Genomic DNA, 57,671 nt, shown 5'->3' on the forward strand with positions numbered 1-57,671 from the left:
ACCGACACGGGGATTTTCAGTCCCCTGCTCTACCGACTGAGCTATCTGGGCATATTATCAAATAGTTTCATTTATCTCCATTTTTGTTAAACGTTTAAAGTCCGACGCATAACATTGCCACGCCGTGGTTAATAACCCAATAATCGGAGAACTCCATTAACCTTGGGGCAGCAAGAAATTGCTATTCACTTTAAATGGCGACCTGGAAGAGACTCGAACTCTCGACCTCCAGCGTGACAGGCTGGCATTCTAACCAACTGAACTACCAGGCCGCATGTATAAAAATGGTGGTCGCAACAGGGCTCGAACCTGTGACCCCCTGCTTGTAAGGCAGGTGCTCTCCCAGCTGAGCTATGCGACCATCAGTTGAGATACAAGCGTTATTATACGGCAGTAAAAACTAATTGTCAACCATTTTTATCGATTTTTTTAAATTTATCTTTTTTCTGCGATTACCTGAATCCGTTCACCTTCATTGCTGCCTTGCATAAAGGTTCCAAAATCATAGTACTTCATATTCTTAAAGCCAATGTTGGCCAGACACCGATGGATGTCTTCAATGGTATAGAAATACTGTATCTGGGTCTCCTCATGGCGATTATAGGTGCCATTCTTATTCTTTTCAAAAAATGTCAGATTGAAATGCATCGCATTTTCATCAAAATGTGGCTCATTTTCCCAAACGCAAAAAATATCGTCCAAATCATAGACATAGGTATTATCCATAATGGTTTTTTTGTATTTTGTCACGGTATTAACATCAAAAAGCAAAATCCCTTCGCTTTCCAGGCATTCATAACTACTCAAAAAGAAGCTCTGTAAGGCTTCTAGATCGGGTAAGTAGTTAACACTATCACAGCAGGAAATAACCGCATCAAAGGTTTGATTAATCTGAAAATTACTCATATCGCCTAAATAGAACTGAATATTTTTAAGACCCATCCGATCTGCTTTTTCATCTGCCACGGTCAGCATTGTCTCAGATAAGTCGACTGCTGTCATATTAATTCCAGACAAGGCCAAATTGCAGGTGATATTTCCTGTTCCACAGCCAAATTCCATAACATTTTTTATTTCACGCTTGCAGTTTAAAAATAACCGCTGAATATAATCAGACCATTTTGAATAATCAATTTCTTTCATCAATTCATCATAAACCTGTGCAAATTCTTCGTACATTTTGGTTCTCCTCGTTAATAATTATTTGTGTAGTCGATCAGTTTCAGTGACGCTTCCAGACCTTTTAATAAAATCTGCTCGTCAAAATTGAATTCTGCAGTGTGCAGATTTTTATCAAACCCTTTTTCAGCATTCCCGGTTCCCAAACCAATATATAAGCCTGGTACTTCTTTCTGATAAAAAGAAAAATCTTCCGACAGCATGACTTTTCGAAATCGAACCTGGCTTTCTGGAGGGATTTGTTCTCTAAAAATCTGATAGAGCTTTTCATCGTTAATAACCGGCGGATACATTTCGACAAACTCCAGATCAACATTACAGCCGTGGGTCAGTTCTACGCCTTTAACAACTTCTTCGATCCGCCGGTGCAGTTTTTGATGGTTTTTTTCGCTGAACGAACGGATCGTCCCACCAAGTTTAACCTGATCGGCCACGACATTTACCCGGGTTCCTCCATTGAGTAAGCCAATGGAAATCACCACACTTTCCATGGGATTGGTGTTGCGACTGACAATACTCTGTAAACAGGTGATTAATGACGCACTGGCAACAATGGCATCCATTGACCGTTGTGGTTCCGCAGCGTGACCACTGACCCCATGCACGGTGATAAAAAACTCACTGTTCTGACCCATCATCGGCCCGGCTTTTGTTGCCAATTTGCCTTCTTGAATGAAAGGAAACAGATGATAACCAAAAATGGCTCTTACCGGATATTTTTTAAAGATCCCAGCATCAATCATCGGTTTTGCTCCCCCGGGTCCTTCTTCTCCAGGCTGAAAGATTAATAAAACACTTCTTTTTCGTTGATCAGGAAAATCGGCCAGATATTTAGCCAACAACAGGTTCATCGTCATATGTCCGTCGTGTCCGCAGGCATGCATCCATCCGGGATGTTGGGAAACATACTCGTGGTTGGCTTCTTCCTTGATGCAGAGGGCATCCATATCGGCACGAAAAGCGATGGCATCATCATTACACTGCCCCTTAATATAAAGTATCAGACCCGCTCCACAAACTTTTTCCGGCTGATATCCCAGATTGTTGAGATAACGGATCAGATATTTCTGAGTTTTTGGTAAATCAAATCCTTCTTCCGGTATGCGGTGGAGGTCGCGCCGTAATCGTATTGCTTCATTATGATATTTTTTTTCTATCTCACTATATAACATTTCGATCCTTCTAAGTTTTCTTTTTTCAAGCCGTTAAAACTCCAATCGATCATACCCTGATCGATAATAGAACACTTTTTAACGTATTGTTATGGTGTATGTATTGCCGTAATTTTCTTCATCAAATACAAATGCATCCTTTAAACCACTGGTAACGATAATCTTGTTTTCACTTGTGATAAAAATAGCGTCCACATCCGGTAGCGCTTCAACTTTTTTCAGCCCTCCATCCAACCCCAATAAAAACAACGTTGTCGATAGGCTATCCGCATCGATGGAAGCATTTGTAACCACAGTTACCTGAATCAATCCCGAATCCGCTGGATAGCCGGTAAACGGATTTAAAATATGATGGTACTTGTTTCCAGCGGCATCGACAAAATAGCGCTGATAATCTCCCGAAGTCACTACCGATCCATCTTTGATGGATAGCACCCCCAAATATCCATTGCCAGGATTCCTGGGATCTTCAACTCCAACCCCGAAATCGCTGTTATCAGCTTTGCCACCCATCACCAGTACATTCCCACCGAGATTAACAATCGCATGCTTCACGCCTTCGGATTTAAGAACCGCCATCACTTCATCAGCAATATAACCTTTGGCTATCGCTCCCAGATTCACAGACATCCCGGTGTCAGTTAAATAAACAGACTGATCATCTGGATTTAAGATAATTTTTGTATAGTCGATTTTTGCTTTTGCCGCATTAATTGCCTCCAGCGTAGGCGCTTCTTTAGTTTCTGGTGAGTGAATCCCCCAGAGATCTACGAGGGGACCGATGGTCACATCAAAATATCCACCGGAATTTTTAGAATAATCCAGACTCTTTTCGATAATACGATAAGTATCATCAGACACCGTAACTGGCTTGATCCCAGCATTCTCTTTAATCAGATCCAAATCACTACCGGTTTCAAAGGCAGTGAGAATGCTATTTAATGCTGCAATACGTTCAAACGGTTGATCCAACAACTGCTCATCCGACTCCCCAAAAAGAGTGATACTAACAAATGTATCCAGCAAAAAATCACTCCGGGAAATAGTTTTTCCTTGATTGCAGCCCGATAAACACCCAACCAGAAGTAAAAACACAATCCCAGTTCCAGTAATTCTCCATCCCCAATTTTTTTTGCCGATTTGCTTCATCTATCACACCTGTTCCTTTAACAAATAAATGTATTATACCAAAGTCTCTGAAAAAAAGCATAAAAAAATGGTAAAGACTTTACCATCCGGTTTTTTTCAGATAAAATAAGAGCGTTCTCAATAAAATTAAACGAGGTTTCCATGAAAAAAAATGAAATCATCATCATTGTCGGCTTACTTGCTGTCAGTTTAATCGGCATTGCCGCTTTTTATTTAATCAATGCAACGGACTCTCCCCTTTCGGTTCGAGTCACCCGTCAGGGCGAGGTTCTTGGCATTTTCCCCCTTTCAGAAGATCGCACCGAAACCTTTACGGATGCATCCGGTTTTAATACACTTGAAATTACGGACGGCTCTGCCAAAATGGTGGCGGCTGACTGTCCCGACCATATTTGTGTGAAAACCTATCCTATTTCCAGTCCCGGGGAAACCATTGTCTGTCTACCACACAAGCTGGTTGTGGAAGTCATCACCGGTGACTCCTGATGACTTCAAAAGCCTACCGACTGGTTATTCTCAGTCTTTATGTGGCAATGGCTCTGATTCTCAGTTATATAGAAAGCTTGATTCCACTGCCACTGCCTATTCCTGGAGCTAAAATCGGTCTACCCAATATTATTACCTTGGTCTCGCTGTTGACTCTGGGTTGGCCGCTGACTTTACTGGTGGTGATCGCCCGGATTTTTTTATCAGGCTTCCTCTTTGGTGGCGGCTTTTCGATTGTCTACAGTCTTGGAGGCGGCCTTCTAAGTCTACTGGTCATGAGTTTGTTGTTGCATTTTTTGAAAGACAAAATTTCAATTATCCTCGTCAGTGTTTTCGGGGCCATTTCACACAATCTCGGTCAGGTTATCGTGGCTGCCATTGTCGTGCAAACCACCAGTCTGCTGCTTTATTTTCTATTCCTGATGGTATTGGCCATTCCCACCGGAATTTTTATCGGCGTCACTGCCCGGGAGTTGATGCGTCTGCTTGGCAAAACCACCATCTTCTCAAAACTGAACCTGCCTCAAAAAAAATAGCCGATCAAAATTGACCGTCTATTTTATATGCTATAAAGCAGTACCGACAATTGTTACATCATGTTGTCCGCATCGGAGCGGACACGGCAAAGCCTGTCCGATTCTGCGCAAAGGCAACGAGCCAATCACAAGCTTGCTTGTAGTTGGCGACTGCCTGCGACCAATGCGAAAGGAGCAAAGCGGATTTCGCATGGCACAACGAACAACAGATTAACAATTGGTCGGTACGGTTGTTTAACAGCACCTTTATTAATCTTTAAATTTTGGTAAAGTGATTATAAATTCGGTACCTTCGCCTACCTGGCTCGATACGGCAACCGTACCACGGTTGTTGTGAACAATGTGTTTAACAATCGCCAGTCCCAAACCGGTACCCCCTTTTTCCTTGGAGCGACTCTTATCCACCCGATAAAACCGCTCAAAAATTCGATCAACATCTTTTTCCGGTATCCCATAACCATAATCCCGAACCTGGATAATAATATGCTCTTCTTGCTCCGCTATGGTGACCTCCACACGATTACCCGGCTCCGAATATTTGATGGCATTATCGATGAGATTGATCATCATCTGTCGGAATTCATCAGCGACGAACTCCAATTCAATCGATTCGTCACAGTTTAATATCAAAGTCATGGATTTTTCTTCGGCACACAACTTTAAAATATCAAAAATCTGCTTAATTTCCAGCTCGACGTGCAGCAACTCGAAACTTCTTTCAAATCCCCCTTTGTTTTCCAGATGCGATAAAACCAGAATATCATTGACAAGGCGACTGAGGCGATCACTCTCTTCATAAATAATCGAATAAAAGCGCTCCAACGTTTTCGGATCCGTGATTTGATTGACTTGAATGGTTTCGATAAAACCTTTGATGGTGGTAATCGGGGTTTTAAGCTCATGTGACACATTAGCCACAAAATCACGGCGCATTTTTTCGAGATTTTTCAACAGAGTGATATCTTCAAAAATAATAATATGACCGTTGATGCTATTATTTTCTTCGATATGGTTGATATAAACCCGCAAAACTTGATTTGAATGAATCCGTGATTCAAAGCTTAATTTTTCACTGGGATCGTTCTCCAGATAATTCATCAGTTCCAGAATAAAAGACTCCCGATAAACTTCCAGAATATTATGGCCAATCACATGTTCGTTTTTTGGAATCCGCAATACCTTCCGAGCCGCTTCGTTTAAATGAACAATGTGATGTTTTTTATCAATGGCAATGACCCCATGATTCATGTTGGACAAGATCGCAGTTAGTTCGGCATTCTTCTGGTTCATCTCCGTAAAAGAGTTGTTCAATTGGATTGACATCTGATTGAGCGATTCCACCAGCTCTCCGATCTGATCTTCCCGAATCATCGTCAGTTGCTGTCCATACTTGCCTGAGGCGATTTCTCTGGCAAAAACAGAGGCTTCTTCCAGCGGTTTCATTTCTCTGTTGATAAAGTAATTTATTAACAAAGTCGTTGCCATGATTGTGGTTAGGATCACAAAAATAATATTGTTGATCATTTCAAACATTGCATCATCCATGGCATTTACCGGCATCGATATACGTAGTACTGCCGCTACTTCCTTATCTTCATCAAAATAGGGGGTAGCGACATAGATCATTTCGTCCTTGATGGTATTGGAAAATCGCACCTCAGTTGTCTGTTCACCAGCCATTGCACCATGAATCTCCGGTCGATTTTTATGGTTTTCCAGTGCGCCCAAACCCTGAACGGATTCGTATATGACATCCCCCTGGGTGTTAATAATTGTCATCCGCACATTGGTACTTTGGGCAAAATTATCCAAGTTTTCTTTGTTTCCCGTTTCCAGAAAGTCCGGTAACAGGTAATCCTTAATATAGTTACTGCTCTTTTTGATGTTACTCTCAGTGTCGGCATAATAACTTTGACGATAGCTGATGGTAGTGAACAAACCACAGATTGTGATGCTGACAATAATTATGACAGTCAGTGAAATAGACAGACGTTTCTTCATCATGTGCTCCTATTTTTCAATAAAACGATAGCCAACCCCCCGGACGGTTTCGATATATTTTTTGCCATCTTCAGATTGTTCCTCGATTTTTTTTCTTAAATAGCGGATATGGACATCCACGGTGCGCGTTTCCCCATAATAGTCAAAACCCCAGATCTGATCCAGCAGCTGATCACGGGTCAAGACCTGGCCCCGGTGTTTGGCCAAAAAAACCAGCAGTTCATATTCCTTGAGGGTTAAGGATAGTTTTTCGCCATTTTGATAAACTTCAAAGGCCTTGGGATCGATTTGAAGATCCCCTACCACAATGGCTTCATCCTCCTTGGATAAAAGAATCTCCGTCCGTCTTAAAACTGCCTTGACCCTGGCACATAGTTCTTTGACACCAAAAGGCTTGGTAATATAGTCATCGGCACCAATTTCCAGCCCCAGCACTTTATCGAATTCCTCGCTTTTGGCGGTCAACATAATAATCGGAATGTATGAAATAACGTTATTGGCACGAATCTCCCGGCAAATGCTGATGCCATCTTTTCCCGGCAACATCAGATCCAGAATGATCAGATCCGGCAATACTTCCAGTATCTTTGCAATGGCTTGAGCGCCATCCTGAACGCCATCGACTTCAAACCCATGAGTTTCCAAGTTAAATTTAATCAGTTCATATATATTTAGTTCATCTTCGATTATCAATATTTTTTTCATTATGACTCCTTCATTTTTTGTATAATGAAATTATAACACATCCGCAAATTCAATTATGTAAATTTTTGATTAAATTGTAAACTATTACATAATTCTGAAAACGTTATAGAAAAAATAATGATTGTATTCTTTGTTCCTTCTTCATATAATGAATTTATCACATATAATCCTTTATCGCTAAATGAATTACTCCCCTTTTTCATTTAGAAAAACGAGCTGTTTCTTCTGAAGCGGTTCTTTTTTTTACAAAAAATTAAGACTGGCTGTCAAGCCAATCTTAGGATGTCGCTAAACTCCCGTACCGACCAATTTTTAATCTGTTGTTCGCCGCGCCATGCGAAATCCGCTTTGCTCCTTTCGCATTGGTCGCGGGCAGTCGCCAACTACAAGCCAGCTTGTGATTGGCTCGTTGCCTGCGCGTAAATCGGACAGGCGCTGCCGTGTCCGCTCCGATGCGTACAACATGATGTAAAAATTGTCGGTACTATGTTAGTACCATTTCTACAATTTCCGTCAAACCAAACGAATCGGTTTTCCTAGTTCTTCCGTTCCAGATTCCGTTTGGCCGTTTCCATCATCAGTTTGATGCGGTTTAACTGATTGACTTCACTGGCACCCGGATCGTAGTCGATGGGGGCAATGTTTGCCAGTGGGTATCTGTGACGGATCGGTTTGATCATTCCTTTTCCCATGACATGATTGGGTAGACAGGCAAAGGGCTGGACACAAACAATGTTTTCGACCCCATCATCGATCAGCTCCATCATTTCCGCCGTCAGGAACCAACCCTCACCGCCTTGATTTCCCAGGGAAATTAGTTCCTGGGCTTTTTTAGCCTTTTTCTCAATGGTCGAGGGAGCATGGAAGTGGGTGCTTGCTTCCAGCGCACTTTTCATATTTTTGCGGGAAAACTCCAGTAACTGAATAATTAACTTGGCTCTCTTCATTGATTTTCGCTTACCGGATAATTCTTCATATTTAAAGACCTGGTTGTAACAACAGTACAGGAAAAAGTCCATCAAATCCGGCATCACCACCTCAGCCCCTTCGGCTTCCAGCACTGCCTGAAGGTTATTGTTGGCAGTGGGGTGGTATTTTACCAGAATTTCGCCGACAATGGCCACCTTGGGCAATTTTTTATCACTTCGGGGCAGGGCATCAAATTCATTGACAATCGCCCGCACGTTTTCTTTGAAATCCCGGAGATTTCCGTTTTTCATGCCCGCTTTTATTTTTTTTCGCCAATGTTGGTATAATTCTTCAGTTGATCCGGGATGGAGCTCATAAGGTCTCGTACCACTGACAACCCGTTGCAGCAGATCACCATAAACAATCCCTACTAATAGCCGGGTCAGCAGCGGCAGACTGAGTTTAAACCCGGGATTCTTTTCCAGACCAATCGCACTCAGGGAAATTACCGGAATTTGAGACATTCCGGCTGATTCCAGGGCTTTTCTGATAAATGCCACATAATTGGAGGCCCGACAGGGTCCTCCGGTCTGAGTCATCAATACCGACACATTATCGAGATCATATTTTCCTGATTTCAGGGCGGCCATAATCTGCCCGGTAGTAATAATGGTAGGATAGCAGGCATCGTTATTAACATAGGTTAAGCCTTCATCAATGGCAGCATTATCCACGCTGGGCATCACTTCAATATGATAACCATATTTCTCCATGGCCTCTTCCAGAAAATCAAAATGGATCGGGGACATCTGCGGCGCCAGCAGGGTGTGATTCTTTTTCATCGCTTTGGTAAAGACCACCCGTTGTTTCATCGGAGTTGGTGCCACCACAATATTATTTTTTTCGCGTTCGATCATTGCCGCTTTGAGCGACCGCATCCGGATTCGGATGGCACCGAGATTATTGACCTCATCAATTTTAATCAGTGTATAAATATTACCGTGACTCTCCAGAATTTCCTGGGTTTGTTCCGAGGTCACCGCATCCAGTCCACAGCCAAAGGAGGTCAGTTGCACCAGCTCCAGAAAATCATGTTGATTGACCACCTCAGCCGCCTTATATAGACGACTGTGGTATTTCCATTGATCCAGAACCCGAAAACGCTCATCTGCTTTGGGATGATAAAGATGAGCAATCGCATCTTCAGTAAGCACCGCCATATCCAGACCCGTAATGATATGATCCAGACCATGATTGACCTCCGGATCGATATGATAAGGTCGGCCCGCCAAAACGATGCCTTTTTGCCCGGTCTCTTTTAAATAAGCAATGGTCTCTTCGCCTTTTTTCTCCATGTCCCGACGGAAGGCTTCTTTCTCAGCAGTGGCCGCCTTCATGGCAACGGCAATTTCCTGTTGATTGATGCCGTAAGCGCCAAAAATTTCAGCCAACCGTTCTTCCAGACGCTGATCATTGTCAAAGGGCAAAAAAGGATTCAAGAAAGTGATACCAACTTTTTGAACATCATCCTGATTATGCTTGATGGTTTCCGGATAGGACATGACAATCGGGCAATTGTACCAGTTATCGACGTCGTCAAATTCTTGTTCCTCGTAAGGAATACAAGGATAGAAAATCAGGTTAATGCCCTGATCCAGCAGCGCCTGAATATGACCATGGGCCAGTTTAGCCGGATAACAGACTGACTCTGACGGAATACTCTCCATGCCTTTTTCATAGATCTTGCGATTCGATTCCGGCGATAACACCACCCGATATCCCAGATGGGTAAAGAAGGTATGCCAGAAGGGATAATTTTCATAGAGATTTAGTACCCGGGGGATCCCGATACTGCCTCTAGGTGCTTCTGCTTCAACCAGCGAGGTATAATTAAAGATCCGCTGATACTTGTATTGATAGAGATTGGGCAGCTCGGCATTCTTTTTAACATTCCCTTCACCAATCTCACATCGATTTCCTGTAATATGACGACTGCCGTCGTTAAAGCGGTTAATCGTCAACAGACAATTGTTACTGCAGCCGCCGCAACGTTTGTGGCTGACTTCGACAGCAAAATCGTCCAGCGCTTCTACATCTAAAAGATGACTCCGTTCTCCAGGGAGATAATTTTCCCGGGCAATCAGCGCTGCACCAAAAGCGCCCATCAAGCCTGCGATATCCGGACGAATAACCTCTTTTTCGGTGATTTTTTCAAAAGTCCGCAGCACCGCCTGATTATTAAAGGTGCCCCCCTGAACAATGATATGTTCACCCAATTCTTTGGGGTTATGAATTTTTATCACCTTCTGTAAAGCGTTCTTGATAACCGAATAAGACAGACCGGCTGAGATGTCTCCGACTTCAGCCCCTTCTTTCTGGGACTGCTTGACCTTGGAATTCATAAAAACTGTGCAGCGGGTACCCAGATCCACCGGGTTTTCTGCCATCAAGGCAGCATCCACAAAGGCTTGCATGTCAAGATCCAGAGATTTGGCAAAGGTTTCTAAAAATGAACCACAACCCGAGGAGCAGGCTTCATTGAGAATGATACTATCGATGGTGCCATTTTTAATCTTCATGCATTTCATATCCTGGCCGCCAATATCAAGAATAAAATCAACCTCAGGACAAAAATATTTAGCCCCCTTATAATGGGCAATGGTTTCAATTTCGCCGATATCGATTTTTAGGGCTTTTTTGATCAGACTTTCACCATAACCGGTAACCGTCGACTTGCCGATATAGACATCAGTTGGCAGTGATTCGTAGATTTGTTTGATAATTTTGATCGACTGGGCCAGCGGACTGCCCTCGTTGCCACCATAATAACTGTACAGCAAGGCACCATCGTTATCAATGACAACCGCCTTGGTGGTGGTGGAACCCACATCGATTCCTAAAAAACAGCAACCCGAATGATCTTGTAACGCTCTTTTGACAACCTGGTTTTGATCATGTCGTTGCCGGAACTGCTGCAGTTCTTCCCGCGACCGAAACAGCGGCTCCAGCCGACCGACTTCATTTTCTGATACCGCATCAAGATTTTCCACTGCTTCAACCAGATCAGCAAAATTCATTGGCGCTTCTTTTTCAGCCGAATAAGCCGCCCCCATGGCAACAAAAAGATTGGATTTTTCTGGAAAAATAATCTGCTCCTCAGTCAGTTTTAGGGTTTCAATAAACCGCTTTCGTAATTCTGACAGAAAATAAAGCGGTCCCCCTAAAAAAGCCACATTCCCACGGATCGGATGACCACAGGCCAGGCCACTGATCGTTTGATTGACTACCGCCTGAAAAATTGACGCAGCAATATCGGCTTTCTCTGCCCCTTCATTGATCAGCGGCTGGATATCGGTTTTCGAAAAAACCCCGCAGCGGGAGGCAATCGGATAAATCATCGTATGGGTTTTGGATAATTCGTTGAGTCCCTCAGCATCGGTTTTTAAAAGCGTTGCCATCTGATCGACAAAGGCGCCGGTGCCCCCGGCACAGGTACCATTCATTCGCTGTTCAATGGTACCGGAAAAAAAGGTGATCTTGGCATCTTCACCACCCAACTCAATAGCCACCTCGGTTTGGGGAATAACCCGTTCCACCGCCAGTGTACTGGCGACCACTTCCTGAACAAAGGGAATGCCAAGCCATTGAGAGATCATCAGCCCACCGGAACCGGTGACACAAACCCGAGTCTGTAAATCTCCCAGTTTTTGGTAGGTTTCTTTTAAAAGATTGATGATAGTGACCTTGATGTTTGACAAATGACGCCGGTATTCCTCAAAGATGATTTCGTTTTTTTTGTCAATCACCACCACCTTAATGGTGGTGGAGCCGATGTCGATGCCCATTTTATAATTGCTTTTCATGTTATTTTATGACCTCTTCTCTAACCCGTCGGTTCTTATCTTTTCGTTCATCTGAATTTAATCATATGACTGATATAAGGGTTTAACCCGACGATATAATTGCTTATATAATTTACTATAAATTTCTGTATATATTATTGCATTTTCCGGGTTGGGCTGAAAAATCCTGGATTTTCTAATCATCGCCGCACTGGCAGTGTGAATGTCCGGATAATGATTTATACCCACAAAGGTGGCGATGGCTGCGCCTAAACCGGTGGTCTCAAAGGTCTGAACCCGGTATACCGGCCGATTAAAAATATCGGCCATAATCTGAGCCACTCCATCGCTGCGGGAGCCCCCGCCGGACAGCCCAACAGCCTGAATCGGCACCTTGGTTTTGCGTTCAATCCGTTCTACCCCTTCCAGCAAGGCGTAGCCCAGACCTTCAACGATAGCCCGGTAAATATGGCGCTTGTCATGACCCTCACTAAAGCCGATAAAGGTTCCCCGGGCTTCAGGCCGAAAAGCTTCGCGACCCCAATAAGGCTGATGAACCAAGCCATCCGCTCCTGGCCGGGTCGTTTCGAGATAGCCCTCCAAAACCTCATGGATCGCTTGGGGATCAGACTGATCAAGAAATTCCCGGATATACCAATCGATCATCCAAAATCCGTGATAAATGGTTACTTCAGGATTATACGCGTCATTTTCCACCGCTGCAAAGGAAGGGTAGAAGGGATAAAGCTCCACATATTTTTTTGTGGTTACCTCCACCGTTGATTGTGTACCCAGTGAAATACTGGCGATCTCCGAGGTCAAGGCCCCGACACCAACGGTTTCACAGCCTTTATCTGTTCCTGAAGCAACAATCGGCAAACCCAACGGTAGACCAGTAGCTGCGGCGGCAGTTGCCGTCAGATACCCGATGACTTCGCAGGAGTCGGTCAACTCATAGCATTTTTCCGGCTCAACCTGAAGAATCTGGGTTTTGACGTTATACTTGCCACACCACTGTTTCTTTTTCGTGTCAAAGGGCAGATGACCGGCCGTGTTGGAACGGCTGTCAGCTATTTTCCCTGTTAAACGACTCAAAAAATAGGTCGAAAGAAAAACGACCTTATCTGCATTAGCCCAGATTTCCGGTTCCTGAACCTTGATCCAGTTGACATGGGCAGTTTTACTGAAGGATTTGGCGTAGCTGCTAAACCCAATACATTTAAAAAGCAGCGCATAGGGCCAGGGATAGGGCAACGGTTCGGCTAGTTCCCGACGATCCAACCAACTGATAAAATTCCGCAGCGGTTCACCCTCTTCATCAACCACCGTGATAACATCCCGCTGACAGGACACCGTCATTCCCTGAATGGTCAAAAACAGCGCAGGTGTCATTTCCTTAAGCTCCAAAACCACTTTGACCAAGGCCTTCCAGAACATTTCTGGAGCAGCTTCTTTCCACTGGAAATGTTTCGAATAATAGCCCTTGAACACTTCTTCGCTTTTAGCCAGCTCATTACCGGACTCATCAAAAATAATTCCCCGAAGTCCTCGGGTACCGCAATCGATAGTTAAAACTGAATTCTTATTTAGCATGCTTTTAATGTTGTCCAAAATCCATTCTCCCGACATCAACTCATTTCGTATCATTATACCAAATAGTTTGAAAGTGTAAAACAAAAAGCGTTGAATAAAAAGAATTTACTTTTTATTCAACGCCTAGTTTATCGTAAAAATACTGTGTCGACAAAAGGCTATATCAATTGCTTTTGTCTACTATTCGTTTTACAGTTTGATGTCTTTAAAATCCTTAACCTGTTTGGTGATGGCAATTTCGGTTGGTAGCCGTTCAATGCTGGATGCGCCAAAGAAGCCGCAAACCCCAGTCGTTCGATCAAGGACATACTTGGCATCTTCCGGTTCAGCCACCGGGCCACCGTGAACAATGACCATAATGTCCGGATTAATGGCTTTGCCTGCGTCACAGATCTCCTGGGTCAGCTTGACACAGTCATCCAGGGTTTTCGCAGTCCCTGCCCCGATACTGCCCTTGGTGGTCAGTCCCATATGGGCAACCAGGACATCGGCACCAGCTTTGGCCATTTTTTCAGCCTCTTCGACATTGAAAACATAGGGCGTCGTGACCAGATCCAGTTCATGAGCTTTCTTTATCATCTCCACTTCCAGATCATAACCCATATTGGTTTCTTCCAGATTTTGACGGAAGACCCCATCGATTAAGCCGACGGTCGGGAAATTCTGTACGCCTGAGAACCCGGCTTCTTTGACCTGTTTTAAAAACATTTCCATATCTCTAAACGGATCGGTGCCGCAGACGCCAGCTAAAACCGGTGTATCTTTAACAATCGTTACCACTTCTCGGGCCATATCCATCACAATGGCATTGGCATCGCCATAAGATAACAACCCGGCTAAAGAACCCCGGCCAGCCATCCGATACCGGCCAGAATTGTAGATAATAATCAGGTCAACGCCACCGGCTTCAGCGCATTTGGCCGAAATCCCTGTTCCTGCTCCAGCGCCAACCACCGAAATTCCGTTAGCTTCCTGTTCTCTTAACCGTCTTAGTACTTCTTCTCGTTTTATTGCCATGTTATTTTCTCCTTTAAACGTTCTTTGCTTCAATCATCGTAATCAATTTCTCTGCCATCGCCAAAGCAAAGGCTTCGTCGTTGATATCGGTATCCATTTCGACCAGTTCGACTTTATCGTCGATATTAGCCCGTAATTGGGCAAACAATTCGGCATCTTCTTCCGGACCGTAAAATGGTGCACCTTCCACATCAATGGCAGAAACCCCTTTTAGTGGAATAAATAGGGCAACCGGGCCGGTGGCCATGTTTAACTTGCTGGCAATGATTTTTCCCATCTGAGAACACTCAGAAACAGTGGTTCTCATCAGGGTGACGCTGGCATTATGTTTATACAGGTTACGATCTTTATATTTTTCAGGAACAGTTTCAATGGCTCCAAAATTGACCATATCGAGTGCCCCCACCGAAACAACCTCAGGGATTCCCGCCTTGGCTGCCGCTTCCAGTCGGGTTGGTCCCGCTGTGAAGACCCCGCCAGCTACCTCATCGCACCACTCGGTGGTCGTGGCATCAAATACACCTTTGATAAAGCCCGCTTCAATCAAGCTTTCCATGGCCATCCCACCAGCACCGGTAGCGTGGAATACCAGCACCTCATAACCCTGATCTTCCAGATACTCTCTGGCTGTGGTAACACAAGGCGTAGTGACACCAAACATGGTGGCTGCCAGCAATGGTTTTTCTTCCTTAAGCTCAGGAATATCAAAACTGGCCATCCCAGCGATGGCATTGGCGGCATTGGCCAAAATATGATTGGAGATGCTGTTGATCCCGGAAATATCGACCACCGAATACATCATCGTGATGTCTTTTTCACCAACATAGGGACGGGTGTCACCTGAAGCCACGGTGGATACCATAATCTTCGGCACACCAACTGGCAGACTTCGCATTGCAAAGGTACCGATGGTGGTTCCGGCCGATCCCCCCAAACTGATAACGCCGTCAACCTTTCCCTGGTCATACAACTCTCTGGTAATTTTTGCTGCCCCGGCCATCATCACGTCAATACCCAAGCCCCGATCATGTTGCTGCTGCAACTCATCTAAAGATGATCCCCCGGCTACAGCAACCGCTTCACTGGTGATGTCCGGCTCAAACAACGGCTCGCCCATCACCCCACAGTTGATTGTGGTGGTGTTTAAGCCCTGCTTTTCAATCAATTCCTTAATAAACTGGAATTCATGACCCTTGGTATCAAAGGTTCCGACGATTAACACGTTTTTCATTCCATGCCCCCCTTGTGATTTTTTACTTAACTTACTTGATTTGTAATTACTTTGAACAAATCTCATTTTATTAAGTCGCTTTGAATTTAATTCATTATTTAAATTCATTAAATACGCAAGGTTTATGCCAAAAATTAAAATGCTCAAATCCACTGTTTCCGCTATTCAATATGAATCAGCGGGCAATCGATTTCTCAGATAAATGTCGAATGGGTAATATTTTCTCAAATCGAGTAAATATTACCCATTCATTCAATCCACCGATTCCGATTCTGTCGATAAATTGTATTTCATGATTTTATTATAGAGGGTTCGTCGTGAAATACCGATCCGTTGGGCTGCTTCGGTTCGGTTCCATTGACAGGCTTTAAGAATTTCTAGAATATAATTGCTTTCCAGATGTTCCTTACTTGTTGTCAGCATTTCTGCCCCGTGCATAGCAAGCGCCTGTGATTGTTTGATCCTCGATTTTGGCTTATGCAATTCTTCCACTACCATGTCATCCCGTCTAATGTATTTTCCTTCACTGAGGATCACCGCCCGTTCCAGAACATGCTTCAGTTCGCGAACATTGCCCGGCCAGGGGCATTCCATCAGATAGGCCATTGCGTCCGGAGCCAATCGTTTTTCTTCCAGTTGATATTTTATTTTGAATTCGTCCAAAAAGCGATTGCATAAAAGTGGAATGTCCTCGGTATGCCGCCGTAGCGGTGGGGTATTGATTTCCACCACATTTAGCCGGTAGTAAAGATCCTCCCGAAAATGATTTTCAGCTACCGCCTGTTTAATATCGACATTGGTGGCACAAACAATCCGCACATCAACAAAAATAGTTTTTTCGCCGCCAACCCGTTCAAACTCCTGTTGCTGGATGATCCGCAGTACCTTCGCCTGGAGATCGACATCCATTTCCCCAATCTCATCCAGAAACAGAGTACCATGATTGGCCAGTTCAAATTTCCCCAACCGCCGCTTATCCGCCCCAGTAAACGCACCCTTTTCATGGCCAAACAATTCACTTTCCAATAAATTTGGTGGCAAAGCGGCGCAGTTTACCTTGATCAACGGACCCAGACAACGTTTACTGTTAAAATGCAGCGCCTTGGCCACCAGTTCTTTACCGGTTCCACTTTCTCCCTGAATTAGCACATTAACATCCTTATCGGCCACCTTATTGATCAATTCATACATATCCTGCATAATTACACTTTGCCCGACAATTTCATCAAACCCCCGCTTTTTGAGCAACTCTTTCTTTAAGTGTTTATTTTCCTGTTTTAATTTATAATAGTTTTTAAACTTGTCGGTAGTTTCCGAAATCGCCAGTTCAGTGGGAATCCGCTCAAAGCTGGAGCCACCGATATAACCGATAGTCTGGGAGTTTTTATAAAAATAATAGGCATCCTCCGGCGAATTGATCGGCCCTCCATAAATCATCTTGTAGGTACGGGGATTAATCTCATCGACGGCCGCAAAAATTGCTTCTGTCATCTCCAGACATTCATTAATGGTGGAAAATACCTTGCCGGATTTCTCACCACCACGGGTCCAGCCAAAATGGGCACAGACAACATCCACCCCTGCCAGTGTCATCGCACGGGCCTGGATCTCATTAAAAACAAAAGCAATGGTGAATAGGTTAGCGGCCACTGCCTTAGTCATAAATTCAATTTCCTGCTCATAACCCAGACCCTTCTCCTCCAACCATTCCCTGAATTGCCCGTCAATCAATCCAACGGTAGGAAAATTATTGACGCCGCTAAAACCCAGATCCCGGACTTTTTGAATCAATTCCTGATGGGTGTAATTGGGGTCGGTGGCATTAATCCCACAGATCACGGCCCGATCTTTGAGTTTTGGCAGTATCTCCCGGCTGGAAAAATCAAACACCAATTCATTACTGTTGGAAAATGGCATCATACATCCAATCGACGGAATGCCCGCCGAACGAAAGCGACCAGCACTGAGGGCCAACAACAAATCAGCCCCGCCCTTAACCGCCTGCTTGGCAAAAAGACCCGATCCCACCGCCACCCCGATCACCGGTTTATTCATTCTTAAACTATTATGGATCATTTTTTCGATGGCTTCTTTTTTCTTCATGGTATTCTCCCACTGAAAACTTTACTCTCATTATACAATCCCCGGGCAAAAAACGCAAAAAGACTATTGCAGAGTCCTGCAATAGTCTTAACTTACATTTGTGATTTACTAAATCTATAAGCCGAGTTCTGTTTAAATAGTCATCTATCTCGATTTATTGTTACCAATAAATTCTAGCGACCTACCATAGGATAACGACGAGCAGCCGTCTTTTACGATCCGTTCTTGGTCTTGCTCCAGGTGGGGTTTACATAGCCGATGTGTTACCACACCGCTGGTGAGCTCTTACCTCACCCTTTCATCCTTACCATTACTGGCGGTATACTTTCTGTTGCACTTGCCTTAGAGTCGCCTCCACCGGGTGTTACCCGGCACCCTGCTCTTTGGAGCTCGGACTTTCCTCAACCGGATTACTCCGGGTGCGACTATCTGATTTACTAAATCGTTACATTATACACTATCTTTATATAAGTTTCAAGCCTTTTTTCATTGATCATCAACCAAAACATAATCAATTCGTTGAATTTTCTCTATAAATTTTAATAGATAAAGCAATACTGACAATTGTTAGCTCACGTTGTTTGCCTCAAAACAGACACGGCGATAGTTTTCGTACATGCAACGAGCCAATCACACGCTTAATTGTCGTTGGCGACTGCTCACACAAAATAAGAAATTTTTCATTTCGTATTCATGCCCGAGCTATGCGCATACAACGGATTAACATTTAGTCGGTACGGCATCTCAACGTTTGCCTTAATTGCTCAATAGTTCACGATAAAATCCCGGGACGTTTCAGCCACAATCATGTCCGGACACGTTCCTGACAGACTGGATGCCAGCATTTGCCCAATACAAGCCGTTACCCATTTCTCAGTGCCGTAATGACCAGCATCGAGCACCCAGATGTTGTTTTCGAGAGCCCGTTGCCCGTCGTGATGTTTGAGATCCCCGGTAATCAGCACATCGGCTCTTTTTGCTTTGGCCAGCCCGATCATGTCCGATCCGGCGCCGGAACAGATGGCCACCCGTCGCACAATCTCCGGAATCTTACCGGCCCCTCTTAAAACTGGCAGATCAAGACGCTTTTTAATATCATTAATAAAATCAGCAGCATCGAGCGGCTGACTTAATATCCCAATTTTACCCAGTCCGTTTTCATTGATCAAATCCCCGTTTTCCAGCGGGATCACATCATAGGCCATCGCTTCGTAGGGATGATTTCTTTTTAGGGCCGCGATCAGATTCTTTAATTCTGGTGCTGCCACAATGGCTTCAATCCGATCTTCCGAAACGCTGGTCATCTTATCCACCGCGCCAATAAATGGCTTGGCACCTTCCCTCGGGCGAAAGGTTCCAGTGCCGGATGATCGATACGTACAATAATCATAATCACCGATAGCCCCGGCGCCATTTTTCCCAAAAACCTCAATAATCTTATGACTGGCTTCCACCGGTGTAAAAACTACCAGCTTATAATACCTCACCGGATTTGAGGGTTCCAAGGTTTTAATTTTTTCAAGGCCGATGATTTCGGCCAAATAGTGGTTAAGACCCTTGGCGGCTTTATCCAAATTGGTATGGGCCACATAAACAGCAATGTCATTTTTGATCAATTGGGCAATCATTTGGCCTTTTTCGCCGTCACATGATACGGTTTTTAAACCATTAAAAATAAATGGATGATGGGCAATAATCAGATCAGTCTTTTTCGTAACCGCTTCATCAACTACATCAGCCGTAACATCCAGAGTCAACAGAATCCGGTTGATGCTCTGTTGCCGTGATCCGACTTGAAGTCCGACGTTATCCCAGCTTTCAGCCAGTCTTTCCGGAGCCAGGGCTTCAATAGCCTGGATAATTTGATTTAGTTTGACAGACATTTTTTCACCTCATTCAGTTTTTCGATAAACATACTGCTTTCCTGAAATTGTTTGGCCGCCACCGCCGAGGTTCTTCCCCGGGTACTGCTCACAATCTGCTGTTCCAAAAATATTTTTCGGTCAATCAGAGCGCCCAGCAACGGATGTCGGTGCTTATAATATTCAAAACCCAATTCATATTCCAATGGTGTGGTAACGATCATCGCTCCTGGTTCGGCCACAATGATCTCATAAACCCGATCGCCTTCCCGGGCCAGATCTTCTCGGGTAATTAAAAAACCCGCTGTTTCCAGATATCTTCGTAAGACTGCCTGATTATTCATTGGCTGTAGAACCAGTTTTTTTGTCGCCCTGGCGACATCCGGCTGCGCTTCCAGCAAATCCCGGATCAGAAGTCCTCCCATTCCCGCCATAACAACAACCTCAACCTCGCCGGGTTTAAGCACAGAAAGACCCGAACCAAGTCGGGTCTCGATCTGTTTTTGCAATTGTTGTGCAATGATAATTCTTTCAGCTTTTTTCAGCGGCTGCTGGTTGATGTCACCGGCGATGGCTCCGGAAACAACATTTTTTTCCACCAGGTACGCTGGCAGGTAGCCATGATCGGTACCAATATCTGCCATCGATTCGGCTCCGGCCACACAACCGGCAATCACCGCAAGCCTCGGACTTAATTTTATCTTCATTTTAGGTTAAGTAGTCCTTCAATTTCTTGCTGCGGCTGGGGTGTCTCAATTTACGCAGCGCCTTGGCTTCAATCTGTCGAATTCGCTCCCGGGTGACGTTAAACTCTTTGCCGACTTCTTCCAGCGTTCGAGCTCGACCATCATCGAGACCAAAACGTAATCGCAGTACCTTTTCTTCCCGTTCAGTGAGCGTATTTAATACTTCGATCAGTTGTTCTTTCAGTAGTGCATAGGATGCCGCTTCAGCGGGTGCTGGGGCCTCTTCATCGGGAATAAAATCACCCAAATGGCTGTCTTCTTCTTCACCAATCGGAGTTTCCAAGGAAACCGGATCCTGGGCAATTTTCTGAATTTCCCGAACTTTTTCTTCGGAAAAGCCCATTTCCTTACCAATTTCTGCGGGGGTTGGTTCACGCCCATATTCCTGTAGTAATTGCCGGGAAACCCGGATCAATTTATTGATGGTCTCGACCATATGCACCGGGATTCGGATCGTTCTGGCCTGATCGGCGATGGCCCGGGTAATCGCCTGGCGAATCCACCAGGTAGCATAGGTACTGAATTTAAAACCCTTGGTATAATCAAATTTCTCAACCGCCTTGATCAAGCCGAGGTTTCCTTCCTGGATCAGATCGAGAAACGACATACCCCGTCCCACATAACGCTTAGCGATACTGACGACCAGCCGCAGGTTGGCTTCAGCCAATTCTTTCTTGGCCATCTCATCGCCCGCTTCCATGCGACGAGCCAATTCCATTTCTTCATCACCGGTCAATAAGGGCACCTTCCCGATTTCTTTTAAGTATAAGCGAACCGGATCATTGACACTAACTGAATCTGCCAATTCCAATTCTTTTTGGTTCTCTTCCTCAAGTTCAGCCGCTTCCAAGGCTTCAAGTTCGAGATCGGTAAAGGCGATTTCGATCCCTTCTTTTTGCAGGTACAGATAGATTGAATCAATTTCTTCAGGGTCAAGATCCGCCTTATCCAGAATTTCTTCAAAATCGTGGTTATTTAAATTTCCTTTTGATTTTCCCCGCTTTAACAGCTGCTGCACCTCCGGCATCAGCTCAATGGCGACTTTTTCGATTTCAATGATGTCGTCGTCAATATCGATGATCACATCGTCGGTTTTTGCTTTCTCGAGTTTCATTTTAGTGCCTCCCGTTTTCTTTCATCATTTTCTTAATCTCTATGAGTTGATTGGTGAGCCGTGCCACCTCATCGTCATTACCAGTAGTTGACTCCCGCTTAATTTTTTCGGAAAGTCGGTCGAGTTGAGCTTCATTATAAAATCGATTCATTATTTCCAAAGCATCTTGATAATCTGACCGGGAGACTTCATCCTCGTTCATCATGAACTCAACTAATTTTTTAACTTCATTGGAATCTTCAAAATGTGACATAATCTGATTAACTTCAATCCGACTGCCGGTTTTCCGCTTTTCTAAAAGAACGTTGAGTAGTTCCTGATAGAACGAGTCGGTAAGAAAATCAATCGGAAAGTCGTCAACCATTTCCGTTTTTTTTAAACAGTAGCGAATCGCTACTTCCTGAGCATTTTGATATGCCCTGGGAATTTTTTGTGGCATTACCACACTATGGGTCGCTTCATTCAGCTGAATCGAATTATCTGAGCGTTTTTTTGAGCGCATAACCTCACGTCTTATCACTTCCTGATTGATCCCCGTTTCACCAGCCACCATTTTGCTATAGTAATCAATTTCCAGCGATGTTTCCAGCTGCTTTAGCACTTTAATTGCTTCATTACCATAGCGAAGCCGTCCATCGGTTTGGGAAAGATCATTATGCTTTTTTAGTAATCCCAATTCGTATTCAACAATGGTTAAAGCCTTGGCGACCGCATCCAAAAATGCCTGTTGACCATATTTTTGGACAAAGGAATCTGGATCCTCATTGCTCGGCAAGTTTAATATTTTAACATTTAAGTTGGTCTTTTTCAAGATATTCATGGCTTTTTCTGTTGCCGATTTCCCTGCACTGTCGCCATCAAAGGCAATGATCACCTCATTGGCATAGCGCTCCAGAATTTTTCCATGAAAGGGGGTAAAGGCCGTTCCCAATGCTGCTACGGTATTTTTGATCCCTTTTTCATATAAAGAGATCACATCCATGTAACCTTCCACAATCAATATCTGCCCATCTTCCAAAAAGTTTTTACAATGGTTGAGATTATAAAGCTCATAACTTTTGGAAAAAATTGAGGTTTCCGGGGAGTTCAGGTATTTGGGCCCATTTTGTCCGGTTACCATCAGACGACCGCCAAACCCAACTATCTGCCCCCGGGGATTAACGATGGGAAACATAATCCGACTGCGAAAACGATCGTAATGTCGATTATTTTCAGACGCCAGAACTAATCCCGAATCCAGCATCTCTGCCACAGAAAAACCTTTGGTCTTGAGAAAATCGGTCAATCGGCCCCAGTCTTCACTGGCATAACCTAACCCAAATTCTCGGATGGTTTCCTGACTGATACTACGCTGACTTAAGTAGTCCCGGGCAGATGGCATCGTTTTTAAAATTTTATAATAATAGTTGGCGGCCTGCCGATGCAATTCATAGAGGCGATTCTTTTTTTCATAGGCCTGGTGGTCTTCCTGCTGATTCTGTTTTTCCGGTAAAACCATATTTGCGCGAGTGGCCAGAAATTTAAGGGCATCCATGAACGGCAATTTTTCCATTTCCATAATAAAGGTAATCACATTGCCTCCGGCTCCACAACCAAAACAATGATACAGCTGCTTTTCCCGGGATACCGTGAAGGACGCTGTTTTTTCATTATGAAACGGACATTTTCCTTTGAATGAGTTGCCCACCCTCTTTAAGGTCATGTAACCCGAAGTCACATCCACAATATCATTGGCGTCAATGACAGATTGGATCACTTCTTCGGAATAGTAAGTAGTCATTAGTTTTTTCCTTTTGTAAAATAAAGTCTTGACTCTTTAAGGGTCTATTATCTCTATTCTAAGTAAAATGCAATTCTCCTTGTTTTAATATCCTTTATTTTTATATTTAAACAAAAATAAAGTTTCATTAATCTTTTAAAAAATCGTTATCGATGGATAATAGTTGATTATTTGGGTAATAAAAAATTAATCACAATAATATTAGAAAGAGGTGTTTTTATGGAGAAGAAACGTATTATCGAAGTCATTCATGAACAAGTAAAAGCTGCCGATTTTGATGATCATGGCAAAGCAGTTCTCAGTATGAAGGATGTCGCAGATGGTCAATTAATTATGGATGTACTGGAAGAATTAAAATCAGATACAACCTTTGATTTTGATTTTGATCTGGACAAAATGGAACTCACTGTCCATAACCCGGAAGATGATCTGGACGGATTTATCAGACGGCACCCATCTCCACAAAAGTGTAAGTAATACTCCTTTCCCAATCCGCAATTTGTGGTAACTCCAATAAAAAAGCTCCCCTGGTATTGCCCAGGGGAGCTTTTTTATGATTAACAAGAAAAACCCTGTGGGGTTTTTCTTGTCAAAATTTAATTACATTTCTGCTTTTTGTTTGTAACCTTGGTAACGCTCCATTGCTTCTTCTTTTGCTTTATCATAAAGAGTTGCAGAAACTTCTGGGAAGGTCAGTTTTAATGAGGTGTATCGAACTTCTGAATCCAGGAATTCAGTGAATTTGTCCATATCCGGTTCTTTGGAATCAAGGATAAATGGATTTTTACCCTCTTCTTTCAGGGTTGGATTGAATCGGTACAGATGCCAGTATCCCGATTCCACAGCAAATGCTTCGTGGGTTTGAGTACGGCTCATGCCACCTTTGATCCCATGGTTGATACAAGGCGCATAAGCAATGATCAGTGATGGACCATCATACGCTTCAGCTTCCTGAAGAGCTTTTATAAATTGATTTTTGTCAGCGCCCATGGCTACCTGAGCAACATAAACATAACCGTAGGTTGCCGCCATCATACCAAGGTCTTTTTTCTTGATTCGTTCTCCAGCAGAGGCGAATTGTGCCACGGCTGCAGTTGGTGTTGACTTAGAAGCCTGACCACCGGTATTAGAGTAGATTTCGGTATCCAGTACGAATACGTTGATATTTTTGCGTGACGCTAAAACATGATCCAGTCCGCCGTATCCGATATCGTAGGCCCAGCCATCGCCACCAAAAATCCACTGGGATTTTTTGATCAGGTATGACTGATTATCCAGAATAAACTTGGTATAGGTAGCCAGTGCTTCGCTTGGTGTATAAGCAGTTAAGGCTTCAACCAGTTTAGCTGAGGCAATTTTTGAAGCTTCGGCATCTTTTCTGCTGTCAATCCAGGCTTGTGCTGCTGTTTTAACAGCTTCTGGCGCATCACCAGCAATGATTTCTTTTAGATAGTTTTCAATTGTATCGGCCATTTTTTCAGTTGCCAGCATCATCCCAAAACCATATTCGGCATTGTCTTCAAATAAAGAGTTGGCCCAGGCTGGTCCTTTTCCTGCGGCATTTTTACAATAAGGTGTCGAAGGTGACGATGCTCCCCAGATTGATGAACAACCGGTAGCATTGGCAACCAGCATCCGATCCCCAAACAATTGGGTAATGGTTTTAATATAGGGTGTTTCACCACAACCAGCACAAGCTCCGGAGAACTCCAGCAATGGCTGGCAGAACTGGCTTCCTTTAACAGTAGCCTTATTCATTAGGTTATCTTTAATCGTAACCGTCGTTGCATAGTTCCACATTGGAATTTGATCCGCTTGGGTATCGATTGGTTCCATTTCAAGCGCTTTGGTTTTAGCCGGACAAGCATCCTGACAGTTGCCACAACCGGTACAATCAAGGGTGCTGACCTGAATTCGATACTCTAAGCCGTCAAATTGTTTACCGGTGGCTTTAACGGTAGTAAACCCTTCTGGCGCTGCCGCTTTTTCACCAGCATCCACTAACACCGGACGGATGGCAGCATGTGGACAGACAAATGAGCACTGATTACACTGGATACAATTTTCAGGAATCCATTTTGGCACATTAACAGCGATACCGCGTTTTTCATAGGCTGAAGAACCCGACATAAAGGTTCCGTCTTCTGCACCAGTAAAGGTTGAAACCGGAATATCATCACCTTCTAATCGATTAATTGGACGAAGAATCTTGGTAATGAATTCTGGTACATTTTCTTCTGTTGCCCCGTTAGCTTTAAGCTCTTTCCAGGCAGCCGGAACATCCACTTTAACCAGGGCATCAATCCCGCGATCAACCGCAGCATTGTTCATATCAACAATTTTCTGGCCTTTTTTTCCGTAAGATTTTTGAATGCCTGCTTTTGAGAAAGCGACCGCATCTTCAATTGGAATAATGTCAGCCAGTTTAAAGAATGCCGATTGCATAATCATATTGGTGCGACGACCCAGACCAATTTCTTCGGCGATTTTAGTCGCATTGATAATATAGAAATTAATGTCATTGTCAGCGATATATTTTTTTAACGAAGCTGGTAATTTTTCATCCAGTTCAGCCACTTCCCAGACCGTGTTAAGCAGGAAGGTTCCACCTTTTTTCAAACCTTTTAGTAGGTCATATTGATGAACATACGCTTGAGTCGAACAGGAAACAAAGTCAGAATTTACAATTAAGTAAGTTGACTTGATTGGTTTTTTCCCAAATCGCAGGTGAGAAACGGTAACCCCACCAGATTTTTTACTGTCATAGGAGAAATAACCTTGGGCATACAAATCGGTATGATCTCCGATAATTTTAATGGCTGATTTATTAGCTCCAACGGTTCCATCAGACCCGAGACCCCAGAATTTACATCCTTTGGTTCCTTCGGGAACGGTATGGAGGTTTTCACCCAGTTCCAGACTGGTGTGTGTGACATCGTCGACGATTCCGATAGTAAATTTATCTTTGGGTTGAGCCAGTTTTAAATTATCATAAACTGCTTTAATTTGCGCAGGAGTGGTATCTTTTGAGCTGAGTCCATATCGACCACCAACAATCAGTGGTTGGAATTCTTTGCCATAGAAGACGGTGCAGATATCTTGGTATAAAGGCTCGCCTAATGAACCTGGTTCTTTGGTACGATCCAGTACGGCAATTTTCTTAACGGTTTTTGGCAATACTTTTAGTAAATATTCCGGCGCAAACGGTCTGAATAAACGAACCTTGATCAAGCCGATTTTCTCGCCCTGTTTCAATAAATAATCGATCGTTTCTTCAATCGTATCGGTTACTGAACCCATGGCAACGATAATATTTTCGGCATCGTCAGCACCATAATAATCAAACAAATGATATTCCCGACCCGTTTCAGCCGATATTTTTTCCATATAATCAGCAACAATTCCTGGAACCTTATCATAGAATGGATTACAAGCCTCTCTCGCCTGGAAGAAAATATCCGGATTCTGAGCGGTTCCTCGAGTTACTGGGTGTTCGGGATTTAAGGCCCGGTTTCTGAATTCCTGAATCGCTTCAAAATCGGCTAATTTTTTAAAGACATCATAATCGATCACTTCAATCTTTTGAATCTCATGTGACGTTCTAAAACCATCAAAATAGTGCATAAATGGTACCCGACTTTTAATCGCCGCCAGATGAGCAATAGCGGCCAGATCCATTACTTCCTGAACACCACCGGATGCCAACAAGGCAAAACCAGTTTGTCGACAGGCCATAACATCACTGTGATCTCCAAAAATAGACAAAGCTTGGGCTGCCAAAGTTCGGGCGGTAACATGAAAAACGCCGGGCAACAATTCGCCAGCAATTTTATACATATTGGGGATCATTAATAACAGTCCCTGAGAAGCCGTAAAGGTCGTGGTTAAAGCACCTGCCGCCAATGAACCGTGAACTGCGCCAGCGGCTCCACCTTCAGATTGCATTTCAGATACTTTTACAGTTTCACCAAAGATATTTTTTCGTCCCTGAGAAGCCCAAACGTCCGCATATTCGGCCATTGGGGATGAAGGGGTAATTGGAAAAATAGCTGCAACCTCAGTAAACGCATAGGCAACATGAGCAGCTGCTGTATTTCCATCCATTGTCATCATTTTTTTAGGCATGATTTTCCTCCTTGAAATTAAAACAAAGTGTTTTTATTGATGGTTTAAATAGCAAAATTTTATCTATGAAATTATATCATATTAGTTTTTGAGTGTATACACTTTAATACAGGTAATTTTTTGCCAGAATTTTCCAGTGTTTTTTTGTTTATTCACCCGAAAACGATTAATGTTAACCTTTTTATCATTTGTTGCTCTTTTATGTGGATAGTATTGTATATTCGAAAACTTTTATCCTTGTAAATTAATCCTTCACAATAATTGGCTGCGGATGAACTGTTAAAATATTAATTAACAGTTCATCAACAGTAATTTTTGTGAATTGATAACTTATTTCTTATTTTTAGTTGCTCTTAACTCACTATTTCTTTTTAGCTTCTTTAAAAGCCAATTTTTCAGGTATTAAAAAATCTGTCTGAAATTCAGAACATTCCTTGGCAACCACACTGCTTAAGACGAGCAGACTGATTAAATTGGGGATAGCCATCATCCCATTCATCGCGTCTGACAAATTCCAGACAATTTCCAACGCCGTGGTAGCCCCAACAAAAACAACCAGGCAGTAAATAATCCGGTAGATCGTTACTGCAATTGGTGCTTTGATTAAATACTCCAGTGATTTTTCGCCATAATATTCCCAACCCAATATGGTTGAAAAGGCAAAGAGCGCAATCCCGACAGTGACGATAAAACCGCCAATTGGTCCCAACGCCGATTGGAAAGCAGCGATGGTCAGATTGGCCCCCATTAAAATCTCACCGCTGGCATCCAGTGTCCCAAGCGCTCCAGATGAAGCAATTACCAGACCGGTTATCGAACAGACACAGATTGTGTCAAAAAAGGTTCCGGTCATATTGATATAACCTTGTCGCGAGGGATGATCGGTTTTGGCCGCCGCCGCAGCAATTGGTGCCGATCCTAAGCCCGCTTCATTGGAGAACACACCCCGGGCTACTCCCCAACGCATGGCTGTCAGCACCGAAGCGATAATGGTTCCACCGACACCACCAGCCATCGCCGCTGGAGAAAAGGCCATGGTAAAGATTTCTGCAAGCCCAGCTGGTACGTTTTGAATATTAATAACAATGACTACCAGGGCTGCTAAAACGTAGAATACCGCCATAAACGGCACAATGACACCAGTTACTCTACCAATGCTCTTAATCCCGCCAAGAATAACCATAAATGCCAATGCCATCAGAATCAGACCGGTGATCCAGGTTGGCACCCCAAAGGTTCCATTAACGGCTCCGGCTATGGAATTGGCCTGAGTCATATTGCCAATTCCAAAGGACGCCACCGCGGCAAACAAGGAAAACAGAAACGCCAGGACCAAACCTATTTTTTTGTTTTTGAAACCATTTTTCATGGCGTACATCGGACCACCAGCCATTTCACCTTTGGCATTGGTTTCCCGATACTTAACCGCCAGAACACTTTCAGCATATTTAGTCGATAATCCAAACAACGCTGAAATCCACATCCACACCAGAGCTCCTGGCCCCCCCAGTACCATTGCCGTAGCAACACCAACAATATTTCCCGTACCGATGGTGGCGGCCAGTGCCGTCATCAGCGATTGAAACGGTGAAATATCACCCGAGTCATCTTTATGGGTCTTGTCTTGTTTGGCAAAAACCGATTTCAGTGCATAGCCCAAGTTGAGCCATGGCTTAAACTTTAAACGCACGGTTAAAAAAATACCGGTTCCCATTAGCAGTGCCAGCATAATGGGTCCCCACACAAAATTATTTACAGCTGAAATGATATCCGAAAAACTCATATTGCCCCCCAAAAAATTTATACACTTGTTATCGATTACATTATATCGAGAATTTTCTTAAATAAGGGCTTCACTATTACCAGTAACAGTGTCACCCTTATTATCTGTTCTATCGAGCTAAATTTTATGTCTTGCTTTTTCGTTTTATTTCCTGATGCCAAAATCGAAATAGCTGTATTTGTATTTAACGCTGCTATCCCGTTCTACAGTAAATCTTCGGCAGGTACGTATTCTTTATTTAAGCCTTCGGCGACGCCTTTGCAGGTGACGTGTCCCTTGTAGGTGTTTAAACCTAATAACAAGGCATGATCTTCCTTCATAGCCGCTTCTGGTCCTTTATTGACAATATCCAGTAAATAAGGCAGAGTCGAACCGGTCAGTGCATAAGTCGATGTTCGTGGTACTGCACCAGGCATGTTGGCAACCGAATAGTGGATAACGCCATGTTTTTCAAAGCAGGGATTGTCATGAGTGGTACTGTGGTCAATGGTTTCCACTGAGCCGCCCTGGTCAATGGCAACATCAACGATAACTGAACCTTTTTTCATATTTTTAACCATCTCTTCAGTAACCAGTTTAGGCGCTTTTTCACCAGCAACCAGAACCCCACTGATCAATAAATCTGATTTTCTTGTCAGTTCAGCCATGTTGTAGGGATTACTGATCAATGTGGACACCCGACCATTAAAGACATCGTCCACATAGGTTAATCTGGGTTTGCTGATATCAATCACGGTAACATGAGCGCCCAGACCAACGGCCATTTTGGCTGCATTCATCCCGACGGTGCCGGCTCCGATAATCATGACTTCAGCGGGTAATACGCCAGTAACACCACCCAACAACATCCCCACACCACCATGATAGCGCTGCAGCATGGTCGCACCAACTTGAACGGACATTCTGCCAGCTACTTCACTCATGGGAATCAGCAAAGGCAGGGATCGATCCGGTAATTGAACGGTTTCATAGGCAATCCCGGTAATTTTTTTCTTCATAAGTATATCGGTTAAAGGCAGGTTTGGAGCAAGATGTAGATATGTAAATAAGGTCTGTCCTTCTTTCATCAGTTCGTATTCGGACTCGATCGGTTCTTTTACTTTTACAATGATATCGGATTGATCAAATACTTCTTTGGCCTGTTGCAAAATAACGGCCCCTTCAGCTGCATATTCGCTATCGGCGATACCGCTTTCAAAGCCAGCATTGGTTTCAACAAGCACCTTATGGCCACTTTTAACCAGGGCATGAACACCTGCCGGTGTTACGGATACACGAGACTCATTGTTTTTAATTTCCTTTGGAATACCTACAATCATGATAAAAACCTCCTGTTTTTTTAATAAAAATTTGTGATCTGAGTTTAAATCGTTACACATCCATATCTTCAGTCGGAAGAATGGAGTATGTGTTCTTAACAGTTGAAAGGGTTACAATCGTTTTTGTCTTTTGTACCCCAGGAACTGTTTTAATGCGATTGAGCACCGCTTCCAGACTTTGGGTATTTTTCGTAATAATTTTAATTAAATAATCATAATCTCCGGCCAGATAATCACATTCGATAATTTCATGTTCCTTTTCCACCAATTTGATAAATCCCTCAATATAGGTGGGATGCTTAAGGGATATAAACATATAGGCAACCAGGTTTTTGTTCATTCGCTGTGTTGAAATAATGATGGTGTACTTTTGAATGATGCCGGAAGAATCTAATTTTTTGATGCGTTCGCTGACTGCAGGAACTGAGAGACTGACTTCACTCGCTATTTCTGAAGCCGTTACTCTGGCATTTTTCTGCAGTAGCTTGAGGATTTCAACATCAATTGAATCCATCTAAAACTCCTTTCCACTAAAATTATTGAGCTCATTATATCCGAATTTTCAAGTAAATTAAACGTTTTCAATGAATAACAATAGATCTTTTTGCAATAAGAATAAATCACCTTAAATGATTAATAAAAGAGGGTTACCTAGCGTGCCCGCACTTAAAATTCTTAATTATTTCTAGTATCCCATTGAAAAACTGAGGTAAAATTTAAAAAAACTTAAAAAACTATTTTCAAGGCCCAGATAATTTCAGCATAAATATCCAAATAGTCGTATAAATAATTATATTAATCATCATTTTCTCTATTTCATGTCACACCTGTTCAGCGATCACAATGGACAGGCGTGACGGGGTTAAGATTTAATCATTCTTGTGGTTATGTTCTCGCTATTGCCGGTGCCCTGCTAATCATTCAAACGTTTTTCGATGGCGGCAATGGTTTCATTGAGTACTTCAATCCGGGCGTAATATTTATTCTGGGCTTCGACAATAATCCAGGGTGCATTGATCGTTGATGTTTTTAGCAGCATTGCATCGACCGCTATCTTATAAACCTCCCATTTATCCCGGTTGCGCCAGTCTTCTTCTGTAATTTTCCACTCTTTATCGGGGTTCTCTTCCCGACCGGTGAAACGCCTTAATTGCTCATCCTGATCAATCTGTAACCAGAATTTAATGACAATCGCCCCCCAATCTGAGAGCTGTTTTTCGAATTCATTTATTTCCCGATAACTCCGGTCAAACTCCTCTTGGGTACAAAATCCTTCAATTGGTTCCACCATCACCCGGCCATACCAGGTTCGATCCCACACACCCAAGTGACCGTTTTTGGGGATATCCCGCCAGAAACGCCAGAGATAGTGATGCTTTCTTTCAAGATCACTGGGGCTGGCGGTGGGATACACTGTATACCCCCGGGGATCCAGGTTCCGAGTCAGTCGTTTAATACAGCCGCCTTTGCCACCGGCATCCCAACCTTCAAACCCGACAATCAGCGGAATCCGACGTCGATAGAGCTCGAATTGAAGCAAGCGGATTTTTTTCTGAGCATCTTTGATCTGGCGCTGGTATTCTTCTTCGCTGATGACCTGATCAAGAACAATGCCATCGAGAATCTTAGACTGAAACGGCATATCCCCTTCATGAATCAACGGTTTAAGTTCAACTTCTGGAGCCATATTGACCGCTTCGATGGCTTTTTCCAGCCGTTTTTCCAAAATACTGAAAACCTTGATCAGGGCATAGTCTTTTTGTTCCCCTTCGATAATCACCCAGGGAGCACAGTCGTTGTCGGTCAGCTCCAGTCCCCGGTTGACCTTTTCATAAAGCTTATCATAATGCTTGTTTTCTTTTTTATCCCGAGGGGTTACCCGCCAGGCAGTGGCATCATTTCCCAGCAGCTTGTTGAAACGTCTTTTTTGTTCTTTTTTGCTGATGTGAATGAAAAACTTAAAAATAATCATCCCATCATCCGAAAGCGCCTGTTCGAATTCATTGGCCTGTTTCATTAACCCCTGCATGTTTAACGCATCAATCGATTTACGATAGACCAAGTCGCTGTAATAACTGCGGTTAAAAATGGCGATCTGACCTTTTTCGGGCGTTTTGGTCCAATAACGCCATAAAAACGGACGAAAAATCTCGTCTTCATTCTCCTGCTTTTTAAAATTATGCACCCGAAAAGACCGCGGATCCATAGGCATCAGCAATTCGTTGATCAGGGTTCCCTTGCCGGCTGCATCCCATCCTTCAAACAGAATCAAGACCGGAATACCCATATCGTGCAGGGTTCGCTGCAGTTCACCTAACCGTATCGTCAGTCGCTCTTTTTCCTGGCGGTAGGTTTCTTTGTCAATTGTTACACCTAAATCAATTTTTTCCAGCATGATAGCCTCCTAAATAAATATGATTTTGTATGAGATAACATTTCAAACACAAGGGCCCGGTAATGGGCACTTATGGAAGTAGCAGACAATGGTTTTTCTGTGGTGTTTTTCGAAGTACTCGCAGGACTGATCGTTACCACAAAAAAAGGGCGTCTTAAAAGACGCCCCCTTATCAGTTATATAAATTTTTCGTAAATTGCGTCCAGGTTGGGATTGGACAAAGTTTCCATAACATAATCAGCATATTCTGAACCAGTAGCGCCAGTTTCCCGTCCGGTGAGCACCAGTTTTTTCTCGTACAGTCCGCAAATATCCAGCGCTTTTTGAAGCTGCTCAGCTTTTTCATTGTAACCAATATGCACCAGCAACATCCCGGCAGCCCGGATAATGCTGCAAGGATCGGCATATTGTCCCCGACCTTCTTCCACCATTCGTGGTGCTGATCCATGAATCGCCTCAAACATCGCATATTGTTTGCCGATATTGGCTGATCCAGCCGTACCGACACCACCCTGAAACTCAGCCGCTTCATCGGTTAAGATATCACCATAGAGGTTTGGTAAAACCATCACCTTAAACTGACTGCGTCGTTTTTCATCAACCAGCTTGGCGGTCATGATATCGATGTACCAGTCATCCATTTCGACGGTGGGATAGTTTTTGGCAATCGCTTTGGCCGTATCTAAAAATTTACCATCAGTCGTTTTGATAACGTTGGCTTTAGTAACCACGGTCACCTTATTCTTACCAGATTTTTCTGCAAAATCAAAGGCTGCCTTAATAATTCGCTCCGAACCTTCCTGGGTGGTGACGGTGAAATCAATGGCAAGATCATCATTGACATGGATGCCCTTGCTACCAACGGCATAAGCCCCTTCAGTGTTTTCCCGATAGAAAGTCCAGTCAATATTCTTTTCTGGTACCGACACTGGCCGAACGTTGGCAAATAAGTCCAATTCCCGACGCATCGCCACGTTGGCACTTTCGATATTTGGCCAGGGATCACCCTCCCGGGGCGTTGTTGTTGGTCCTTTTAAGATTACATCACAGGTTTTTAGTTCTGCTAAAACCTCGTCAGGAATCGCTTTTCCGCAGGCTGCCCGGTTTTCAATGGTCAAACCGTCAATAATTTTAAAGACAACTCTTCCGGTTTTAACATCATCGGCCAATAAAAATTCTAATACCCTTTGGGCTTCAGCAGTAATAAATGGCCCAATGCCATCGCCACCGACAACACCGATAATAATCTGTTCTTTTGTTGTAAAATCAGTAAAATCCTTTTGAACCTTCATTTTTTCGATGCGTGTCAATTGTTCTTTAATCAGCTCTCCAAAATGGGCTTTTGCGCGTTCAATTTGTTCTTCGATCAAGTTCTATCCTCCGTCAAATCAATTTATTAGGGTCATATATAATTACTAAGGCACTATCTTATTGCCTTAAGCTTTGGACATCATACTTTTAAGCCGTTTGATGGGCTGAGTGTTTTTAAAAACCAGCTCATGAGTAGCCACAAATTTATCCACTGCCGTCACAACCCAGCTACCTAAATTTGCTGGTGGAATTGGCGTAAGTGGGAACATGTGCTTGACGATCATGTCTGCCTGACGTTCATCAATATCAAAATATTTTTCGGCATTTTCCAGGGCTGTTTTAGGATGAGAAAAGCCATGCATCTCTTTGATTCGATTCAAGCCCTTTCCTGTTTTCACCTTTCCCTGCCAGGACTCCAGAAAAAAATCATGGAGAGTTGCGCCCCGGGCAATGGAGGCATAATCCATACCTAAAAATTTGGCCACGCGATAGGAGTAATATCCAACTGCGACTGAATGTTCATATAAACCATTGCCATGGTGATCAATTTCTCTTAATCTTTGGAATTCACTGTGTGTTATAATATCGCCAACAATGGTTTCAAACTCATCATAATACTTTTTTGTTTCCATTGAGACCTTTCATTTGCTCTTATTTATTCAGCAATGCTGAACAGATGCTTCGAATATTATAGCATAATACCTTTATTTTTAGTTAAAATTATCTGAGATGTTCTTTAAAAAAACAAAAAAAGATTCGATTCTTCTTAAAATCATGGTAAACTGATTAAAAAGAACAGAAAGGATCAATCATGAAGATAAAAAACATACTCATCGGAACCGGTGTTATTATGGCCACCAGCGTAGCGCTTTATCACGCCAGTGTAATAAAAAAGGCCAAAGCATTTGAAGCCAACCTGGATAAGCGTCCCGAATCGCTGGACGAAGTCGTCCTCTATGGCGGTAAAATGAAAGACTACCAAAACCAAACGATGCAGAATACTAAAATCGGAGCGTTCTTTGGCGGCATGCAGCTTGATTTTTCGGAGGTGACTACCGAAAAAGACGCGTATCGCCTGGATATCAATATCGTGAATGGTGGTCTTAACATCATTGTTCCTGACAACTTCAGGCTAAAAATTGTTGATAGCTGTAAATTTGGCGGAATTGCCGACCATACGGTTTGTACCGATCCTGAAAATTCAGTGGCCCTATCGGTTTTTGCCAATATTACCTGTGGTGGTCTGAATTTTGAAAATCCGTCAGAATAATCGTCGCCTGTGATAAACACTTAAAAAACTGAAATCCAGCCTAAGCTGATTTCAGTTTTTCTTTAACAAAATCTTCGAATTCAAACACATTCATTGGCTTGGCATAGAAAAATCCCTGAGCAATGTCGCACCCCTTCTCTTTAAGAAACTCCACCTGTTCCCGGGTTTCCACCCCTTCAGCCACGGTAATCAGATCCAGATCCTTGGCCATATTCAACATACTGGTAATGATCTTCTCTCCCCGGGCATTATCCGTCGATTCGCTAAAAAAAGCCTTGTCCAATTTTAAAATATCCGCCGGTAAATTTTTCAGAGTGTTGAGGGATGAATAGGCCCGACCAAAATCATCAATTGAAATATGAAAACCAAAATCTTTTAAATGATTCATAATCTCAACCATCTGAACATCATTATTGAAAATCGTGCCCTCGGTCAACTCAATTTCGATCATTTTAGGATCGATCTGATAGCGGTTGGTAATGGCCAGCAATTCTTCCGGTAATAGCATATTTTCCAGATGAAGTCGGGAAAAATTAACTGAAATAATCATATTAGTCAATTGATCCATTTCCTTTTCCCATTTCGCCAGCAGCTTACATACCGCTTCAAACATATACGTATCTATTTTTTTGACAAACCCATTTTTTTCAAACAAGGGAATAAAATCATTCGGTGGCAACATCCCCCGTTCGGGATCATTCCAGCGTACCAGCGCCTCAGCACCAATAATCTGTTCATCTGAAAACAGATATTTGGGCTGAAGATAAACTTCAAATTCGCCACTTACTAACGCTCTCTCCATTCTGTTTTCAATTTCATTTTCAAGAATCAGTGCAACCCGCATGGATTCTTCATAAAAAGCATAGCTAATCTGGGAATTATCTTTGATCGACCGTTTCGCCATATTGGCACGATCACTGAGGGCATTAATATCCAACTCCGTTTCGCCAATCAGATAGATCCCCATGGAGATGCTGACGATGAATTTCTGAGAGTAACCATTGATTTTGCGAATCAAATTTTCCAGCCGCAAAGAAAACTCACCATAGCCTTCATATTTCATTAAAATACAAAAATTATCGGTGGCCATTCGGGCAAACAGCTCCTCTTCATTGAGATACATTTCTAATATTTTTGCAATAGCAGTGAGGATTTCATTACCTGTCTGATGCCCGTATAAGTCATTGATCGCCTTAAACTTATCGATGTCAAAGATAACCATCGCATAATCTTGGGTTTTACTTGTGTCCAGAATTATTTCACACTCTTTTTTAAACTTGATCCAGTTGGGACAACCCGTTAAAAAATCAAGATCCTGGAGTTGCTTAAGCTGCTGGATTTCTTTTTTGAAGGTACCAATGGCAAGGTTACTGTTTATACTGATCACAAAGAGACCCATAAACGCCAGACCATAGAGAAGCTTCACCAGAATTATCTCGTAAGGCTCCTGGGAAAAAGCGGAAAAATTAATGAGCCCCATCATCATGACCCAAAAAAACAACGCAAAACTGAGGATTAAAAACTTTTTTTCGTCATATTTCTTCACCATTACCTCCTAAATCGTTAAATCTATTTGAGTAACTGGCTGACTTAAAAAAGTCCCTTTAGCTTTGCGTCACTATTTCACAACAGTTTTGCCCTGTAATTCAGTATTTTATTTGCTGGAACAACAAATATTTTGCCGTTTTTCCAGGAATTCTAATCGACAATTTGTATTGTTTTTTTTAATATTGTATCACAATTGTAACAATATGTCGTGTGCTGAATATTCAATTTTTCATTCTTTCATTGCCACTATCACCGAGAAAATCCGATTCTTATGTGGACACTGTCTATAGCCGTTCTTCCAATTCGGCGGTCAGATCTTCATAACCGGGCTTATGTAGCAACGCGAACATATTCTTTTTATAGGCTTCCACTCCGGGCTGATCAAAGGGATTAACCCCCAGCAAATAGCCATTTAAACCACAGGCTTTTTCGAAGAAATAAATCAGTTTACCAATATGGAAGGCATCCAGTTTTGTAAGTCGGATGATCCCATTGGGGACTCCACCATCGACATGAGCCAGCAAGGTGCCCATAAAAGCTTTTTCATTGACGGCATCAATTTCCCAGCCGGTGAGGTAGTTGAGTCCTTCCAGATTCTTTTCGTCGCGGAAAACCTTGAGATCCGATTGATCTGCTTCAATGACAATGACGGTTTCAAAATGGTTTTTGGGGCCATCCTGAATCATCTGACCCAGCGAATGGAGATCGGTGGAAAAATGCGCCGAAGCCGGAAAAAGACCCTTACCATCTTTGCCGTCACTTTCACCAAATAATTGTTTCCACCACTCCGCCAGATACTCCAGAGAGGGATCGTAATCCACCAAAATCTCAATATTCTTGCTGCGGCTATAAAGGACATTCCGATACAATGCATACTGGAAGCAGGGGTTTTTTTCAAACTCCGGTTTGTTATACTCCTCGTACCCGGATTTTCCGCCGTCCATCAGCGCATCAATATCAATCCCCGCTGCTGCAATGGGCAGCAAGCCGACGGCGGTATAGACGGAGTAACGACCCCCAATATCATCGGGAATCACGAAGGTTTCGTAGCCTTCTTCATCAGCCATATACTTTAAGGCTCCCCGGGCAGCATCCGTTGTCACGAAGATCCGCTCCTGTGCTCCCGCTTTGCCATACTTATCTTCCAGAAATTGCTTAAAAAAACGGAAAGCGATCGCCGGCTCGGTGGTAGTGCCAGACTTTGAAATAACGTTGATACAGACTTCCTGATCCGCAAGAAGCGCCAGCAACTTTTCCAGATATTTTCCACTGATATTCTGACCGGCAAAATATATTTTGGGAGCCTTTCGCACTGCTCGTGGTTCATCATTATAAAAGGGGCTGGTTAGGGCTGTAATCACCGCTTTTGCACCTAAATAGGAACCGCCAATCCCAATTACCACCAACGCCTCACAACGCTCTTTAATTTTTTCGGCAGCCTCTTTAATCCGGACAAATTCATCCTTATCATAGTTGATCGGATAATCCACCCAGCCGAGAAAATCATTGCCCACACCAGTTTTATTCATCAAGTCATCATTAGCTTGAGCCAACTGCTGATAACGACTTTCAAACTCACAGGAATCTATATTTGCATAAGAGAGATCGAAACGAATACTCATAATTCTTACCTTCTTTCTTAATTATTAACATAGTTTCATTTTACACCATCGGCGATTGGAGTGTCAATTAATGTTCATTCACCAGCCTGAAAGAAAGTTGAAATGCAACAGATCTTTGAGTCAATTCCCGCATAACAGATGACTTTTGTGATTTGATATGATAAAATGGGCAAAACCAAGAAAAGAAGAGGTGTAAAATGGAAACGCGAGTACTGGGACAAACCGGATTAGAAGTATCCCTTATTGGCTTTGGTGGCATTCCAATCCAACGCTGTAACCAATGGGAAGTTGACGAAATTGTTGAAAACCTTATTGAAGAAGGTGTTAATTTTATTGACACTGCCAGAGCTTACACCAACAGTGAAGAAATGATTGGGGAAGCATTAAAGCAATGGGGCCGTGAACATTTTTTCCTGGCTACAAAAACCCCAAAACTCAGCTACGATGAGGTGATGGTTGATGTTAAAACCAGTCTGGCCGAGTTACAAACCGATACCATCGATTTGTATCAGTTCCATAATGCCAAAACGATGACCGACTACGAAACCATTATGAGCCCTGGGGGTGGATATGATGCGCTGGTCGACTGTAAAAAACTGGGGCTGATTAAACATATCGGGATTACCTCCCACTCTTACGAAGTGCTCGATCGGGCTCTGGATGAAGATAAATTTGAAACCATTCAGTTTCCTTATAATATTGTCGAGAACCGCGGAGCACCGCTCTTTGAAAAAGCCAAATCAAAAAATGTCGGTGTCATTATTATGAAACCGCTGGCTGGTGGTGCCTTTATCCACGCTAATTACGCCCTGCGCTGGGTAGCTGAAAATCCCAATATTTCGGTACTGATCCCCGGTATGGATTCAGTCAAGCAGGTTCTTAAAAACACCCGAGTCGGCAACGATTTTGTGCCGCTATCCGATGACGAACGAGAAACCCTTGAAGCCGATGCCAAAGCACTGGGAAAAACCTTCTGTCGTCGCTGCGGTTATTGCGCCCCCTGTCCCCAGGGCATTGACATCCCAATGCAGTTTATCGTCGAAGGGTATTACCGCCGCTACGATCTTGAGGAATGGGCCCTGGATCGTTATCGCAGCTTTGTTGCCAATGCGTCAGACTGTATCCAGTGCGGCGAATGCGAACCCCGGTGCCCCTATGATCTGCCGATCCGTGACATGCTGAAGACGACTCGGGAACTGTTTGACCCGCTGTTATAGTCCCTTCATCCAGCAACACTGCAAAAAGGTCACAATCTCCAACTGGTGAGATTGTGACCTTTTTTAATATTTTTTTCTTAGTCACACAGGTATAATCGGCCCAGAGCATCTGCTGCCATAATCGCAGCGTAAACAGTGTCGGCATCGACATCAAAAGGCATATTATGAATCGTTTCAGCAGGATCAGCCGCCGCAACTGCCACCGCCATGATTTTTTCTGGGGTTGGTTCGGTGCAACCCAGTTCGCCCAGCGTAATTGGCAAACCAACAGATAAACAGAAATCGATCACTTCTTCAATATCTTCCAAGGAGCGGTTTTCCATCACCAATTGAACCAGAGTTCCAAAGGCAACTTTTTCACCGTGATACATATGGTGGCACTCCGGTAATACGGTTAAACCGTTATGAACGGCGTGACAAGCTGCCAGACCGCCACTTTCAAATCCGACTCCGCTGAGGTAGGTATTGGCTTCAATCACATTTTCCACCGCCGGTGTACAGCTTGCTGCTTCAACCGCCAGCTTTGCTTTTAAGCCGTCTTCAATTAAAATATCATAGCATAATTTTGCCAAAGCCAAAGCGGATTTAGTCGGATGAGCTCCTGACATGGTGGTTCCGTTGGAATCCACAGTAGCCTGGGCTTCAAAATAAGTAGCCAACGCGTCTCCCATTCCAGCGACAAAAAGTCTGGCTGGAGCCGCTTTGATGATGTCGGTATCCATCACGACAATCTCAGGGTTTTTAGGTAGAACCAGGTATTCATCAAACACACCATCTTCGGTATAAATAACGGATAAAGCCGAACAGGGCGCATCAGTAGAAGCAATGGATGGTGCAATCACAACTGGCAGCTTTTCATAATGCGCCGTCGCTTTGGCTGTATCCAGGGTTTTTCCGCCACCAATCCCAACAACAACGTCACAACCTTGCGCTTTGACGATTTCCTGGAGACGGGCAATTTCAACCTTTGAACACTCACCGTTAAATTTTTCGGGTGTGAACTTAATTCCCGCCGCTTCAAAACTGGCTTTCAATTCATCCGCTTTGGTTCGCATCATGGTTCCGCTCATTAAAACAAGCGCAGATGTTCCAAATTTCCCAACATGTTCCGGCAATTTACCAACTTCCCCGGCACCTTGAACATAACGGCTGGGAGACATAATAATCTTTTGCATTTTCTACCTCCGAAAATATTTTTTCGTTATTATTATATCAAATAATCTCAGCTATGAATTCGTTATCATCTGAAAAAAACAGGCCAGCGCTGATACTATTTCTGGTTTGATTTTATTTTTTTTACCAGTTCTTCATATAATTGATAATTTTTTGTTTCCTGCTATAACTATTTTAATCTTGCATCCTGAACTAAACAGAGACCAAACGACCCGAAACGGGTCGGTTGATCTCTGTTACTTTAGGCCATATAAAATTCCCCGTTGGGATCAACATCGATGGTAATGGCCTGACCTTCGTGGACATTGCCCTTGATGATTTCTTTACCAACCATGGTTTCAATGTGTTTTTGTAAGTAGCGTTTCAGCGGTCGAGCCCCATAGGCCGGGTCAAAACCCATCTCAATAACGGCATCAATCGCTTCCTTAGTCAGGGTAACCGTGATGCGACGTTCTTCCAGGCGTTTTTGCAAATCGTTTAAAAGCAACGTGACAATCTGACTGATGGCTTCCTTGTTGAGTGGTTTGTAGAGCACAATTTCATCAATCCGGTTTAAAAACTCCGGTCGGAAATAGCTCTTTAATAATTCCATCACAGCTGCTTCGGTTTTTTCAGTAATTTCCCCAAATGCGTTGATTCCCTCCAGCAGATATTCAGACCCGATATTGGAGGTCATAATGATGATCGTATTTTTAAAATCGACGGTGCGCCCCTGGGAATCAGTAATCCGGCCATCATCAAGGATCTGCAGTAAAATATTGAAGACATCTTTATGCGCTTTTTCAATTTCATCCAGTAGAATGACAGCATAGGGTTTACGGCGAACTGCTTCGGTGAGCTGTCCACCTTCTTCATAACCAACATATCCCGGAGGTGCCCCGATTAACCGTGATACCGAAAATTTTTCCATGTACTCACTCATATCAATCCGGATCATATTTTCTTCGCTGTCAAAGAGAGTAGCGGCAACCGCTTTGGCCAGCTCGGTTTTCCCAACCCCGGTGGGGCCCAGAAACAGGAAACTGCCAATGGGGCTGTTGGGGTTTTTAATCCCAGCCCGAGAACGGATAATGGCATCAACCACTTTCAGGATTGGTTCTTCCTGCCCTACAACCCGTTGCTTCAAGGTATCTTCCAGCGCCAGCAGTTTTTCCCGCTCGCCTGAGACCAGCTTGCTAAGTGGGATATTGGTCCAGTCGGAGATGATTTCAGCAATTTCTTCCTCCGTGACTTTTTCACGCTTGAGACTGTTGTCATCATTTTTTTCATCGGTTTTACGTTTGATTTCTTCTATTTTAGCGGTCTTTTCTGGAATCAGACCGTACTCCAGTTCTGAGGCTTTGCGATAATCCCCTTCCCGGATCGCTTTTTCCCGCTCGTAGGTGAGCTGATTGAGTTCTTCCTGAAGGGCTTTTAGTGTATCGGCGGACTGCTTTTCGTTTTCCCATTGCATACTCATGGTGTTAAAGCGTTCTTTATATTCCACCAGTTCTTTTTGGAGTCGTTCCAGCCGTTCTTTACTGAGAGTGTCTTTTTCTTTTTTAAGGGCCACTTCTTCAATTTCCAACTGCATCATTTTGCGGCGCACCTCATCCATTTCCTCCGGCATGGAGTCCATTTCGGTGCGAATCTTAGCACAGGCTTCATCAATCAGATCGATGGCTTTATCCGGTAAAAATCGATCCGAGATATAGCGGTTTGACAGGGTAGCGGCTGCCACCAACGCAGTGTCAAGAATCTGAACGCCATGGTAACGTTCATAGGTATCTTTTAAACCTCTAAGAATTGAAATGGTGTCTTCCACGGTTGGCTCGTCCACCAGCACCGGTTGGAAGCGGCGTTCCAGTGCCGGATCTTTCTCAATATACTGACGGTATTCGTCCAGGGTGGTAGCCCCAATACAATGGAGTTCCCCTCTTGCCAGCATTGGTTTTAGCATATTGCCGGCATCCATGGCGCCTTCAGTTTTACCGGCGCCGACGATATTGTGAAGCTCATCGATAAACAGGACAATTTCACCATTACTGTCGACTACCTCTTTTAAGACCGCTTTGAGTCGCTCTTCAAATTCACCGCGATATTTGGCTCCGGCTACCAGAGCCCCTAGATCCAGGGCAATGATTCGTTTGTCTTTAAGACCTTCCGGCACATCGCCAGCAACGATTCGCATTGCCAAACCTTCGACGATAGCGGTTTTACCAACCCCCGGTTCCCCAATCAATACCGGATTGTTCTTGGTTTTACGGCTTAAGATCCGAATCGCATGGCGAATTTCAGCATCCCGGCCAATAACCGGATCGAGTTTGTTATCAATGGCATCCTGTACCAGATCGTGACCATATTGGCTGAGGGCTTCATAGGTAACCTCGGGATGGTCGTTAACCACCCGCTGGCCGCCTCGCACTTCTTTTAGAATATTTTCGACTTCTTTTTTGGTAATGCCATAACGCTCCAAAATTTCCACGGCCTTGGATTTTTTGCCGAGACTGTAGAGCGCCAGTAGGATACACTCCACAGAAATATACTGGTCATCGAGTTTTTTGGCTTCTTTGTACGATTCGTTTAAGACCTTATCGGTGTCACTACTGATATAGACCTTTCCCTGTTCCCGACCGGGACCAGAAACACTGGGCTTTTTGCCAATTTCCCGGCGCAGTTCTTCGGCAATGGTGTGGGAATTCTTACCGAGCCGATCAAAGATCCGCCCAACTACTCCGTTTTCCTGGGTGATCAGCCCCATCAACAGATGCTCCGGCTCTATTTCCATGTGGTTGTATTCTCCGGCAATCAGTTCTGCCGTTTTGATTGCTTCTAATGACTTTTGGGTGAATAAATTCATATCCATAATTGTACCTCTTTTTTATTGGTTATTTTTTTTATAATCTTCACGATAAATACTTTCCAGAAGGTTCGTGAGTTCTTTCGCTTCGGCTTCATCAACCTTCGAAAAATAGACGTTCATGGCTCGGTCAATCATTTTTAAATAACGGGTCAGGTTATCGGTGACCGTTTCAATGTCCTGGGTTAACTCGGCCTCATCCTCAAACGCCCGAATAAACTTATGATTTGTCAAATTTTCTGCTAAATCCCGATGAGCTCCCTGCTGCGCTTTTTCAATGTCAGCAATCAGCTTGAAAAATTCGTCAAAATGATCATTTAGATTTTCAGATTTGGTTCGGGAGCTGATTTTCAGTACTGCATACTTGCCCCGCTTGCTGCTGATAAATTCATAGCTGTAACGTACCTTGGGACGATACTTATATTTCAAACTCTTGCCGAATTGGATACTGGAGTTTTTGTTAATTTGGCTCACTGACAGGGTATCACTAAAGTTTTCATCCAGTTGTTCCAGGATTTTCTGGATTTTCTGCTCCGGGGTCACCAGTCCGATTTTCTCGGCCAGGATATCATTGATCAGTTGGGAGCGGTTGGTATTATTTTCATAGGCGATTTGATCTATCTTCTCAACTATTTCATCGAATAGCATTAAACTGTATACACTTTTTATCATATCATCACTCCTTTTAAATAAATTATATTATTATAAGTTTAATTCGTCAATCTATTTATGTATATTAGATTGCATTTTTTGTTATTCTCAGATTTATTTAAGGTTATTATTATTACTCATACCCAATTTTTTTATCAGTAACCTCAACCTAACCCAAAAAGAACCTGAATGCCGGATGGCATTCAGGTTCTTTTTTTACGGAAAGATTATTTTTTTATTAGATTAGGAATAATGGAGCAAATACTAATGATACAATTGTCATCAATTTGATTAAGATATTAATCGATGGTCCAGAAGTGTCTTTAAACGGATCACCGACAGTATCACCAACAACAGCTGCCTTATGAGCATCACTGCCTTTTCCACCATGAGCGCCGCCTTCAATGAATTTCTTGGCGTTATCCCAGGCACCACCGGCATTCGCCATAAAGATGGCCATCAATACCCCGGTAACCAATGCTCCGGCTAAAAGACCGCCTAAGGCATCTGCACCCAGAATCAGACCCATAGCCAAAGGAGCAGCCACGGCCATTAAACCGGGCACAATCATCTGTTTTAAAGCTGCAGCTGTAGAAATATCCACACATTTAGCATAATCCGGTTTTTCGGTACCTGCCATAATGCCTGGGAATTCCCGGAACTGACGACGCACTTCTTCGATCATTTCATTAGCCGCAGAACCAACTGCTTCCATGGTTAGAGCTGAGAACAAAAATGGCAGCATCCCACCGATAAACATCCCGATGATAACATTGGGATTTAAAATATCAATGTTTTTTAAACCAACGGTCTGTGCATAAGATGCAAACAATGCCAAAGCAGTCAACGCTGCCGAACCAATCGCAAAACCTTTACCGATAGCAGCTGTGGTGTTTCCAACGGCATCCAGTTTATCGGTGATTTGACGCACTTCTTTTGGCATTTCAGCCATTTCGGCAATCCCACCGGCATTATCGGCAATAGGGCCATAGGCATCAACAGCAATGGTCATTCCACAGGTAGACAGCATCCCAACCGCTGCCAGCGCAATACCAAAAAGACCAAACGATGCATACGCAACAAAAATTGCAACTGCCATGGCCAGAATTGGAAACATGGTGGATTTCATCCCCACGCCCAAACCACTGATAATGGTAGTAGCTGGTCCCGTTTCTGATTGTTGGGCAATGTGTTGTACTGGTTTGTAATGTTCAGAGGTATAATACTCAGTTAATTTACCAATAATAATCCCAACTGCTAAACCAGCAACGATCGCAATAAATGCTGAAGCTCCACCAGTAAAATAGTTAGACAGGAAGTAAGACGCTATCACAACCAGAATTCCACTGACATAGGTACCCATGTCCAGAGCGCGTTGCGGATTACCACCCTCTTTACCACGAACAAAGAAAGAGCCAATAATCGAAGCAAAAATACCAACGGCGGCTAACAGCATTGGGAATAAGATCCCATCAAAACCATCAAGTGCTAATGCACCCAAAGTGATGGCCGAGATAATTGAACCTACATACGATTCAAATAAATCCGATCCCATCCCGGCAACGTCACCAACATTGTCCCCAACGTTATCAGCGATAACTGCAGGGTTACGCGGATCATCTTCCGGAATGCCAGCTTCAACCTTACCAACCAGGTCAGCACCAACATCAGCTGCTTTGGTATAGATACCACCGCCAACACGACCGAATAATGCAATTGAAGAAGCACCCAGACCAAAACCAGTTACAATGGTAACATCTCCAAATACTAAGTACAGAGTACTAACACCCAGCAGGCCCAAACCAACTACACACATACCCATAACCGCACCGCCGGAGAACGCCACTGAAAGTGCTTTATTCATCCCGCTGGTTTTAGCAGCATTAGCAGTTCTGACATTGGCTTTAGTGGCTACCTGCATCCCAAAGAATCCGGCCAGGATTGAAAAAATAGCCCCAACCAGGAAACATACCGCAGTCATAATCCCCAAACCAGGTGTAACCGTTAAAATAATAAATAAGACAGCGATAAAAATTGCGATCATTTTATATTCACGTTTTAAAAATGCCATGGCACCTTCGTGGATATAACCAGCGATCTCTTTCATTCTGTCGCTACCGGCATCAACTGTAGTTACGCGTTTTGCAAAAATAAGCGCAACAAGCAACGCCACGACTCCAATAGCTGGAGCCAGAAACAATAATTCCATTCTCAATTTCCCCCTGTAAGTTTTTGCATCCCTCTAAATCTGATGCCTGTTATGATACGATTGAATAAACGAATGCCGACAACATGAATAAAACACCTGAGATTTTGGTTGCTTTTTCTAAAACGCCTTCAAATCCTTTGGCTTTTTTCTTTCCAAATAAGGTCTCAGCACCACCTGCGATGGCTCCTGACATCCCGGCTGTTTTTCCTGGCGACAACAGTATTGCTGCAATCAGAACCAAGCTGGAAATCAGTAAAACGACCAATAAAGCTTCTTTCATTAGTATCACCTCCGTAAATAATCGTGCACGTTATAATATCATAACCAAAAAACATTTTCAATCATAAAAAAAGTCTCAATCGAGACTTTTCTCATGTAAACGGTCACAATTTTTGCATTTTTGCTTTATTTTTCCTTAATCAGTGTTTCACCGGTCATTTCGGCCGGTTTAGATAGTCCCATCAAATCCAGTAGCGTCGGGGCCACATCTGCCAGACGACCATCGTCTCGCAATGCAACATCACCATCGCCCAGTAGAATACACTTAACTTGATTGGACGTATGCGCAGTAAAAGGCATGTGGGTTTCATAGTCGATCATTTTTTCGGCATTGCCATGGTCGGCAGTTACGATCACCTTCCCACCTTTTTCAAGAATCGCATCGATGACTTTTTTGGCACAGGCATCCACCACTTCCACTGCCTTTTCGGCGGCTTCGAAAATGCCGGTATGTCCGACCATATCGGCATTGGCAAAGTTAAGAATCATCAGCTGATACTTCTCGCTTTCAATGGCCGCTACGGCTTTATCGGCTACCTCATAGGCACTCATCTCCGGCTGCAAGTCATAGGTTGCCACATGAGGGGACGGTACCAGAATCCGGTCTTCCAGCGGATATTGCTTTTCCAGACCACCATTGAAGAAATAGGTAACATGGGCGTACTTCTCAGTTTCGGCAATACGTAACTGGGAAATCCCCAGATTACTGAGATATTCACCGAGGGTATTGTCAATCGTCACCGGTTTATAGGCAATTGCGACATTTTCAAAGGATTTATCGTATTGGGTCATGGTCACATAATAAAGCCCCAGATAGCCGGTTTTACGCTCAAATTCCTTAAACTCCGGATCAATAAAAGCTCTTGTCAATTCTCTGGCCCGATCCGGGCGGAAATTAAAGAAGATGATGGTATCACTGGCTTTAATGGTTTTATCTTCGGCCGTGTCAATAATCGTCGGCAGCACAAACTCGTCAGTTATTTTGGCAGCATAGGTTTCTTCCATAACTTGGACGGCTGATGCAGCATGGTTACCGGTACCCACGGTCATGGCATCATAGGCTTTTTCGACCCGATCCCAGCGATTATCCCGATCCATGGCATAATAACGACCCATGATGGTAGCGATCTTACCGACCCCCAATTCTGTCATTTTTGCTTCCAGCGACTTGACATGACCCAAGCCACTGTCAGGAGCCGTATCCCGGCCATCCATCAGACAGTGAACATAAACCCGATCCAATCCCTGTTTTTTGGCCAGATTCAATAAGGCGTAGAGATGACATTCATGACTGTGTACCCCACCATCCGACAACAATCCCATCAGGTGTAGGGCTCCGCCCTTTTGTTTTGCCGATTTAATCCCGGCCAGAAACGCTTCATTGGTGAAAAAATCGCCATCCTCGATGGACTTAGTAATCCGTGTCAGTTCCTGATATACGATCCGGCCAGCGCCCAAGTTTAAATGACCGACTTCAGAATTACCCATCTGACCTTCGGGCAGACCAACACCAAGACCACTGGCGGTGATGAGGGTATGCGGGCAGTCCCGGGAGATAGTGTCAAGAAACGGTGTTTGGGCCTGTTCTACAGCATTGCCCTCAGTACATCTGGTAAAGCCGTAGCCATCCAAAATAATCAGGGCGGTTAAATTTTTATTCATATGATCACACCTTTCGGTCGAAATATTTTAGTTACATAAAAAACTGCCATGAGCTTCAGAGCGTTTGTAATTTCATCAACGTTTCAGGCGATAAATGATCACCCCTAAGAAATATGCATGACAATCGAGTATCAATTAGGCATCGCAATAAGTTTATAGTTAGTAGGGGCGATTCGTAATCGCCCGCACTACGCAATCGATTGAAATACTAAAACTTCACAATCTCTGAGAAAGTCGGTTTTAGGGAAGCGCCGCCGACCAGTGCACCATCAATGTTATCCATGGCCATCAGGTCTTTGATGTTTTCGGGATTGACCGAACCACCGTATTGAATACGGACTTTTTGGGCCGCATCTTCACCAAACATTTTAGCAATGGTTTGTCGGACCCATCCGCAGGCTTCATTGGCTTCTTCTTTGCTGGCAGTTTTACCAGTACCGATCGCCCAAATCGGTTCATAGGCAACTACGACCTTAGTAATGTCGTCAATGCCTTTTAGTCCAGCTTCCATCTGACCGACCACCTTGGTTTCTGCTTTACCGCTCTCCCGCTCTTCCAGCGTTTCACCGCAGCAGACAATTGGGGTAATCCCCAGGCTCAGGGCTTTAATGGCTTTTTTATTAACGGTTTCGTCGGTTTCGTTAAAGTATTCACGTCGTTCGGAGTGGCCAATCAAAACATATTTAACACCGATCGCCTGAAGCATCTCACCAGAAACTTCCCCAGTATAAGCACCACTCTTTTCAAAATGCATATTTTGAGCACCAATACCAACATTAGAATCCTTAGCCAGTTCCACCGCTTTTTGCAGACCCAGATAGGTGGGACAAAACACCACCTCAGCTTCGGCCCCTGCCACCAATGGCAACAAGGTATTCATCAATTTTTCGGTTTCGAAAATATCATTATTCATTTTCCAGTTTCCGGCAATAATTGGTTTTCGCATTTTACTCTCCTTATTTATCTTGTAAGATTTCAATTCCGGGCAGTTTTTTTCCTTCCAGGAATTCCAGTGAAGCGCCACCACCTGTGGAAATATGGCTCATCCCCTCTTCGTAGCCAAAGATTTTTACTGCAGCTGCGGAATCACCGCCGCCGATAATGGTAATCGCATCGGAGTCTGACATCGCTTTGGCAACAGCTTCGGTTCCTTTAGCAAAAGCTGCCATTTCAAATACCCCCATGGGGCCGTTCCAAATCACAGTTTTAGCGCCTAGAATTGCTTTTGTAAAGTTAGCCGCCGTTACCGGACCAATATCCAGTCCCATCGAACCGGTCGGTATGGCATTGATATCCACTACCACAAAGGGCGCATCCGCTGCAAACGCTTCAGCTGCGACCACATCTACCGGCAGCAACAGGTTAACCCCTTTTGCTTTTGCTTTTGCCACCAGCTCGTTAGCCAGCTCCATCTTATCTTCTTCCAGCAGTGACTTTCCTATTTCATACCCCTGGGCTTTCAGGAAGGTAAAGGCCATGCCGCCACCAATAATCAGGGTATCTACTTTTTCCAGCAGATTGTTTATAACCCCAATTTTGTCAGAAACCTTTGATCCACCCAGAATCGCCACAAAGGGACGTTCCGGGTTTTCCAGTGCTTTGCCCATAAAATCCAGTTCTTTCTGAATCAAAAAACCGGAAACACCTGGTAAAAACTCAGCGATTCCCACCGTTGAGGCATGAGCCCGGTGAGCCGTTCCAAAGGCATCATTAACAAAGACATCGCCAAGGTTGGCCAGTTCTTTCGAAAAGCCCTGATCATTCTTCTCTTCTTCCGCCCGAAAACGGGTGTTTTGAAGTAACAGAACCTCCCCGGGTTTCAGTCCCGCTGCGGCAGCAACAGTCACCGATCCAGTTACCGCGCCGTCATCATTAAAAATAACCGGTTTTTTAAGTAGTTCCGATAGTTTTTTTGCGACCGGTTCCAAAGAGTATCTGGGGTTTGGCTGATTTTTAGGACGACCCATATGCGACATTAAAATCAGTGAAGCACCCTGATCAAGAATATAATTAATTGTTGGTAACGCGGCAGTGATCCGGGTTTCATCAGTAATGATGCCGTTTTCATCTAAAGGCACATTAAAGTCCGCCCGCATTAATACTTTTTTTCCTTTTAAATCGATATCAGATACGGTTTTTTTACTCATCTTTTTATCCTCTCGGTTAATATTTCAGTTATCACAAATTACTGTACCGACCAATCTAGCGGTACTGCTTTTGTTTTATTCCTAACTGTTTGTTTGTAATAATCGCTTTATAAACAATTTCAGAAGCAGTTGCAATGGTTTTGCAAAAGCTTCTGAAAAGTTTTTTGAATAATATTGATTCTGTTTGTACTCAGTTTAGCTGATTAAAATTTTGTGGCAACATATTCTGCCAAACGGATTAACTGGGCCGTATAGGACATTTCATTATCGTACCAGGCAATAATCTTAACCTGCTGTTTTCCACCTTCTACATTCATAACCCGAGTTAAGGTTGCATCAAAAAGAGAACCATATGACATTCCGATAATATCAGTAGAGACCACTTGTTCTTCATTATAACCCAGCGTTTCATTGGCGGCTGCCTTGACAGCGGCGTTAATTTCATCAGCAGTCACATCTTTTTCCAGTACGCAGGTCAGGTCAACCAGCGAGCCTGTGATGACAGGTACCCGCAGTGCAAATCCATCCAGTTTACCATTCAGTTCTGGTAAGACTTTACCAACAGCGGCAGCGGCACCAGTAGAAGTCGGAACGATATTCTGAGCAGCCGTACGACCTCTTCTTAAATCACGATGCGGAGCATCCAGGGTTGCCTGATCATTGGTATAGGCATGAACGGTGGTCATTAAACCGCTAACTAAACCAAAACTGTCATTTAATACCTTAGCTACTGGTGCTAAACAGTTGGTCGTGCAGGAAGCTCCACTGATGACTGTTTCGGTGCCATCGAGAATATTTTCATTAACATTGAAAACAATGGTCTTCACATCACCCTTGGCTGGTGCAGAAATAATAACTTTTTTAGCGCCAGCTTTGATGTGTTTGCCTGCTCCATCTTTATCGGTGAAGAAACCAGTTGATTCGATGACAACATCAACACCAATGGTGCCCCATGGTAAGTTTTCAGGATCTCTTTCTGCAAAGATTTTAATGGCCTTTCCATCAACTACCATTGTATCATCTTTAACCTCGATGGCATCCTGCTTGAATTTTCCCTGGGCGCTATCATATTTTAATAGGTACGCTAAAGTTTTTGCGTCGGTTAAATCATTGATAGCCACAACATCAAACGCCGGGTTATCTGCCATTAATCGGAATGCTAAACGACCAATTCTTCCAAAACCATTAATTGCTACTTTTACAGACATTTTATCTGCCTCCTTAAAATAATATTTACTGAATATATACTCAGTCAGACACCCGCTATTTAGTATCTGACATGGTTTGCAGTTTTCTTAATATTTCTCTGGCTGCGCTTTCATCAGTGATCAGAACCATGTTTTCCCGAATCCGACTGACTGCAATAATTGCCTCGGCCTTTGTAACCCCACCTGCTACTGCAATGGCATGGGGTATTTTTTTGAAATTCTCAGTACCTATGCCAATGGTGCTAGATGGTGAAATAACCTGCCCGTTAATGTCAAAATAGTGACCAAAGGCCTCAGCCACAGCGCCCTGTTCCAGAATTTTACGTTTTTCTGCTGTTGACAAGTTTCGCCAGTCAGCCAGCACATCTGCCCTTCCCAAACCAAAGATGAAAATATCGATGTTGTCCATCTTATTGAATACCCTTTTTATCTCCGGATAATCTTTTAAAGCTTCCAGTAATCGTTGGTCGATGTTGTCCGGCAAATGAAGTAGCTCGTAATTGGAATGCAATTTGAGACCCATTTCAGCCACCACATTATTTGCCTGGGTGGAGTGGCTTTTTCCGATCCCACCCCGAGCGGGGATCACATATACATCGGGATAGAAGGCTTCTCGCATTTCATCAGCTACCGCAGCCGTACAGCTGCCACCGGTTAATGCCAGGGTGTCCTTATACTTCATCACCGATAACACATATTTTGCGCCGGAGCGTCCCATAAATCGCAGCACTTCATAGTTTATATCCATATCGCCGGGACAAATAATCACCCGTTTAAGATGGAGTCGATCCATCAATTCTTTTTCCAGCTGTTCCAGGCCATTATAGGTATAAAGCAAACACTTGAGCTGAATCAACGCTTCATTACCAGCATCAGTGATCACAACACCCTGTCGTTCCACCGAAACCAGTTTTTGCGTTTGAAAAAAATCGATCTCATTACGAACCTGACGCTCACTCATATCCAGAACAAATGCAAGATTTCTCCGTCCGATGGGCTGCTCACTGCTAATGGTCGACAAAATATTGTAACGCATTTCAATGAGACGATTCACTTCCGGAGCGACTAACTGTTGAAGCTCAATGACTTCCTTACTGATTTTTAATTGATTTGACACAGAATCACCCTTCTTTCGGATACATGCTCACTTTTGTCCCACTGGGACAAAATCATTATACCCCATTTTAAATTTAAAAACAAGTTAAAAAACACCAAAACCTAAAAAGATAATCCCAAACCCAATTTTACGAAAACTGCAGGCATTTGTTCGTGATTTATCGGTAATTAGTTTTTGGTCATCAATCTAGCGGTATTCTTTTCGTTTGGAGGAAGGTTGGATCAACAGCGCTTCCCGATATTTGGCAACGGTTCGCCTGGCCACATCCAGGTTTTTGTCCTGTAGTAATTCCGAAATGCGCTGATCACTCAGGGGTTTTTTCTTATCTTCCTGATCAATCAGCTCCTGAATTAATCGTTTGATTGCATCGGACGATCGATCTTCCTCGCCCTGAGAGTATCCCCGTTTAAAGAAAAATTTAAGCGCAAAGGTTCCTTTTGGTGTTTGAATATATTTTCCCCGAATTGCCCGACTGACTGTCGACTCATGAACTTCAATGGTCTCAGCGATTGTCTTAAGCGTCAGTGGCCTTAAATCTCCGACCCCTTCAAAGAAAAATCCCCGCTGGGATTCAGCGATGGCGGTAATGACTTTTTTTATCGTGTCCCGTCGCTGTTCGATGCTTTTAATTAAAAAAGCTGCACTATCGAGCTTTTTTTCCAGATAAAGTTTGGTTTCATCATTTTTATCCGAATTTTTCAGGAGTCCTTTATAATAATTATTGATCCGCAATCGGGGTGCCGACACATCATTAACCTTCACCACCAGCTCGTCATTGACAATTTCAATGCTCCCATCAGGAATGACGTACGAAACCCGCTCCGAACAGGAGAATTCCCGGCCGGGTTTTGGCTCCAAGGTTTTTATTACTTCTTTGAATTCATAAACATCTTCAATGGTCAAGCCTGTTTCCTGGGCAATCCGTTTAAATTGGTTATCAGCCAGATCAATCAGATGATTTTTGACAATGTCCATGAACACTTCATCATCATCATATCCCATTTGACGCAATTGAATCAGCAAACACTCTTTTATATCCCGGCATCCCACCCCACTGGGATCAAAACCTTGAATAATCGTTATCATTTTCTGAACCCGATCTTCATCGACTTCCAGAGTATTTTTAACATAATCCATGTCAATGAGCAGATAACCATTATCATCAATACAATCGATCAGATATTCAGCGATCCGCTTTTCTTCTTCACTAAAGCTCTTTTCCTGCAGGGTAAACTGAAAATGCAAATATTCATTCAGGGTTTTTTCCTGAGACGTAAATTTTTCAAATCCGTACTCATCATCATTATCAGCAATTGGCTGAAGCTGGCCCCGATAATCTGAATTTTCCATACTGGAAAAATATTCATCCCACTGGATTTCCTCCTTAGGTTGTGGCTCCGGATTTGGTTCTTCTTTAACCAAATCGCCTTTTAGTGGTCCACCATCCTCGTTAATTGGTACCACCTCTTTAATGGAAACCTCATTGAATTCCAATACCGGGTTCTCCATGATTTCGGTTTCGATCAGGCCATTCAGTTCCATCGCTGTCAGCTGCAAAATCTCAATGGACTGACGCATCTCCTGGGTCATAATCAGTTTTTGGGTTTGGGTAATATTTAAATCAAATTTGATATTCATTTCTACACCTGATTACACTTTATTTCTAAAATCAAAAAAGACTAACTTTCGTTAGTCCTAATCATATCACAATTTACTTGCGTTCTTCAATGTATTTGATCACATTTACAGCGGCAATGGCCCCATCTGCCGTAGCGGTAACCACTTGTCGCAGCGATTTTCGCCGGATGTCACCGGCGGCAAAAATCCCCGGAATGTTGGTTCGCATTTCATCATCAGTAATCAGATAGTCCCGGGCATCCCGTTCCAGCTGACCCACGAATGCCTCTGAATTTGGTTTTTGACCAACAAAAACGAAAACGCCATCAATGGGCACGTCCGTGCACTCACCTGAAACCACATTTTTAACCCTAATGCTTTCAACCTGTCCGTTGCCTTTGATTTCCTCCACGACGCAACTAAGCATCTTCGATATTTTTTCATTCTCGTTAATCCGCTGCTGTAAAATTTTAGCTCCCCGAAGCTCATCCCGGCGATGAATAATAATAATTTCACTGGCAAATTTTGTCAGGTATAAGGCTTCTTCCAAAGCAGTATCGCCGCCACCGATGACTGCCACCTTTAATCCCTTGAAAAAGTTGGCATCGCAGGTGGCACAATAGGATACCCCCATCCCCCGCAATTCCTTTTCGCCTTTACAGCCAATCAGCTTGGGTTCTGCTCCAGTTGCCATGATGATGGTCTGTGCTTCCAGATTACCGGCATCGGTTTCGACAATAAACCCCGAGTTCGTTTTCTGAAAACGGAGATAGGTTCGGGTGGCAAACTCCACCCCGAATTCTTCACATTGCTGGCGCATCCGCTCAGTCAGACCAGGGCCGGTGCTGTTCGGAGGAGACCCGGGATAATTTTCAATTTCCCAACTGGTGGCTATTTGTCCACCAATGCCACCCTTTTCAATAATCAAAACTTTCAATGCCCCCCGGGCAGCGTAGATCCCAGCTGCTAAACCGGCTGGTCCAGCACCCACGATGATTGTATCATACTGCATTTTTACACCTCTTCATCTTTATGTTACCCCGATAATTAGGGTTCTTCATTCATAATTTTACTGGTGGTGATAAATTCTTCCATCTGTTTTTCGTTCTCTTTGACGATTTCTTTTTTATACTCATCATATCGGTTTTCTTTGACAATCTCAAGCGATCGGGTTTCCAATTTCAAGTTCTTTACCACTTCAATCTGTACATCGATTTTTTCGGTAATCTCATCAATTCGCTTCTCAACAATTTGAATCTGTTCTTTGAGAAAGGACATATAGTGAAGATAAACCTGACAAGCTGTGGCTGTAATCGATGCAGCCATGTCCCGTTCATAATTTTTCCTACTTTTCTCCAGCTGATCTTCAAGATCCAGCTGTTTATCCATTTCTTCGCTTAATTGTCTTGTCAACCCACCCAATATCATCATTTCATTTTCAAGATTCTGATCTTTGTAGGAAAGCAACTTTCCTAAATGGAATTGAAATTTTTTCATAAGACGGCCTTCTTCATGGCTTCAATGCTGTCATCATAGAAACACTTTTCATCAACCTTTTGTTGCAGAAACTTATTAATGCCACCAATTTTCTTGATCGCAATGTCAAGCGACGGATTGGTTCCACTTTTATAGGCACCAATGCTGACCAGATCGTAGTTGGTATCATACACCGACATCATATTCCGCATGGAAGAAGCTGCCTCCATCTGATCTTTACTAACGATGTTGGACATCAATCGGCTGACGCTGTTGAGGACGTCGATCGCCGGATAGTGATTTCTGGCGGCAATCTTACGGGAGAGCACGATGTGTCCATCAATAATCCCCCGGACGGTATCGGCTACCGGTTCGTTCATATCATCGCCTTCAACCAATACAGTATAAATTCCGGTAATTGAGCCGGTTTCAAAATTTCCGCTGCGCTCCAAAAGTTTTGGCATCATCGCATAGATGGACGGAGTATACCCCCGGGCTACCGGTGGTTCTCCGGTGGCCAAACCAATTTCCCGCTGAGCCATTGCAAAACGGGTCAGGGAATCCATCATCAACAAGACATCATTCCCCTGATCCTTAAAATACTCGGCGATGGCTGTCGCTGTCAATGCACATTTCATTCGCTGCATCGGCGGTTGATCCGAGGTCGCCACCACGATCACTGACCGTTCCAGACCGGCCTGACCCAGATCATTTTCCAGAAACTGCCGTACCTCCCGGCCTCGCTCACCAACCAGGGCAATGACATTGACCTGAGCTTTAACGTTGCGGGCAATCATTCCCATCAGAGTACTTTTACCGACGCCGCTACCGGCAAAAATTCCCATTCTCTGTCCCTTACCAATCGTCAGCAGACCATCGATCGCCTTTACCCCAAATTCCAGGATATCGCCAATACATGGCCGTGAAAAAGGATTTGCGCCGCTACTCTGAATATCGTAGGGCATCGTATCTACGATGGGGCCACCCCCATCGATGGGTTCCCCCATGGCATTAACAACCCGACCAATCATCTTATCAGACACACCAATCTTCAGGGATGATCCGGTTGGCTCGACAATATTGCCGAAACTAATGCCCTCTGGTTCTTCATAGGGCATCAGCAATACTTTATTGCCGCGAAACCCAACCACCTCCGCCAAAATATAACGGTCGGCATTCTGGTCAAAGATTTTACATAAATCACCAATGCTGCACTCCGGGCCCACCGATTCAATCATCATTCCCACAACTTTTTCAATCTTACCAAAATAATGATAG

The 57,671-nt window shown here is 43.6% G+C and carries 42 protein-coding genes, 2 tRNA genes, 1 other RNA gene and 1 riboswitch (1 of these 46 running past the window's edge); of the genes, 5 read left to right on the forward strand and 40 right to left on the reverse strand.

What is annotated here, in order from left to right; genetic code table 11:
- Positions 1–195 precede the first annotated feature (195 nt).
- From Q7P33_RS15275 to Q7P33_RS15295, 5 genes are all read right to left on the reverse strand, one after another.
- Positions 196–272: transfer RNA gene (locus Q7P33_RS15275), tRNA-Asp, on the reverse strand.
- A 13-nt stretch (positions 273–285) separates the two neighbouring features.
- A tRNA-Val gene (locus Q7P33_RS15280) sits at positions 286–361 on the reverse strand.
- A 74-nt stretch (positions 362–435) separates the two neighbouring features.
- Complete coding sequence (locus Q7P33_RS15285; protein ID WP_303871610.1) at positions 436–1,179, reverse strand: class I SAM-dependent methyltransferase; 744 nt, start codon at positions 1,177–1,179, stop codon at positions 436–438.
- Positions 1,180–1,193: 14 nt separating this feature from the next.
- Entirely contained in the window at positions 1,194–2,351 is a 1,158-nt protein-coding gene (locus tag Q7P33_RS15290; RefSeq protein WP_303871611.1) for a M20 family metallopeptidase, read from the reverse strand.
- Between the two features lie 78 nt (positions 2,352–2,429).
- The gene (locus tag Q7P33_RS15295; protein ID WP_303871612.1) at positions 2,430–3,500 is read right to left on the reverse strand and encodes an FAD:protein FMN transferase; all 1,071 of its coding nucleotides are present in this window, start codon (positions 3,498–3,500) and stop codon (positions 2,430–2,432) included.
- A gap of 141 nt (positions 3,501–3,641) precedes the next feature.
- Between Q7P33_RS15295 and Q7P33_RS15300 the strand changes: the two genes are divergently transcribed.
- A complete protein-coding gene (locus Q7P33_RS15300) occupies positions 3,642–3,986 on the forward strand; it encodes a NusG domain II-containing protein (protein WP_303871613.1) in 345 nt (114 codons plus the stop codon).
- Positions 3,986–4,522 carry a Gx transporter family protein gene (locus Q7P33_RS15305; protein ID WP_303871614.1) on the forward strand — a complete coding sequence of 179 codons (537 nt, stop codon included), beginning with the start codon at positions 3,986–3,988 and terminating at the stop codon, positions 4,520–4,522. Before Q7P33_RS15300 ends, Q7P33_RS15305 begins: the two co-directional genes overlap by 1 nt.
- A 249-nt stretch (positions 4,523–4,771) precedes the next feature.
- On the opposite strand, the gene Q7P33_RS15310 is transcribed toward Q7P33_RS15305, so the two are convergent.
- From Q7P33_RS15310 to dnaG, 12 genes are all read right to left on the reverse strand, one after another.
- The gene (locus Q7P33_RS15310; RefSeq protein WP_303871615.1) at positions 4,772–6,526 is read right to left on the reverse strand and encodes an ATP-binding protein; all 1,755 of its coding nucleotides are present in this window, start codon (positions 6,524–6,526) and stop codon (positions 4,772–4,774) included.
- Positions 6,527–6,532: 6 nt separating this feature from the next.
- On the reverse strand, positions 6,533–7,228 hold the full coding sequence (locus Q7P33_RS15315; protein WP_303871616.1) for a winged helix-turn-helix domain-containing protein: 696 nt from the start codon (positions 7,226–7,228) through the stop codon (positions 6,533–6,535).
- Between the two features lie 536 nt (positions 7,229–7,764).
- A complete protein-coding gene (locus tag Q7P33_RS15320; RefSeq protein WP_303871617.1) occupies positions 7,765–12,000 on the reverse strand; it encodes a 2-hydroxyacyl-CoA dehydratase in 4,236 nt (1,411 codons plus the stop codon).
- A 57-nt stretch (positions 12,001–12,057) separates the two neighbouring features.
- Positions 12,058–13,572 carry an FGGY-family carbohydrate kinase gene (locus Q7P33_RS15325; RefSeq protein ID WP_303871618.1) on the reverse strand — a complete coding sequence of 505 codons (1,515 nt, stop codon included), beginning with the start codon at positions 13,570–13,572 and terminating at the stop codon, positions 12,058–12,060.
- Between the two features lie 189 nt (positions 13,573–13,761).
- Complete coding sequence (locus Q7P33_RS15330) at positions 13,762–14,589, reverse strand: phosphoenolpyruvate hydrolase family protein (protein WP_303871619.1); 828 nt, start codon at positions 14,587–14,589, stop codon at positions 13,762–13,764.
- A 13-nt stretch (positions 14,590–14,602) separates the two neighbouring features.
- Positions 14,603–15,820 (reverse strand): Tm-1-like ATP-binding domain-containing protein, encoded by a 1,218-nt coding sequence (locus Q7P33_RS15335; RefSeq protein WP_303871620.1) that lies wholly within the window; start codon positions 15,818–15,820, stop codon positions 14,603–14,605.
- Between the two features lie 252 nt (positions 15,821–16,072).
- Positions 16,073–17,923 carry a phosphoenolpyruvate hydrolase family protein gene (locus Q7P33_RS15340; RefSeq protein ID WP_303871621.1) on the reverse strand — a complete coding sequence of 617 codons (1,851 nt, stop codon included), beginning with the start codon at positions 17,921–17,923 and terminating at the stop codon, positions 16,073–16,075.
- A gap of 101 nt (positions 17,924–18,024) precedes the next feature.
- Positions 18,025–18,364: RNase P RNA component class A (gene rnpB, locus Q7P33_RS15345), an RNA gene on the reverse strand.
- Positions 18,365–18,687: 323 nt separating this feature from the next.
- The gene (locus tag Q7P33_RS15350) at positions 18,688–19,806 is read right to left on the reverse strand and encodes a Nif3-like dinuclear metal center hexameric protein (RefSeq protein ID WP_303871622.1); all 1,119 of its coding nucleotides are present in this window, start codon (positions 19,804–19,806) and stop codon (positions 18,688–18,690) included.
- A complete protein-coding gene (locus Q7P33_RS15355) occupies positions 19,791–20,492 on the reverse strand; it encodes a class I SAM-dependent methyltransferase (protein WP_303871623.1) in 702 nt (233 codons plus the stop codon). Before Q7P33_RS15355 ends, Q7P33_RS15350 begins: the two co-directional genes overlap by 16 nt.
- 1 nt (position 20,493) lies before the next feature.
- On the reverse strand, positions 20,494–21,558 hold the full coding sequence (gene rpoD, locus Q7P33_RS15360; RefSeq protein ID WP_148637578.1) for an RNA polymerase sigma factor RpoD: 1,065 nt from the start codon (positions 21,556–21,558) through the stop codon (positions 20,494–20,496).
- Positions 21,559–21,646: 88 nt separating this feature from the next.
- Positions 21,647–23,425, reverse strand: a complete 1,779-nt coding sequence (dnaG, locus tag Q7P33_RS15365; protein ID WP_303871624.1) for a DNA primase — start codon at positions 23,423–23,425, stop codon at positions 21,647–21,649.
- 219 nt (positions 23,426–23,644) lie between these two features.
- Here dnaG and Q7P33_RS15370 point away from each other — a divergent pair, with 219 nt between their 5' ends.
- On the forward strand, positions 23,645–23,902 hold the full coding sequence (locus tag Q7P33_RS15370) for a hypothetical protein (protein WP_303871625.1): 258 nt from the start codon (positions 23,645–23,647) through the stop codon (positions 23,900–23,902).
- 123 nt (positions 23,903–24,025) lie between these two features.
- Here the strand turns inward: Q7P33_RS15370 and nifJ are convergent, their stop codons facing one another.
- The 7 genes from nifJ to Q7P33_RS15405 all read right to left on the reverse strand — a co-directional run bounded on the left by nifJ (position 24,026) and on the right by Q7P33_RS15405 (position 34,990).
- Positions 24,026–27,550, reverse strand: coding sequence for a pyruvate:ferredoxin (flavodoxin) oxidoreductase (nifJ, locus tag Q7P33_RS15375; protein WP_303871626.1), 3,525 nt, complete (start codon positions 27,548–27,550; stop codon positions 24,026–24,028).
- A gap of 361 nt (positions 27,551–27,911) precedes the next feature.
- Complete coding sequence (locus Q7P33_RS15380; RefSeq protein WP_303871627.1) at positions 27,912–29,333, reverse strand: sodium:alanine symporter family protein; 1,422 nt, start codon at positions 29,331–29,333, stop codon at positions 27,912–27,914.
- A 203-nt stretch (positions 29,334–29,536) separates the two neighbouring features.
- A complete protein-coding gene (gene ald / locus Q7P33_RS15385; protein WP_303871628.1) occupies positions 29,537–30,652 on the reverse strand; it encodes an alanine dehydrogenase in 1,116 nt (371 codons plus the stop codon).
- A gap of 52 nt (positions 30,653–30,704) precedes the next feature.
- Positions 30,705–31,166, reverse strand: coding sequence for an Lrp/AsnC family transcriptional regulator (locus Q7P33_RS15390; protein WP_303871629.1), 462 nt, complete (start codon positions 31,164–31,166; stop codon positions 30,705–30,707).
- A 399-nt stretch (positions 31,167–31,565) separates the two neighbouring features.
- The gene (gene pap / locus Q7P33_RS15395) at positions 31,566–33,047 is read right to left on the reverse strand and encodes a polyphosphate:AMP phosphotransferase (RefSeq protein ID WP_303871630.1); all 1,482 of its coding nucleotides are present in this window, start codon (positions 33,045–33,047) and stop codon (positions 31,566–31,568) included.
- A gap of 176 nt (positions 33,048–33,223) precedes the next feature.
- Positions 33,224–34,417: an isocitrate/isopropylmalate family dehydrogenase gene (locus Q7P33_RS15400; RefSeq protein ID WP_303871631.1), complete on the reverse strand. Its 1,194-nt coding sequence runs from the start codon at positions 34,415–34,417 to the stop codon at positions 33,224–33,226.
- Between the two features lie 66 nt (positions 34,418–34,483).
- On the reverse strand, positions 34,484–34,990 hold the full coding sequence (locus Q7P33_RS15405) for a phosphohydrolase (RefSeq protein ID WP_303871632.1): 507 nt from the start codon (positions 34,988–34,990) through the stop codon (positions 34,484–34,486).
- Between the two features lie 179 nt (positions 34,991–35,169).
- Between Q7P33_RS15405 and Q7P33_RS15410 the strand changes: the two genes are divergently transcribed.
- Positions 35,170–35,628 (forward strand): LiaF domain-containing protein, encoded by a 459-nt coding sequence (locus Q7P33_RS15410; protein ID WP_303871633.1) that lies wholly within the window; start codon positions 35,170–35,172, stop codon positions 35,626–35,628.
- 40 nt (positions 35,629–35,668) lie between these two features.
- Here Q7P33_RS15410 and Q7P33_RS15415 read toward each other — a convergent pair whose 3' ends face one another.
- Entirely contained in the window at positions 35,669–37,177 is a 1,509-nt protein-coding gene (locus tag Q7P33_RS15415) for a bifunctional diguanylate cyclase/phosphodiesterase (protein ID WP_303871634.1), read from the reverse strand.
- 24 nt (positions 37,178–37,201) lie between these two features.
- Positions 37,202–37,277, reverse strand: a riboswitch (cyclic di-GMP riboswitch).
- A 183-nt stretch (positions 37,278–37,460) separates the two neighbouring features.
- On the reverse strand, positions 37,461–38,798 hold the full coding sequence (locus Q7P33_RS15420) for a glucose-6-phosphate isomerase (protein WP_303871635.1): 1,338 nt from the start codon (positions 38,796–38,798) through the stop codon (positions 37,461–37,463).
- Between the two features lie 197 nt (positions 38,799–38,995).
- Here Q7P33_RS15420 and Q7P33_RS15425 point away from each other — a divergent pair, with 197 nt between their 5' ends.
- Positions 38,996–40,015 carry an aldo/keto reductase gene (locus Q7P33_RS15425; protein WP_303871636.1) on the forward strand — a complete coding sequence of 340 codons (1,020 nt, stop codon included), beginning with the start codon at positions 38,996–38,998 and terminating at the stop codon, positions 40,013–40,015.
- Between the two features lie 77 nt (positions 40,016–40,092).
- On the opposite strand, the gene Q7P33_RS15430 is transcribed toward Q7P33_RS15425, so the two are convergent.
- The 14 genes from Q7P33_RS15430 to fliI all read right to left on the reverse strand — a co-directional run.
- Complete coding sequence (locus tag Q7P33_RS15430; RefSeq protein WP_303871637.1) at positions 40,093–41,190, reverse strand: glycerol dehydrogenase; 1,098 nt, start codon at positions 41,188–41,190, stop codon at positions 40,093–40,095.
- A 239-nt stretch (positions 41,191–41,429) separates the two neighbouring features.
- A complete protein-coding gene (gene clpB, locus Q7P33_RS15435; RefSeq protein WP_303871638.1) occupies positions 41,430–44,033 on the reverse strand; it encodes an ATP-dependent chaperone ClpB in 2,604 nt (867 codons plus the stop codon).
- A 15-nt stretch (positions 44,034–44,048) separates the two neighbouring features.
- Positions 44,049–44,699 carry a hypothetical protein gene (locus tag Q7P33_RS15440; protein WP_303871639.1) on the reverse strand — a complete coding sequence of 217 codons (651 nt, stop codon included), beginning with the start codon at positions 44,697–44,699 and terminating at the stop codon, positions 44,049–44,051.
- 217 nt (positions 44,700–44,916) lie between these two features.
- Positions 44,917–46,887 carry a sodium-translocating pyrophosphatase gene (locus Q7P33_RS15445; protein ID WP_303871640.1) on the reverse strand — a complete coding sequence of 657 codons (1,971 nt, stop codon included), beginning with the start codon at positions 46,885–46,887 and terminating at the stop codon, positions 44,917–44,919.
- Between the two features lie 49 nt (positions 46,888–46,936).
- Positions 46,937–47,167, reverse strand: coding sequence for a preprotein translocase subunit SecG (secG, locus tag Q7P33_RS15450; RefSeq protein WP_070370159.1), 231 nt, complete (start codon positions 47,165–47,167; stop codon positions 46,937–46,939).
- A 125-nt stretch (positions 47,168–47,292) separates the two neighbouring features.
- Entirely contained in the window at positions 47,293–48,828 is a 1,536-nt protein-coding gene (gpmI, locus tag Q7P33_RS15455) for a 2,3-bisphosphoglycerate-independent phosphoglycerate mutase (protein WP_303871641.1), read from the reverse strand.
- A gap of 208 nt (positions 48,829–49,036) precedes the next feature.
- The gene (gene tpiA, locus Q7P33_RS15460) at positions 49,037–49,774 is read right to left on the reverse strand and encodes a triose-phosphate isomerase (RefSeq protein WP_303871642.1); all 738 of its coding nucleotides are present in this window, start codon (positions 49,772–49,774) and stop codon (positions 49,037–49,039) included.
- Positions 49,775–49,784: 10 nt separating this feature from the next.
- Complete coding sequence (gene pgk, locus Q7P33_RS15465; protein ID WP_303871643.1) at positions 49,785–50,975, reverse strand: phosphoglycerate kinase; 1,191 nt, start codon at positions 50,973–50,975, stop codon at positions 49,785–49,787.
- A gap of 203 nt (positions 50,976–51,178) precedes the next feature.
- A complete protein-coding gene (gap, locus tag Q7P33_RS15470; protein ID WP_303871644.1) occupies positions 51,179–52,183 on the reverse strand; it encodes a type I glyceraldehyde-3-phosphate dehydrogenase in 1,005 nt (334 codons plus the stop codon).
- Positions 52,184–52,238: 55 nt separating this feature from the next.
- Positions 52,239–53,300, reverse strand: a complete 1,062-nt coding sequence (locus Q7P33_RS15475) for a sugar-binding transcriptional regulator (protein WP_303871645.1) — start codon at positions 53,298–53,300, stop codon at positions 52,239–52,241.
- A 186-nt stretch (positions 53,301–53,486) separates the two neighbouring features.
- Positions 53,487–54,938, reverse strand: coding sequence for an RNA polymerase factor sigma-54 (gene rpoN, locus Q7P33_RS15480; protein WP_303871646.1), 1,452 nt, complete (start codon positions 54,936–54,938; stop codon positions 53,487–53,489).
- A 73-nt stretch (positions 54,939–55,011) separates the two neighbouring features.
- Complete coding sequence (gene trxB, locus Q7P33_RS15485) at positions 55,012–55,929, reverse strand: thioredoxin-disulfide reductase (RefSeq protein WP_303871647.1); 918 nt, start codon at positions 55,927–55,929, stop codon at positions 55,012–55,014.
- Positions 55,930–55,964: 35 nt separating this feature from the next.
- The gene (locus Q7P33_RS15490; RefSeq protein ID WP_070370152.1) at positions 55,965–56,414 is read right to left on the reverse strand and encodes a flagellar FliJ family protein; all 450 of its coding nucleotides are present in this window, start codon (positions 56,412–56,414) and stop codon (positions 55,965–55,967) included.
- On the reverse strand, positions 56,411–57,671 hold the 3' portion of the coding sequence (gene fliI / locus Q7P33_RS15495; protein WP_303871648.1) for a flagellar protein export ATPase FliI. The gene runs 44 nt beyond the window's last position; 1,261 of the gene's 1,305 nt are visible here — the last part of the coding sequence; the start codon falls outside the window, past its right edge; its stop codon occupies positions 56,411–56,413. Before fliI ends, Q7P33_RS15490 begins: the two co-directional genes overlap by 4 nt.

The organism is Acetobacterium wieringae, assembly GCF_026646375.1.
In the GTDB taxonomy this organism is placed as follows: domain Bacteria; phylum Bacillota; class Clostridia; order Eubacteriales; family Eubacteriaceae; genus Acetobacterium; species Acetobacterium wieringae_A.

Coding starts and splice junctions, on each gene's coding strand:
- Q7P33_RS15285 (WP_303871610.1), bottom strand. CDS start 1,179: ATGTACGAAGAATTTGCACAGGTTTATGATGAATTGATGAAAGAAATT.
- Q7P33_RS15290 (WP_303871611.1), bottom strand. CDS start 2,351: ATGTTATATAGTGAGATAGAAAAAAAATATCATAATGAAGCAATACGA.
- Q7P33_RS15295 (WP_303871612.1), bottom strand. CDS start 3,500: ATGAAGCAAATCGGCAAAAAAAATTGGGGATGGAGAATTACTGGAACT.
- Q7P33_RS15300 (WP_303871613.1), top strand. CDS start 3,642: ATGAAAAAAAATGAAATCATCATCATTGTCGGCTTACTTGCTGTCAGT.
- Q7P33_RS15305 (WP_303871614.1), top strand. CDS start 3,986: ATGACTTCAAAAGCCTACCGACTGGTTATTCTCAGTCTTTATGTGGCA.
- Q7P33_RS15310 (WP_303871615.1), bottom strand. CDS start 6,526: ATGATGAAGAAACGTCTGTCTATTTCACTGACTGTCATAATTATTGTC.
- Q7P33_RS15315 (WP_303871616.1), bottom strand. CDS start 7,228: ATGAAAAAAATATTGATAATCGAAGATGAACTAAATATATATGAACTG.
- Q7P33_RS15320 (WP_303871617.1), bottom strand. CDS start 12,000: ATGAAAAGCAATTATAAAATGGGCATCGACATCGGCTCCACCACCATT.
- Q7P33_RS15325 (WP_303871618.1), bottom strand. CDS start 13,572: ATGCTAAATAAGAATTCAGTTTTAACTATCGATTGCGGTACCCGAGGA.
- Q7P33_RS15330 (WP_303871619.1), bottom strand. CDS start 14,589: ATGGCAATAAAACGAGAAGAAGTACTAAGACGGTTAAGAGAACAGGAA.
- Q7P33_RS15335 (WP_303871620.1), bottom strand. CDS start 15,820: ATGAAAAACGTGTTAATCGTCGGAACCTTTGATACCAAGGGTCATGAA.
- Q7P33_RS15340 (WP_303871621.1), bottom strand. CDS start 17,923: ATGAAGAAAAAAGAAGCCATCGAAAAAATGATCCATAATAGTTTAAGA.
- Q7P33_RS15350 (WP_303871622.1), bottom strand. CDS start 19,806: ATGTCTGTCAAACTAAATCAAATTATCCAGGCTATTGAAGCCCTGGCT.
- Q7P33_RS15355 (WP_303871623.1), bottom strand. CDS start 20,492: ATGAAGATAAAATTAAGTCCGAGGCTTGCGGTGATTGCCGGTTGTGTG.
- rpoD (WP_148637578.1), bottom strand. CDS start 21,558: ATGCCGGAGGTGCAGCAGCTGTTAAAGCGGGGAAAATCAAAAGGAAAT.
- dnaG (WP_303871624.1), bottom strand. CDS start 23,425: ATGACTACTTACTATTCCGAAGAAGTGATCCAATCTGTCATTGACGCC.
- Q7P33_RS15370 (WP_303871625.1), top strand. CDS start 23,645: ATGGAGAAGAAACGTATTATCGAAGTCATTCATGAACAAGTAAAAGCT.
- nifJ (WP_303871626.1), bottom strand. CDS start 27,550: ATGCCTAAAAAAATGATGACAATGGATGGAAATACAGCAGCTGCTCAT.
- Q7P33_RS15380 (WP_303871627.1), bottom strand. CDS start 29,333: ATGAGTTTTTCGGATATCATTTCAGCTGTAAATAATTTTGTGTGGGGA.
- ald (WP_303871628.1), bottom strand. CDS start 30,652: ATGATTGTAGGTATTCCAAAGGAAATTAAAAACAATGAGTCTCGTGTA.
- Q7P33_RS15390 (WP_303871629.1), bottom strand. CDS start 31,166: ATGGATTCAATTGATGTTGAAATCCTCAAGCTACTGCAGAAAAATGCC.
- pap (WP_303871630.1), bottom strand. CDS start 33,047: ATGCTGGAAAAAATTGATTTAGGTGTAACAATTGACAAAGAAACCTAC.
- Q7P33_RS15405 (WP_303871632.1), bottom strand. CDS start 34,990: ATGGAAACAAAAAAGTATTATGATGAGTTTGAAACCATTGTTGGCGAT.
- Q7P33_RS15410 (WP_303871633.1), top strand. CDS start 35,170: ATGAAGATAAAAAACATACTCATCGGAACCGGTGTTATTATGGCCACC.
- Q7P33_RS15415 (WP_303871634.1), bottom strand. CDS start 37,177: ATGGTGAAGAAATATGACGAAAAAAAGTTTTTAATCCTCAGTTTTGCG.
- Q7P33_RS15420 (WP_303871635.1), bottom strand. CDS start 38,798: ATGAGTATTCGTTTCGATCTCTCTTATGCAAATATAGATTCCTGTGAG.
- Q7P33_RS15425 (WP_303871636.1), top strand. CDS start 38,996: ATGGAAACGCGAGTACTGGGACAAACCGGATTAGAAGTATCCCTTATT.
- Q7P33_RS15430 (WP_303871637.1), bottom strand. CDS start 41,190: ATGCAAAAGATTATTATGTCTCCCAGCCGTTATGTTCAAGGTGCCGGG.
- clpB (WP_303871638.1), bottom strand. CDS start 44,033: ATGGATATGAATTTATTCACCCAAAAGTCATTAGAAGCAATCAAAACG.
- Q7P33_RS15440 (WP_303871639.1), bottom strand. CDS start 44,699: ATGATAAAAAGTGTATACAGTTTAATGCTATTCGATGAAATAGTTGAG.
- Q7P33_RS15445 (WP_303871640.1), bottom strand. CDS start 46,887: ATGGAATTATTGTTTCTGGCTCCAGCTATTGGAGTCGTGGCGTTGCTT.
- secG (WP_070370159.1), bottom strand. CDS start 47,167: ATGAAAGAAGCTTTATTGGTCGTTTTACTGATTTCCAGCTTGGTTCTG.
- gpmI (WP_303871641.1), bottom strand. CDS start 48,828: ATGAATAAAAATTTAACCGCCCTGATTATTTTGGATGGCTACGGCTTT.
- tpiA (WP_303871642.1), bottom strand. CDS start 49,774: ATGCGAAAACCAATTATTGCCGGAAACTGGAAAATGAATAATGATATT.
- pgk (WP_303871643.1), bottom strand. CDS start 50,975: ATGAGTAAAAAAACCGTATCTGATATCGATTTAAAAGGAAAAAAAGTA.
- gap (WP_303871644.1), bottom strand. CDS start 52,183: ATGTCTGTAAAAGTAGCAATTAATGGTTTTGGAAGAATTGGTCGTTTA.
- rpoN (WP_303871646.1), bottom strand. CDS start 54,938: ATGAATATCAAATTTGATTTAAATATTACCCAAACCCAAAAACTGATT.
- trxB (WP_303871647.1), bottom strand. CDS start 55,929: ATGCAGTATGATACAATCATCGTGGGTGCTGGACCAGCCGGTTTAGCA.
- Q7P33_RS15490 (WP_070370152.1), bottom strand. CDS start 56,414: ATGAAAAAATTTCAATTCCATTTAGGAAAGTTGCTTTCCTACAAAGAT.